This is a genomic window from Sphingomonas sp. CFBP 13728, assembly GCF_014841895.1.
Taxonomy (GTDB): Bacteria; Pseudomonadota; Alphaproteobacteria; order Sphingomonadales; family Sphingomonadaceae; genus Sphingomonas.
The window spans coordinates 56,625-113,983 of sequence record NZ_JACYUS010000002.1 but is presented as its reverse complement, the minus strand read 5'-3'; the positions used below and the strand labels follow the sequence as shown (position 1 = coordinate 113,983).

Here is a 57,359-nt window from a genome sequence, read left to right as displayed (position 1 = left end):
CTGCTGCCGGCCCGGTCGCTGAACGTCGAGATGCCGTCGCCGGACCCGACCGATCCTGCAATGATGACCTGGTTGCGCGCCTGCGCTTCGCCCGCGACGTTGGTGAACGGATCCGGGTTGGCCGAGCCGTCATTACCTGCCGCGATCACGACGACGAGACCCGCCGCGGTGGCGCGGCCGATCGCGTCCCTCAGGGTCTGCGGCATGTCGGACCCACCGAGCGAGATGTTGACGACCTTCGCACCCGCCACGCGTGCGGCATCGAGGCCGCGCGTGATCGCGTCAGTGCCGAACTTGCAGCCGCTGCTCTCGTCGTCCTTGCTCGCGGTAGCGCAAGTGCCCGGACGATCCGCGCGCATCACGATCAGCGTGGCGTCGAACGCCACGCCATGCGACCCCGCTCCGTTGCGCCGCCCTGCCAGCGTAAAGGCCACCGCGGTGCCGTGCCCGCCCTCGTCGTCGATCGTGCTGTTGCCGGCGACATCCTGCGATGCCGAGGAGACGCGGGAGCCGAATTCCTGGCTCTGCAGGTCGATGCCGCTGTCGATCACGCCGACGTTGACGCCCCTGCCAGTCGCGCCGACGTTATAGGCGGCGAGCGCGTTCATCGAGACGGCGCCGACGGTGGCACGGTATTCGGCAGTGTCGTTTGTAGAAGGTGCCGGCGTGGGCGTCGGCGTGGGAGCAGGGGGTGGCGTCGGCGTAGGGGCCGGAGTTGGCGCGGGAGACGGCGCTGCTGGTGGGGTCGGGGTGCTGTTGATGCCGCCGCCGCCGCCGCCGCACGCCGCGAGCAGGACCGTCGTCCCCAATGCCGCCGACCGCAATAGGCCAGCTCTTACGCCGTACATCAACGTCACCCCTTTTGTGATCTTGATAACCTATTGGAATTGAAAGCGTTGAGCGATCGTAAACATTGGCCTGGACCGCGCCGGGGACAGAGCCGGCTTGTCGTCTAGCGACGCTCTGCGTAGAGGTTCCGATCGATGCTTGCCCGCCTTGACCCCCGCCTCGACCATGTCCGCAACTGGATCTTCGATCTCGACAACACGCTGTACCCGGCGAGCGCGGACCTGTTCGCGCAGGTCGATGCGCGGATGACCGGGTTCATTCAGGATCTGCTCGGGCTCGAGCATGACGAGGCGCGGCGCGTGCAGAAGGGGTATTTCCACAATCACGGCACGACGCTGTCGGGGTTGATGGCCGAGCATCATGTCGATCCGCACGCGTTCCTGGCGCATGTCCACGACATCGAGATGGACGTGTTGGAGCACGACGCGCCGCTGGTCGCCGCGATCGCGAAGCTGCCGGGGCGCAAACTCGTCTTCACCAATGGCGACAAGCCGTATGCGCTGAAGATCCTCGACCGGCTCGGGCTGGGTGAGAGCTTCGAGGCGATCCATGACATCCATGCGATGGACCTGATGCCGAAGCCGCATGCGTCCGCCTATGCCGGGTTCTGCGCCGCATTCGATATCGACCCGCGGGAGTCGCTGTTCGCGGACGACATGGCGCGCAACCTGACGCCGGCCAAGGCGATCGGGATGACCACCGTGTGGATCGACAACGGCTCCGAGCAGTCGCCCGACGCGGCGCGCGATCACATCGATTTCATCGTGCCGGTGCTCGCGCCGTGGCTCGAAACCATCCTGGAGACATCATGACCTTGCAGACCATCATCGACGCCGCCTGGGACGACCGCGCGAACCTCGGCCTCGATACCAAGGGCGAAGTTCGCGACGCCGTCGAGTCCGCGCTGGCGATGCTGGACGCAGGGACCGCGCGCGTTGCCGAGCCGACCGCTGATGGCTGGCAGGTCAACCAGTGGTTGAAGAAGGCCGTGCTGCTCTCGTTCCGGCTCAACGACAACGTCGTGATCGACGGCGGTTCGGCGGGGTCCCCGGGGTTCGACAAGGTGCCGTCGAAGTTCTCGAGCTGGGGCGAGGCGGAGTTCCGCTCAGCGGGCATCCGCGTCGTGCCGGGCGCGGTCGCTCGCCGCGGGAGCTTCATCGCCAAGGGCGCGATCCTGATGCCGAGTTTCGTCAACATCGGCGCCTATGTCGGCGAGGGGACGATGGTCGACGCCTGGGCGACGGTCGGGTCGTGCGCGCAGATCGGCAAGAACGTGCATCTGTCGGGCGGCGCCGGCATCGGCGGCGTGCTCGAGCCGTTGCAGGCCGATCCGGTCATCATTGGCGACGGTGCCTTCATCGGTGCGCGCGCGGAAGTCGCCGAGGGCGTTCGCGTCGGCGAGGGCGCGGTGTTGTCGATGGGCGTGTATCTCGGCGCCTCGACCAAGATCATCGATCGCGCGACCGGCGAAGTGTTCAAGGGCGAAGTGCCACCGTACGCGGTCGTCGTGCCGGGCTCGATCGGTGGCGGGGACGGCAAGCCGGCGTTGTACTGCGCGGTGATCGTCAAGCGCGTGGATGCGCAGACGCGCTCTAAGACCAGCATTAACGATCTGCTGCGGGACTGACGGCGCGCGCCCCACGTCTCGTCCCGGCGAGGCTCGTGTCGGGTCGACAACGACGCGGACGCTGCCTATCCGGGACGAAACATACCGAGGAGAAATATTTTGACCGCTGCCGCCAGCCAGGTTCTCGACCGCGTTCTCGTCCTCGAAATGGTCCGCGTGACCGAAGCAGCGGCGATCGCCGCCTCCACGCTCGTCGGGCGCGGCGACGAGAAGGCAGCGGATGCGGCCGCGGTCGAGGCGATGCGCGAGGCGCTCAACTCGCTGTACATGGACGGCACGGTCGTGATCGGCGAGGGCGAGCGCGACGAGGCCCCGATGCTCTTCATCGGCGAGAAGGTCGGCTCGGCGATCGGCAAGGGCCCGAAGATCGACATCGCGCTCGATCCGCTCGAAGGCACGACGATCTGCGCGACCGCGGGGCCGAACAGCCTCGCCGTGCTGGCAATCGCCGAAGAGGGCGGGCTGCTCAACGCGCCCGACGTCTACATGGACAAGATCGCGGTCGGGCCGGGCTATCCCGAGGGCATCATCGATCTCGACAAGACGCCGACCGAGAACATCAACGCCGTCGCCGCCGCAAAGGGCGTGCCGGCGCGCGACCTGATCGTGTGCGTGCTCGATCGGCCGCGTCACGAGGCGCTGATCGCCGAGCTCCGGAAAGTCGGCTGCGGGATCATGCTGATCGGTGACGGCGACGTTGCCGGCGTGATTGCCACGTCGGATCCAGAGACCACGGTCGACGTGTACATGGGCTCCGGCGGCGCGCCCGAGGGCGTGCTGGCATGCGCGGCGCTGCGCTGCGTCGGCGGGCAGTTCAAGGGGCGGTTGCTGTTCCGCAACGACGACGAGCGTGGGCGCGCGGCGAAGTGGGGGATCACCGATCTCGACAAGCAGTATGACCTTTCGGAACTGGCGAAGGGCGACTGCATCTTTGCGGCGACCGGGGTTACGGATGGGTCGCTGTTGGCTGGCGTGAAGCGGAAGAAGGGCAAGATGACCACCGAGAGCGTGGTGATGCGGGCGTCTTCGGGGACGGTGCGCTGGGTTAAGGGTGAGCATCGGACGGATTGATCTGGCGACCATGCCAGTTGCAAAGTAAGCTCCACCCCGGCGAAGGCCGGGGCCCAATTGGAACGTCCGGAGTAACTAAGCGCAACGCTCCGTTAGCGACCTCCCCCAATTGGGCCCCGGCCTCCGCCGGGGTGGGGCACTTTGCTAGGGCAGGGGACTGACCAAGTATTGTGTCCCCGCGAAGGCGGGGACACAGACTGGGCTCCCGCCTTCGCGGAAGAACAAGGAAGTAGAGCGGTGAAGGGGTGGGAGGTGGAAGTGTCAGCATGATCCTTCCCAACACTCTCCTCCTCGCCATCCTCATGAGCCTAGTCTGGTTCCTCAAGGGCGACCTCTTCGGCTATCGCCGCATCAAGCGGCTCCCCGACACCGCCTCGCGCCAAAAAACCTACCGCCTGTGGATTGCCAAGGCCGCGATCGCGTTCGTCCTGCCGGCGATCATCGGGCTGGCGCTGCTCGGCAGGCTCGATGCCATCGTCACCGTCCCCCCTGAGTTCGACGCCCTCCGCAGTCTCCTGCCAAGCCTCGCCGGCGACAGCCGCGCGGAACTGCTCGGCATGATCGGTGGCAGCGCGTTCGGTGGCCTGATCATCGGCGCGGTGCTCGCGACGCGGGGCAACTGGCGGATCCTCAAGACGATCGGCAACGTCGGCTCGCTACTCCCGCGCAACCGGCCGGAGATCGCGCATGCCGCGGCCATGTCGATCGCGGCGGGCATCTCCGAGGAGCTCGTCTTCCGCCTGTTCCTGCCGCTGCTGGTCGCGCTCGTATCGGGCAGCGCGTTCGTCGCGTTCGGCGTCGCGGTGGCGGCGTTTGGCGCGATGCATCTGTATCAGGGACGGGCGGGCGTGATCGCGACCACGCTGGTCGGCGCGCTGATGGCGGCGGTGTATCTGATGACCGGGGAGCTGTGGCTGGCAATGGTCCTGCACGCGCTGATCGATCTCAACTCGCTGGCATTGCGGCCGATGCTGAGCGGAGCATGGCGCGCGGCTTGACTTCGTGCGCGTGGGTTCGTCCAATCGTTGCACGGTCCACGAAGGGAAATTCCATGTCGCGTCACGCCCTCCTGCTCGCGCTTGCAGTCACCGCAGCTGTCCCGGCCGCCACGCTCGCGCAGAACGCGCCGCAAACCGTGACCCAGTCGCCCTTCACCTTCGAGGAGGTGATGGTGCCGATGCGTGACGGCGCGAAGTTGCAGACGGTGATCATGCGGCCGCGCGGGATGACCGGGCCGCTGCCGATCCTGCTCCAGCGAACCCCCTACGGCGTGCCCGATGCGCCGTTTCCCACCGCCGATCGCTTCGGACCGTTGATGAAGGATGGCTATGTCTTCGTCTTCCAGTCGATGCGCGGGCGGTTCAAGTCGGACGGCGTCTTTACGCTGTCGACTGCGGTGCATCCGAACGATCCGAAAGCGGTCGACGAGGCTACGGACGCCTACGATACGGTCGCCTGGCTGGTGAAGAATGTCCCGGCCAACAGTGGCAAGGTCGGCATGTGGGGCGTGTCGTACCCCGGTTTCGCCGCCGCCGTCGCGTTGGCGAATCCACATCCGGCGTTAAAGGCAATGTCTCCGCAGGCTGCTTGGATCGATTACTGGCAGTCGGACGATCTCCACCGCAACGGCGCGCTGCGGTTGAGCTATGCGACCGACTGGGTGTCGTCGTTGCAGCTCGACAAGACGAAGAATTCCGACTTCGCATATTCGAGCGACACGTACGACTATTTCCTGAAGGCTGGGTCGGCGGAGGCGATCGATCGGACGGTGTTCAAGGGGCGCGTGCCGATGTTCACGTCGCTGCTCGATCACCCAAATCACGATGGGTTCTATACCGCGCAGCGCTGGACCGATTCGCTTGGCAAGACGACGGTGCCGACGCTGAACGTCGCGGGGTTCTGGGATCAGGAGGATCCTTGGGGCTCGTGGCAGATTTACGCCAAGCAGAAGCGCAACGATCCGAACCACCTCGCGCAGATGGTGGCGGGGCCGTGGCGGCATGGCGGGTGGCAGGGGGTGGCGGATCATCTCGGGCCGATCCCGCTTGGCACGGCGAGTGGCACGCAGTTCCAGGAGCAGATCCAGGCGCCGTTCTTTGCCTATTGGCTGCACGGTAAGGGGCCGCGGCCGGACTTTGCGGCGAAGATGTTCCAGTCTGGGTCTAACGTGTGGAAGACCTATGCCGCCTGGCCTCCGACGGGTGCGAAGACGAGCGAGTTGTATCTGCATGCGGACGGCAGCCTGTCGTTCACCGCGCCGGCCGCGGGTGAGGGATGTCGCGATTACGTCTCCGATCCGGCGAACCCGGTGCCGTTCCGCCGGCGACCGATGTCGGCGACCTATGCCAGCCCGGATTGGGCGTGGTGGGAGGCTGACGACCAGCGTTTCGTCGATCACCGGCCCGACGTGCTGGGGTATGTGTCGGAGCCTCTGACTGCCGACCTGACCGTGACGGGGGCGCTGTCGGCGACGTTGCAGGCGTCGACCAGCGGGACGGACGGCGATTTCGTGGTGAAGCTGATCGACGTGCTGCCCGACGATACCGAGTCGATGACGGGGCGTAGCCTGCAGCCGGGCGACTATGCCCGGACGCTCAACGGGTATCAGTTGCCGATTGCGATGGAGGTGCGGCGCGGGCGGTTCCTGGCGAGCGATACGGCGCCGCAGCCGCTGGTACCGGGGAAGGTGGTCGCGTGGGACGTGCCGCTGCGTGACCATGACCATGTGTTCAAGGCGGGGCACCGGATCATGGTGCAGATCCAGTCGAGCTGGTTCCCGATGATCGACCGCAACCCGCAGTCTTTCGTGCCGAACATCGGGCGGGCGAAGGCTGGGGATTACGTGAAGGCGACGCAGAAGGTTTGCGCGGGGTCGCGGATTACTCTGCCGGTTATGAGGTAAGAAGCTTGTTCTCCCGCGAAGGCGGGAGCCCAGACTGGGTCCCCGCCTTCGCGGGGAAACATGGTTCCGCCGTCAGTTCTTCATTCGCCAGCCGGTCTTGAAGATCCAGGCGATCGCGATCAGGCACACGGCGAAAAAGCCCGCCGTCACCGCGAGGCTGACTCCGACCGCGACGTCGCCGACGCCGAAGAAGCTCCAGCGGAAGCCGCTCACCAAATAAACGACCGGGTTGAACAGGCTGAACGTCCGCCAGGGCTGGGGCAGCATGTCAATCGAGTAGAACGCGCCGCCGAGGAACGTCAGCGGCGTGATCAGCAACGCGGGGACGAAATTTAGCTGCTCGAAGCCGTTGGCCCAGACACCGATGATGAACCCGAACAGACTGAACGCGACCGCGGTCAGGATCAGGAACGCGATCATCGCGAACGGGTGCTCGATCCGCAGCGGCACGAAGAACGACGCCGTCGCGAGGATGATCAGCCCGAGGATCACCGACTTGGTGGTCGCCGCGCCGACATAGCCGATCACCATCTCCATTGCCGACACGGGCGCCGACAACAGCTCGTAGATCGTGCCGGTGAACTTGGGGAAGTAGATCCCGATCGATGCGTTCGAGATGCTCTGCGTGAGCAGCGACAGCATGATCAAGCCGGGGACGATGAAGCTACCGTAACCGACGCCGCCGACCTGCTGCATGCGGCTCCCGATCGCGCCGCCGAAGACGATGAAATACAGCGAGGTAGTCAGAACGGGCGTGACGAGGCTCTGCCACAGGGTGCGCAGCGCGCGCGCCATTTCGAAGCGATAGATCGCCCAGATGCCATGGGTATTCATGCGCGTTCTCCGACGAGATCGACGAAGATGTCTTCGAGGCTCGATTTGCTGGTTTCGAGGTCCTTGAAGCCGATGCCGAGCTCGCTGAGCTTGCGTAGCAGCGAGGGGATGCCGGTGTGGTCCGCCTGTGCGTCGAACACGTAGCGGAGGCGCTTGCCGTCGTCTTCCAGCGACAGGTCCCACTCTGCGAGGTCGGCGGGAAGCGCCGTCATCGGGTCCTGGAGAGCGATGTCGAGTTCGCGCTTGCCGAGCTTCTTCATCAGCGACGCCTTGTCGTCGACGAGGAGCAGCTTGCCCTTGTTGATGACGCCGACGCGGTCGGCCATCTCCTCGGCTTCCTCGATATAGTGCGTCGTCAGGATGATCGTCGTGCCGCCCTCACGCAGGCGATGGACGAGCTTCCACATGTCGCGGCGGAGCGCCACGTCGACGCCCGCGGTGGGTTCGTCGAGGAACAGGATTTCGGGCTCGTGCGCGAGCGCCTTCGCGATCAGGACACGGCGCTTCATCCCGCCCGAGAGTTCGCGGATCTTCGCGTCGCGCTTGTCCCAGAGCGAGAGGTCGCGGAGCACCTGTTCGATATAGTCGCTGTGGCCCGAGCGGCCGAACAGTCGGCGGCTGAAGGTGACGGTGGCGAGCACCGTCTCGAACATGTCGACGTTGAGTTCCTGCGGCACGAGGCCGATGCGGCTGCGCGCCTGCTTGTAATCGCGGATCGCGTCGTAGCCGGCGACCTTGATCGTGCCCGCGGACGGCGTGACGATGCCGCAGATGATGCTGATCAGCGTCGTCTTGCCCGCGCCGTTAGGGCCGAGGAGGGCGAAGATCTCGCCTTTCTGGATGTCTAGGTCGACGGGATGGAGGGCTGTGGTGCCGCTCTTGTAGGTCTTGGTGACGCCCGCGATGGACAGGATCGGTTCGGTCATTGGCACCCCTTTTTGTGAGGGGAAGATGGGGGTGGGGAGGGGGGAAAGTAAGTGCTCCCGCCCTGTTCTCCTGCGAACGCAGGAGCCCAGGATACCGGGCGTCGCGCTTTGTAACCCTGGGCTCCTGCGTTCGCAGGAGAACGGTTAGCCGGCCCTTGCCGCCGCTACGGCTTTTTGCAGGTCTTCGAGCGGCAACGCGCCGGACAGGACTCGGTCGCCGACCACCCAGCTGGGCGTACCGGTCATGCCGAGCTTGGCGGCGGTTTCCATGTTCTTGGCTATTTCGGCGTCGGCGGTTTTGGTGAAGCTGGCCTGCGTCACGTCGACCCCGGCCTTGCTTGCAGCGGCGGCGATCGAGGCGTCGTCGACGGGGCCGCCGGCGTAGAGCGCGTCGTGGAAGGTGGCGAACTTGCCCTGTTGCGCGGCGGCGAGGCTCGCGCGGGCGGCGATGCGGCTCTCGGCGCTGAGGATCGGGAGTTCGCGGAAAACGACGCGGACCTTGGGGTCGGCGGCGATCAGCTTGGCGATCATCGGCAGGCTCGCTCGGCAGTATCCGCAATTGTAATCGAAATACTCGACGAGCGTGACGTCGCCCTTGGGGTTGCCGGCCCAGGCGCTGCCGAACGGCGTGACGATCGCGTCGCGGTTCGCGGTGACCGTCTTGCCGGACTCGCGGTCGCGCAGTTTCTCCATCGCCTCGGGGAGAATCTCGGGGTGCGCCAGGACATAGTCGTGGACGATCGATTCGACCTGCGCCCGCTCGACGCCGCCGCCCTGGCGGTCGAAACCCCAGACCGCGAGGCCTCCGATGACGGCGCCCGCGACCGCGATCGCCGGGAATGTAAGTTTGCTCATTTGCGGCGCTTATACTGCTTGGGATTGTCGTCCATCTCGTTCTGCGCGGCCATCGCGATATCCTGCGCGCGGATCCAGTCGGTCGTGTTCGCCGGGATGTTCGCGAGCGCATATTGCGCGCTCGCCGAGGCGGTCCGCATGTCGCCGCCCATGCTCGCGCGTTCGGCGGTGGCGAGCGCGGCGCGCGCGGTGTCGCCGGTCAGTTCGTAGACTGTGCCTAGCTGCATCCAGGCGAACGGGTTCTGGTCGTCGCGGCCGACCGCGGTGCGCAGGACCCTGGTCGCCTCGGGGTAGTTCGCCTTGTTCTCGGTTGCGATGAGCGCGTGGCCGAAGGTCGTGGCGATCAGCGGGTTGTTGCGCGAGCCTTCGGTGGCTTCGCGCAAGGGAGCCAGCGACTCGACCGGCTTGCCCGCTTCGAGCAGGATCTGCCCCTTGATCTCGAGGAAATACGGATCGGTGGGCTCGGCCTTCACCAGCGCGTTGGCCTCGGCGTCGGCTTTCTCGGGGTAGCCGGCTTTGTGATACGCGTAGGCGCGGGCGTAGTGGGCGTAGATCGACTGGTTGCTGGGTGGATAGGCCTGCAGCGTCTGGTCGGAGGGCATGACGTAGCCGGCGAGCTTGGCCTTCACGCGGCGGAAGCGTTCCTCCAGCGCGGCGTCGGGTTTGTTGGCCCAGGCGGGCGAGGCTTGCAGGTCGGCGGTGAGCGTCGCAACGCGCTCGCCCGAGAGCGGATGCGACTGCATGAACGGATCGATGTTGGCGGTGCCGAAGCGGTATTCCTGCTGCTGCAGTTTCTTGAAGAAGCTGAGCATGCCGCGGCCGGAGACGTTCGCCTCGCGGAGGAACTTGGCGCCGGTCGCGTCTGCGGTCGATTCCTGGACTCGGCTGAACGAGAGGTAGCTGCCCATCGCCGCCTGCTGACCCGCGGCCATGATGCCGGCACCTGCCTCGCCGCTGCCGGCCGCCATCGCGGCGAGGCCGAGGACCATCGAGAGCAGGTACATGCCCATTGCGGGCTTGGTGCCGCGGTCGGCGAGGACGACGTGGCCGTCGGCGATGTGGCCGAGCTCGTGCGCGATGACGCCCTGGACTTCGTTGGCGTTGTCGGCGGCCTGGATCAGCCCTGAGTGGACATAGACGGTCTGCCCGCCGGCGACGAACGCGTTGATCGACTCGTCGTTGATGAGGACGACCTTGACGTCGCGCGTCGAGAGCCCGGCCGCCTTGATCAGCGGGTTCGACATCTCCGCGAACATGGTTTCGGTCTCGGCGTCGCGGAGGATCGACTGGGCCTGTAGGGGCGTCGTCCAAAGGAGGAGGGCGGTGGCTGCGGCGGCTACTAGGCGCTTCATATCACGGGGTATCGTCGATTGGGGGCGGGGGGGCAATGGTCGTGCGGTCGGGCGTGCGGTGGAGTGAAGTATAGGAAGTGCAGACGCTGGGAGCGGTTTTGCGGTTGGTTGGGGGTGTGGGTGGCATTGGGGGAGGGGAGCAGGGTTTGGGTTTGTAGGACAGGGGTTTGCGGGGGGGGCGGCACTCGTGCGACTCGCTCCTGTGCGCCGTCTTCGCGAGAGTTGAGCCGCCATGATCTGGCACCTCCCCGGCGGAGGCCGGGGTCCAATTGGGGGACCGGGCTAACTGGGGGTGGCGCTTCGTTATTGCCACCTTTCCAATTGGGCCCCGGCCTTCGCCGGGGTGGTTGTGGATGGGGGAGTTCGGCGTGCGTCACTACGGTGCTGGAACTCAAACCTCGTATCGCCCCCGTGTCTTGTTCACCCGCGAAGGCGGGTGCCCAGTCTGGGTCCCCGCCTTCGCGGGGATACAAGCTTTTCTCGTTCGCCACGTGAGGCATTGGGCGCTCACGGATACCGCGCGTCCGGACGATCGCTCCCCACAAACGAAAACGGGCGCGGCCTTTCGGTCGCGCCCGTTCTTTGGTCTTAGCGTCCGGCGTTAGCCGAAGGTGCGCTGCCACCAGCCGCGGCGGGGGGCGCCGTCGGGGTCGTCGTTGGTGTCCGAAGTCGCGACGTCCTGGGGCTGGACTTCGGCCTTGGGCGGGGTGGTTGCGATCGGCTCGGCGAGCGGTTCGCTAGTCGGGGCGGCATCGCCGGCATCGACCACGGCTGCTTTCCGCGGACGACCGCGGGGCTTGGCGACCTTGGCGGGCGCTTCCTCGACGACTGCCTCTTCAACCGCAGGGGCTTCGACCACCGCGTCCGACGCCTTACGACGCGCACGCTTGGGCTTGGGCGCCGACGCTTCGATGGTCTCGGCGGGCGTTGCGCTCACCTCGTCCATCGTCGCTTCCGCAACCGCCTCGCGACGGCGACGGCCGGGCTTCGGTGCAGCCGGCTCGGCCGAGACGGGCTCCGGAGCGATCGGCGCCGGGACCACGGGCTCCGGTGCAACCGTCTCGGCTTCCGCCTCGACCGCACGTGGCTTGCGACCACGGCGTGCCTTGGGTGCTGCATCGGCCACCGCCTCGGCGATGTTCGCCGCTGCGGCTGCCGCACGGGCACGTGGACGACGGCGCATCTTCGGACCCTCGGCGACTTCCGCCACCGGGACTTCCTCGACGACCGGCTCGAACGCCGGTTCGTAAGGCGGCTCGGCGTAGGTCGACTCGACCGGCTCGTACGCTTCCGGCTCAGGCGCCTCGGCGATCAGCTGGGCGTCGTCGACGCTGCTGACGGCGACCGACTGGCCGTTCTCGGCGCCCTGCTCGTTGCGGCGACCGCCACGACGTCCCCGACGACCGCGACGACGACGACCTTCGCCCTCTGCGCCATTGGCCTGCTCGGATGGCGCACCAGCCGAGACCATTTCGCCACCGCCGACTTCGACGATGTCGCCCTCGACCTCGTCGATCTCCTCGACGTTGGTGTCGGCGTCCTCGAACGTGCCGTCCTCGTTGACGCCCTCTGCTGCACCTTCCTCACCGGGACGTGCACGACCGCGACGACCGCGACGACGACGACGCTTCTTGCCGCCTTCACCATCCGCATCGCGACCGTTTTCACGCGGTGCACGCTGCTCGCCATTGCCTTCGCGAGCTTCACGACGGCGCGGCTGCTCAGCCTCGGCCTCGGCCTCCTCGACCTCTTCTTCCTCGATCTCGTCCTCGATCTCCTCGGGGAGGTCGTCTTCGTCTTCCTCGATGATCTGGACGAACTTCGGCGCGTGCGCGGGCGGCGGGCCGCTGGCCTCGACCGTCATGTGCGCGCCTTCCTCGTCCTGGCCGGGGATGATCTCGACGATCACGCCGTAGCGATCCTCGATCTCGGCGATGTCGGCGCGCTTGCGGTTGAGGATGTAGACCGCCGCTTCCTGGCTCGCGCGCAGGGTGAGCAGCGAACCGCGACCGCGTGCGGCCTCGTCCTCGATCAGGCGGAGTGCCGAGATGCCCGACGACGATGCGGTGCGAACGAGGCCGGTGCCCTCGCAATGCGGGCAGGCGCGGGTCGACGCTTCGAGCACGCCGGTGCGCAGGCGCTGGCGGCTCATTTCCATGAGGCCGAACGACGAGATGCGACCGATCTGGATGCGCGCGCGATCGTTCTTGAGCGCCTCCTTCATCGCCTTCTCGACCTTACGGACGTTGGAATTGTTATCCATGTCGATGAAGTCGATGACAACGAGCCCGGCCATGTCGCGCAGGCGGAGCTGGCGGCCGATTTCCTGTGCGGCCTCGAGGTTGGTCGCGGTCGCGGTCTGTTCGATCGAATGCTCGCGCGTCGAACGGCCGGAGTTGATGTCGATCGAGACGAGCGCTTCGGTCGGGTTGATGACGAGGTAGCCGCCCGACTTCAGCTGGACGACGGGGTGGTACATCGCGGCAAGCTGATCCTCGACGCCGGCGCGCTGGAACAGCGGCACGGGATCGGCGTAATGCTTGATGCGCCGCGCGTGCGTCGGCATCAGCAGGCGCATGAACTCGCGCGCCTGGCGATAGCCGTCCTCGCCCTCGACGATGACCTCTTCGATTTCCTTGTTGTAGATGTCGCGGATCGCACGCTTGATCAGGTCGCTGTCGCCGTAGACGAGCGCGGGGGCCGACGCCTTCAGCGTGGCTTCGCGGATGCCGTCCCACAGGCGGGCAAGGTAATCGAAGTCGCGCTTGATCTCGACCTTCGAGCGCTGGAGGCCCGCGGTGCGAACGATGCAGCCCATCGAGGGCGGCAGCTGCATGTCGGCCATGATCGTCTTGAGGCGCTTGCGATCGCCCGCGTTCGAGATCTTCCGCGAGATGCCGCCGCCGTGCGACGTGTTCGGCATCAGCACGCAGTAGCGACCGGCGAGCGACAGGTACGTGGTCAGCGCCGCGCCCTTGTTGCCGCGCTCTTCCTTGACGACCTGTACCAGCAGTACCTGGCGGCGATGGATCACATCCTGGATCTTGTAGCGACGGCGCAGGTTCATGCGACGCTCGCGCAGATCCTCGACCGCGGCATCGTCGGCGCTCGGCTTGCGCTTGCGACGGGGTGCTTCGCCAGCTTCGCCACCTTCGAGTTCTTCGGCGACGTCGGGATCTACCCCGCCATCGTCCTCGAAGCGCTCGATGTCGTCCTCGTCGTCACCCTCGTCTTCGTCCGAGTCGTAGTCGGCGCGCAGGGCGGCTTCCTCGGCGGCGTGCTCGGCTTCCTCACGGAGCAGCGCGTCGCGATCTTCCTTGGGGATCTGGTAGTAATCGGGGTGGATCTCGCTGAACGCGAGGAAGCCGTGGCGATTGCCGCCGTAATCGATGAACGCCGCCTGGAGCGACGGCTCGACCCGCGTGACCTTGGCGAGGTAGATATTGCCCTTGAGCTGCTTGCGTTCGGCACTCTCGAAATCGAATTCCTCGATCCGGTTACCCTTGACGACTGCGATCCGGGTCTCTTCCCGGTGGCGTGCGTCGATCAGCATGCGCGTTGTCATTATAGATTCTCCGCGCGCGCGCCGGGCCTGTCGGCAGCCGTCGCGCGCTTGATGGTGGTGCGGTCGGGCACGGACGCCCGGACTCGCGGATGGTGTGCGAAACTGCCTCTGCGCGAAGTGCATGCCGCGGGAACTCTCCCTGCGGCGCCCGCACGACCGCGAGTCCGTCGGCGAAGGCCGGTCGGAGTGCGGGGCGGGGGGAATGCGTCATTCGAGCGTCAACCTGAATTGCCGCGCCGGCGAGAATCCGCTGGCGGGCGTCGAGACCGGCGCGTCGCTGGTAAAAACTAGGCGACACACGGCTGTACGACAGGACTAGCACTGCATACCCGATCTCGCAACTGGCCCCGGAACCGTCGCTTTCGTGGGCGTTTCGGCTCGAAATAGGGGCAGCGAGGCGCAGACTTGCCGGGGCGGCAGAGCCTTGCCGGCAAATACATGGCAAACGGCAAATTAACCGCACTGCGCAACCGCGTCTTGTGATGCGAGGCGCTATCGCTCGCTCACAGAGATCGGATGTATCGATCAAAGGGGTGTAGCATGGGTTTTCGCTGGACCGGCGGCAGGGCCGCACGGCAAGGACGCGAGGTGTTGACGGTCATCGCCCTCATCGCCGGCTGGCTGGCGAGCATTCCCGCCTGGGCGGCGACCGTGCAGAGCGTCGCGATCAGGGACGGGCGGATCGTCATTCGCTTCGACGAGGCGGTCGGCGATGCCGCCAGCCGCGTGCTCACGGGGCCGCGCCAGATCGCGGTCGACGTGTCGGGCGCGACGCCGGGGCGCGAGGTCGCCGCGCGCGGGTTGGTGACCGGCGTCACGCAGATGCTCATCGGGCGATCGGGGATGCGGATGGTGTTCGATCTGGCCGAGCCGGCGATCGTCACCGACGGCGGGTTCGACTCCGACGGACGCGAGCTGACGCTGGCGTTGCGCACGGTCGATTACGATCAGTTCGCGGAAGCCGGGATCGCCGGGCCGCTGAACTTCTTCCCATTCAATTTCGGGGCGGCTTCGCGGCCGAAGTACAAGGTGTCGGTGCCGGTGCCGCCCAAGGCGCGGGGCATGAAACTGCCGCGCGTGCAGGGCGACGATACGCGGCCGCTGGTGGTGATCGATGCGGGGCATGGCGGTGTCGATCCGGGTGCGATCGGGCCGAACGGACTGCGCGAGAAGGACGTGACGCTGAAGGTCGCCAAGGCGATCCGCGACGAGCTGCTCGCGTCTGGGCGCGTGCGCGTGGCGCTGACGCGGAACGACGACCGCTATCTGATTTTGCGCGAGCGATATGGGGTTGCTCGGCGGCTCAAGGGTGACCTGTTCATCTCGATCCACTGCGACAGCACGGGATCGGAAAACGCGACCGGGGCGACGGCGTACACGTTGTCGGAGGTGGCTTCGGACAAGGAAGCCGCGCGGCTGGCGGCGCGGGAGAACAAGGCGGACGTGATCTCGGGCGTGAACCTCGGCGAGGCGCCTGCGGACGTGTCGTCGATCCTGATCGACCTGACGCAGCGCGAGACGATGAACGCGTCGGCGACCTTCGCGCGGTTGCTCGGGCGTGAGGCCAAGCCGTTGATGCCGCTGAAGGCGAACTTCCACCGGATGGCGTCGCTGATGGTCCTGAAGGCGCCGGACATGCCGTCGATCCTGTTCGAGACGGGGTATATCTCGAACCCACAGGACGCGGCGTTCCTGGATAGCGAAGAGGGGCGGCACCGGATCGCGGAGAGCGTCACGCGGGCAGTCGAGGTCCATTTCGCGCGGCGGATGGCGGCTCGGTAGGTTCGGGGAGGGGGGTGCTCCCTCCTCCTTTGTTCTCCCGCGAAGGCGGGAGCCCAGTCTGGACTCCCGCCTTCGCGGGAGAACAGGCTGGTTACGGTCGATACTGTTTCCTCTGATCGCACATCATGCCACAAGTCGCCCGAATTGATTTGAGGCTGACGACATGACCGACGCGACGCGGGGCGTAACCGACACGGGCCCCGAGACCAGCATGCGCGAGCTTACGTTTCGCGGGATCGTGCTCGGCGGGATCATCACGCTGCTGTTCACCGCGGCCAACGTGTATCTCGGGCTCAAGATCGGGCTGACGTTCGCGACGTCGATCCCGGCCGCGGTAATCTCGATGGCGGTGCTGCGGTTGTTCAAGGATTCGACGATCCTCGAGAACAACATCGTCCAGACCATTGCGTCCGCCGCGGGCACGCTCGCGGCGATCATCTTCGTGTTGCCGGGGCTCGTGATGATCGGCTGGTGGCAGGGCTTTCCGTTCTTCACCACCGCGGCGATCACGATGTTCGGCGGCGTGCTCGGCGTGCTGTTCTCGGTGCCGCTGCGCCGTGCGCTCGTCGTCGACACGGTGCTGCCGTATCCGGAAGGCCGCGCGGCCGCCGAAGTGCTGAAAGTCGGCGCGGGCAGTCGCGAAGGCGGCGAGGAAAGCGCGCGCGGACTCGGCATCATCGTCGCCAACGCGGTCGTCTCGGCCGGGTTCGCGATCCTGACGCAGACCAAGCTCGCCGCCGCCGAAGCCGCGACATGGTTCCGCGTCGGTGCGGGTGCGACCGGGATCTCGGGCGGACTGTCGTTCGCGTTGCTCGGCGCGGGGCATCTGGTCGGCATCTCGGTCGGCATGGCGATGTTCGCGGGCGTGGTGATCGGCTGGTGGATATTGCTGCCGATCCTGACCTCGGGTGGCAGCGTCACCGGCACCGCGGAGGTGATCGCCAACACCGTGTTCCGCTCGGACGTCCGCTTCTTCGGCGCGGGCGTGATCGGCGTCGCGGCGATCTGGACGTTGCTCAAGATCGCCGGGCCGGTGGTCGGCGGCGTCCGCTCGGCGTTGGCGGCATCGGCGGCCAAGCGTGGCGGCGAAGTGCTGGCTCTCGAAGAGCGCGACATTCCGATCGGGATCGTCGGGATCGGCTCGCTGGCTATGCTGGTGCCGATCGGTATCCTGCTGTGGACGGTCTTGCAGGGCGGGCCGCTGGAGGCGTCGGCGGTCGGGCTGATCGCGGGGAGCCTCGTGTTCATCCTCGTCATCGGCCTCGTGATCGCGGCGGTGTGCGGGTACATGGCGGGGCTGATCGGCGCATCGAATTCGCCGGTGTCGGGGATCGGCATCCTCGCGATCCTCGCGGCGTCGATCCTGCTGGTGTCGTGGTTCGGTCGCGGGGTCGAGCCGGGGACGACGCAGGCGCTGGTTGCCTACGGGCTGATCGTGACGGGGATCGTGTTCGGGATCGCGACGATCTCGAACGACAATTTGCAGGATCTGAAGACGGGCCAGTTGGTCGGCGCGACGCCGTGGAAGCAGCAGGTGGCGTTGCTGATCGGCGTGGTGTTCGGGTCGATCGTGGTGCCGCCGGTGCTGAACTTGCTCGGGAGCACGTTGGGGTTCGCAGGGGCGCCGGGGGCGGGGCCGAATGCGCTGGCGGCGCCTCAGGCGGCGTTGATCTCGGCGCTCGCGAAGGGCGTGTTGGGGGGGAACCTCAACTGGGCGATGATCGGCTATGGGGCGCTGACTGGCGTTTTGGTGATCGCGGTCGACGAGTTGCTCGGCAAGGCGGGCAAGCTGCGGTTGCCGCCTTTGGGTGTTGGGCTCGGCGTGTATCTGCCGATGTCGGTGACGTTGCCGGTGACGATCGGGGCGGTCGTCGGGTTTGCGTATGATCGCTGGGCGGATCGGGCTCGCGATCCTGAGTTGGCGAAGCGGATGGGCGTGCTGACCGCTACCGGCATGATCGTCGGGGAGTCGCTGTGGGGCGTTGGCTTTGCAGGGATCGTGTATCTGACCAACAAGGAGACGCCGCTGGCGCTGGTCGGGGACGGGTTTGCGAGCGTGGCGCTGGTTGGCGGGACGGTGTTGTTCGCGGTGCTGACGTGGGTGATGTACCGGCGGACTATGGCGGCTTCGCGGTAAGCTTGTTTCCCCGCGAAGGCGGGGATCCAGACTGGGCTCCCGCCTTCGCGGGAGAACAAGATTGTGTTGGGACCTTGGCCCATTTCACCACCCCGGCGGAGGCCGGGGCCCAATTGGAAAGGTGGTCGTAACGGAGCGCAGTTCGACGTTATCTGCGTCCCCCAATTGGGCCCCGGCCTTCGCCGGGGTGGTGCTGACGCAGGGACGGTGTTTACGCGTGGGAGAAGGATGGCGTCCGTCTGGACGCCCCCTTCACTTCATCGCAGCAAGCATGTCCTTGATCGGTACGAACGCGAAGCCCACCGAGCTGTCGGCGATCCCGTACGGCATGAAGATCGTGTCGCCATGCTTCAACGCGCCGCAGCTATAGACGACGTTGGGCACATACCCCTCGCGGTCCTGGTCCTTCGCGGCGAGGATCGGCTGGCTCGTCCGGCCGATCACCTTCGACGGATCGTCCTTGTCGAGCAGCACCGCGCCGATCGAATATTTCCGCATCGCGCCGACGCCGTGCGTCAGCAGCAGCCAGCCCTCGTCGAGCTCGATCGGCGGGCCGCAATTGCCGATCTGCACCAGCTCCCACGGATATTCGGGCGTCAGGATCTTCTCGCCGTCGTCCCAATCGGTCAGCGTGTCGGACTTGAGCAGGAACAAATTCTCGCCGTCCTGCCGGCCGATCATCATGTACTGGCCGTTCACCTTCCGCGGGAACAAGGCCATGCCTTTATTCCGCGCGGCGGGGCCGGTCATCGGCACGAGGTCGAACGCGCGGAAATCGCGGGTGCGCATCAGCTCGGACTGGATCACCGAGCCATTATACGCGGTGTAGGTGCCGATCCACTCGTAATTGCCGTCCTCGTGCTGGAAGCGGACGATGCGGAGATCCTCGAGGCCCTTCGACTGCGCCTGCGTGATCGGGAAGATCACCGTGCCGCTCAGCGTGCTGTCGCGGTGACGATAGACGGTGACGGGGCCGATCGGCATCTCGTCTTCGCCGCTGCCGACCGCATCCGTGGCCGTCGCGAACGGGGGTTCCGGCGCGAGCTTCATCTGGTTTTCGCAGGTGATGATGCCTTCGCGGAACGCCACCGACGAGATGTGACCCTCGCCGACTGCGCGCAGGCTCATCAGGATCCGCATCGAGCCCGGCGGCATGCCCGACTGGTCGAAATGCGGCACCGCGCTAGGGTTCATCAGCGCGGCGGCGGCATAGCTGTATTCGTGGCAGAAATACGCGCCGATCAACTGGCGCTTCTCGTCGCCGATCTCCGCGCCGTTCAGCCCGAGCATGTCCTCGATCTGGTCGTAGCGCGTCATGAACACGCGCCGCGTCTGCCAGTGGCGTGCCTCGAAATCCTTCAGCACGACCTCGAGCTGCGCGCGCGCCTGTGCGGGCGACATTTCCAGCACTTCGCCGACGAGCCGCTCGGTGCGGCTCGGTGCGCCGCCATGACCGCCCCAGGCGATATGGAACGGCCGCACGACGACACGCGAAGGGTCCGCGTGCAGCCGCAGCTGGTGGTTGAACAGATCCATCGTAGCAGTGCCCCGCGTCGTTCCACTCAGCGCACCGTCGCCTGTCAGGCTGTCTCTAGCGTGGCTAGGCGACGACGCGCGCCGCTCCTGCCACGCTTTGCGCTGCCTTTGATACCCCTGAAATGGCACAACTTGCGAGTTGGAGCGCCAAAATCGACTCGGCACCCTGGTTTCGGTTGAGCCCGGTCGGCATCAAACCGTCATAGCAACCGCCATCCGCGACGCTCGCCAGCGGCAGGTCGAGGTCGTTGACGCCGAGGAACCAGCCGTAGGCGCGCAACGCCTCGTCACGCCAGCGCACGTCGCCGGTCGCGTTATACGCTGCGGCGCACGCATCGACGGTCGCCTGTGCCTCGAGCGGTTGCTGGTCGAACTGCAGCGGCTCTGCGTAAGGGCGGTTGAAGCTCTCCGACCCGACCGCGCGGAAACGACCCTCGGGCGAGGTCTGCTTGGCGACGATCCAGTCGAGCGTGGCGAGGCCACAGTCGATCAGGTCCTGACGGCCGAGCGCCTGGCCTGCACGGATCAGCGCCTGCGGGAGGCGCGTATTGTCGTAGGCGAGGACAATCTCGAACCACTGCCACTCGGGACGGCGCGCCTTGGCGAGCAGATCGAGATGAACCTTGGGGAAGGCTTCGAGGATCGACAGCGACAGCTGGTGACCGGGCTTGGCCTCCAGCATTGCCGCCGCACCGAGCATCGCGAACGCCTGCGCACGCAAGGAGCCGAGTTCGAGCGCCATCGATGCGGTCGAATCGAACATCGCCGTCGCCCAGTCGCGGTGCTTCGCGGCCTGTGCATCGCGCGCGGTGACGCCGAGCGACCAGAGCGTGCGGCCGTTCGAATCTTCCGACCCCGAATCCTCGCACCAGGTGCGATCGAAGTTCATGAAGTTGCGGAAGCGGCGCGTGTCCGGGTTCCAGGCATACTGCACGAACGACGCGTAGATCGTCATCCACTTGTCGCGCGTCACATCATCGAGATCGGGCAGTGCGCTCATCAGCATCAGCGCGCGGCAATTGTCGTCGATGCAGTAGCCGTGGCGACGATCGGGGATCGAATAGATCGAATGCTGGAGCATGCCGGTCGAATCGCTCATCCGCTCCACCGCGGCGAAATCAGGCGTCAGCTGCTTCAACGGGGCTGGCACCTTGGCGAGGCGAAAAGGGCGCGCCGCCACGATCGCACGGATCTCCGTCATCATCGCCTCGGCGAGCTTCGGCCAGATCATCGTACGGCCACGCGCATAGGCGCGCTCGGCCAGACGATTGCGATCGCGGTCGTTCGACATCAGCGCATCGATCTCGCGTGCGAACGCATCGACATCGCCGAAGGGCACGAGCACGCCGTGGCCATCCGCGAGAATCTCGGTCGCGTGCACGTACGGCGTCGAGATGACGGGCTTGCCGACACCGATCGCGTAGCTGAGCGTGCCCGACGTGATCTGCGCGGGGTTGGTGTACGGCGTCACGTAGACGTCCGACGCCTGGAGATAATCGAGCAGTTCGCCATGCTCGAGGAAGGCGTCGACGAACGAGACATTGTCGGCGACACCATTCTCGGCGGCGAGCGCCTTCAACTTGTCGCGGTACTTCTCACCTTCGTACGCGACGAGGTTCGGGTGGGTCGCGCCGAGCACGACGTACAACAGGTCGGGATGCTTCGCGATCACCGCGGGGAGCGCGTTGATGACCGTCTCGATCCCCTTATTGGGGGCGAGCAGGCCGAACGTCAGCATGACCTTCCGGCCTTCCCAGCCGAACTTGTCCTTCAGCGTCGCGGGATCGAGCAGGTCGCGATCGGGAACGCCGTGCGGGATCATGACGATCTGGCGCGAGTTCGCACCATAGACGCGCTGGAGGATGTCGCGGCCACGCTCGGCCATCACGATCACGCGGGCGGCGCGACGCAGAAGCCCTTCGAGCACGCGGCGCTCATCGGCATTGGGCTTTTCGAGGATCGTGTGCAGCGTGACGATTACCGGCAGCGTGGTGCGATCGAGCAGTGCGAGGATGTGCTCGCCTGCCGGGCCACCGAAGATGCCGTATTCGTGTTGAAGCCAGATCGCCTGCGCGCCGCTGGCCTCGATCTTCCGCGCGGTGTCGATATAGGCCGACAGATCGGGCTCGGGGATCGTGCCGGTGACTTCAGCCGGGTAGTCGTATTTGCCGGGGTGATCGTCCATCGCATAGACGTCGACGGCGATCTCGGGGAAGCGCGCGCGCATGGCCGTGAAAACGTCGGTCGTGAAGGTGGCGATGCCACACTGTCTCGGCAGGAAATTACCGATCAGCGCCAGTCGCGCGATATTCCCACCGTCCGCCGGTTTCACCATACCCTGTCCCTCGTTTGAGCGCGCACTTCTGGGAGAACCCGGTCGCGCATCCATTTGAACGGTTCAGGTAGCATAAAGTTTCATCACATACTGCAGTGCAGCACGGGAATAATATCAATCTAAATCAAATCGATATTTCGCGTCGTCGTCCTGGGCCCTCAACCGCGACCGCGATACGAGGCGACTCCCTGGTCCGGGAGCCACAGATCTTGCGGCGGTGCACTCGATTGCCAGAACACGTCGATCGGGATTCCACCGCGCGGATACCAGTAACCGCCGATGCGCAGCCACACCGGTTTCATCTCGTCGAACAGGCGCTCGCCGATGCCGACGGTGCAATCCTCGTGGAACCCGGCATGGTTGCGGAAGCTGCTGAGGAAGAGCTTCAGCGACTTGGATTCGACGATCGTCTCGCCGGGGACATAGTCGATGACGAGGTGTGCGAAGTCGGGCTGGCCGGTCACGGGGCACAGCGACGTGAACTCGGGCGCCGCGAACCGCACCAGATACGTCCGGCCCGGCCGCGGGTTCGGAACATAATCGAGCACGGCCTCTTCTGGAGAGGCGGGGAGGGCGCTGTTCTGGCCGAGATGCAATGGGTTCTGGGGAGCGGTCATGTGCCGCCATGTAGGATGCGATTCGAATGCCGCAAAGTGGGTGATGCTTTCCTCCGTCATGCCGGGCTTGTTCCGGCATCCACCCGTCCGCGAACTCTACCGGCGGCGAGCGTGCGGAACGGTGGACCCCGGAACGGGTCCGGGGTGACGGAGTGGGCGCTGATATGACGACGACACTCGTACCAATCCTCGGCGACCAGCTCACGATCGACCTCGCCTCGTTGCGGGACTGTGATCCCGAAACCACGATCGTGCTGATGATGGAGGTCGACGAGGAGACGACCTATGTCCGCCATCACAAGCGCAAGATCGCGTACATCCTCTCGGCGATGCGGCATCATGCCGAGGCGCTGCGCGAGGCCGGTTGGACGGTCGAATACACACAGCTCGACGACCCCGATAACGCGGGCAGCTTCACCGGCGAGATCGCGCGCGCGGTCGAGCGGCATGACCCCGAGCGGATCGTCGTGACCGAGGGCGGCGAATGGCGCGTGATGGCGATGCTCGAAAGCTGGGAGACGCTGTTCGGCATCCCCGTCGAGATCCGCAGCGACGACCGCTTCCTCGCCAGCCATGCCGATTTCGAGAATTGGGCGGCGGAGCGCAAGTCGCTGACGATGGAGTGGTTCTATCGCCAGATGCGGACGCGCACCGGGCTGTTGATGACCGCCGGTAAGCCCGAGGGCGATCGCTGGAACTTCGACAAGGAGAACCGCAAGCCCGCCAAGAACGATTTGCTGATGCCGCGCCCGCTGGTGTTCGCGCCGGACGCGATCACGCAAGGTGTGCTGGCGCTGGTGGCCGAGCGGTTCGCGGATCATCCGGGGAGTCTCGACGGGTTCGAGTACGCCGTGACCGCGAAGGACGCCGAGCGGCAGGCGGCGAATTTCTTCAAGCACGCGCTGGCGCAATTCGGTGACTACGAGGATGCGATGCTCACCGGCGAGCGGCATCTGTGGCACTCGATCCTGTCGCCCTACATCAATTCAGGGCTGCTCGATCCGCTCGATTTGTGCCGGCGCGCGGAGGCGGAATATCGCGCGGGCCGCGCGCCGCTGAACGCGGTCGAGGGCTATATCCGCCAGATCATCGGCTGGCGCGAATATATGCGCGGGATCTACTGGCGCGAGGGGCCGGACTATGTCGAGCGCAACTTCCTCGATCACCACCGCGAACTCCCCGGCTGGTACTGGACGGGCGAGACCGACATGCATTGCCTGCGCGAGGCGATCGGCCAGACGCTGGAGACCGCGCACGCGCACCATATCCAGCGGCTGATGGTGACGGGCAATTTCGCGCTGCTGATCGGCGCGGATCCGGCCAAGGTGCATCAATGGTACCTCGAAGTGTATGTGGACGCGTATGAATGGGTCGAGCTGCCCAACACGCTGGGGATGAGCCAGTTCGGCGATGGCGGCTTGTTGGGGTCTAAGCCGTATATATCGTCGGGCGCGTATATCGACCGGATGTCCGATTATTGCGGGACGTGCCGGTACAATGTGAAGCAGCGGATCGGGCCGGATGCGTGCCCGTTCAACGCGCTGTACTGGGATTTTCTCGCGCGGCACGAGGACAAGCTCGGGCGCAACAACCGGCTTGCGATGCCGTATCGCAACTGGGCGAAACAGTCCGAGGCGGACCGCGAGGCGACGCGTGCGCAGGCGGCCGGGTTCCTCGCCTCCCTCGACGCGAGCGGCCCCGCTGGCTACTGACCGATCGAGCACAAGGAGCCGTATATGGACGCGTTGGTAAGCACCGAATGGCTGGCGAACGAACTGGGCGCGAGCGATCTCAGGATCGTCGACGCGACCTACGCGGAGGGACGCGATGCGGCGGCGGAGTATGAGGCGGCGCATATCCCCGGCGCAGTGTTCATGAACCTCAGCGAGTTGCGCGATACCGACAGCGACCTCCCCAACACGCTGCCATCGGCGGAGAAGTTCGCGAGCCGGATGCAGACGCTGGGGCTCGGCGATGGCAGCCGGATCGTGCTGTATGACAGCTCCCCCTGGCACACGGCGGCGCGCGCGTGGTGGATGCTGCGGCTGTTCGGCGCGCATAACGTCGCGATCCTCGATGGCGGGTTCGCCAAATGGCAGGCCGAGGGGCGCGAGATCGCGACGGGGAAAGAAACGCCGCGGCATCGCCACTTCACGACCTGGGCGGACCTGAAGGGCGTGCGCGATCTCGACCAGATGAAGGCGAACGTCGCAAGCGGCGCGGAGCAGGTGCTCGACGCCCGGTCCGCGACGCGCTTCACCGGTGCGGAGCAAGACCCGCGGCCGGGCACCGCACCGGGGCATATTCCGGGCTCGAAAAACCTGCCGCAAGGCGCGGTGTTCAACGCCGACGGCACGTGGAAGACCGGCGACGCACTGAAGGCCGAGTTCGACAAGGCGGGCGTCGACCTGGCGAAGCCTATCGTGATGACCTGCGGCTCGGGCATCACCGCGTCGGTCCTTGCGTTCGGCGCGCACCTGCTCGGCAACGACGCGGCGCTGTACGACGGCAGCTGGTCCGAATGGGGCGGCGATCCCGAGACACCCAAGGCGACAGGCACAGTATGAGCGACACGAACAAGCCGGTCGGCGACGCGACCAAGGTCGTCCTCGCCGGTCGTCGCCCGGAATGGACTCAAGGTATCGTCAGCCCGCCGGTCTGGCGCGCCTCGACCATCCTTTATGATTCGGTCGGCCATCTCCGCGAAAGCGCCACGCGCGATACGCATCACCGGCTGTTCTACGGGCGCAAGGGCACGCCGACGCAGTGGAGCCTCGCCGACGCGCTGACCTCGCTTGAGCCCGGTGCGGAGGGAACTTTCCTCTACTGCTCAGGTGTCGCGGCGATCGCGGCGGCGTTGCTCTCGGTGTTGTCGCCCGGCGACGAACTGTTGCTGGTCGACAGCGCTTACGACCCGACGCGCGGCATGGCAGGCGGGCTGCTCAAGCGGTTCGGCATCACCACGCGCTATTACGACCCGATGATCGGCGCGGGCATCGCTGACCTGATTGGCAACAAGACGCGGGCGATCTTCATGGAAAGCCCCGGTTCGCTGAGCTTCGAGGTGCAGGACGTCCCCGCGATCGTCGCCGCGGCGAAGGCGAGGGGCGTAACCACCCTGCTCGACAACACCTGGGCCACCCCGTTGTTCTTCCCCGCGATCGAGCGCGGCGTCGACCTGACGATCCTAGCCGGCACGAAATACGTCGTCGGCCATTCGGACGTCATGCTCGGCTCGGTCACCGCCGGGCCCGGTCATTTCAAGAAATTGCGCGAGACGAGTTTCCAGCTCGGCCAGGTCGCCAGCCCCGACGATTGCTGGCTTGGCAGCCGGGGCTTGCGCACGATGGCGGTCCGCCTCGCGCAGCACCAGTCGAGCGCGCTGACCATCGCCAAGTGGCTGCAAAGCCGTCCCGAAGTCGCACAGGTCCTCCATCCCGCGCTTCCCGATTGCCCCGGCCACGACCTGTTCGTCCGCGACTTCAAGGGCTCCAGCGGCCTGTTCTCGTTCGTCCTCAACGGCGGCGACGAGGCATCGCGCGCCGCGCTGATCGATGCACTCCAGCTGTTCGGCATAGGCTACAGCTGGGGCGGCTTCGAAAGCCTCGCCATCCCCGCCGACCCGCAGCGCCACCGTAGCGTCACCAAGCGCGAAGCCGCGGGCCCGATGGTCCGCCTCCAGATCGGCCTCGAAGACCCCGCCGACCTGATCGCCGATCTCGAAGCCGGGCTCGCCGCCTTCTCTGCCGCAAAGGTCTAGACGATTTCCGATCGAGGCGTGTCCGCGCGGGAGGCCGACGCACCCATCTTCGGCCCCGCGTTCCAGGCCGAGCTGGACGCGCTGTTCCGCTGGCGTCGAGACGTCCGGCGGTTTCGGCGCGATGCGTTGCCGGACGGGCTACTTGACCGGTTGCTGGCGACGGCGAACACCGCCCCGTCTGTCGGACTCAGCCAGCCGTGGCGGTTCGTCACGGTTGACGACCCTGCACGCCGCGTCGCGGTCCGGGCCGATTTCGAGGCGTGCAATGCAGTGGCGCTGGCGACGCAGGACGAGACGCGGGTGGCCAACTACGCGCGGCTCAAGCTCGCGGGGCTCGAACAGGCACCGTGTCATGTCGCGGTGTTCGTCGAACCCGATCCGGCGCAGGGCCACGGTCTCGGCCGCCGGACCATGCCCGAGAGCGTGGCGTATTCCGCCGTCATCGCGGTCCACACGCTGTGGCTGGCAGCGCGCGCGCACGGAATCGGCCTTGGCTGGGTCTCGATCCTGGACCCCTCCCGCATCCGCGAGGTCCTCGAAATCCCCGAGACATGGCAGCTCGTGGCCTATCTTTGCGTCGGATATCCGGAAATCGAGGCGATTACCCCGGAACTGGAGCGCGAAGGCTGGGAAAAACGGCGTTCGATCAATATCGTGGTGCGCTGAGGCACGCCAGATACCCGCTTCAACCGTCCGGCGGCACTGTGGCGGTTGCGCAACATGCGTGCTGTCAAAGCCCGATTGTACGCAAGATTCGCTTGTGCAACGCACCATGGACTGTCATCGCGGTGTCACCGTTGGAAAGACCGCACTGGGGTTTGGCCCCGCAAGATGCGGCGTCCACGGATGCAGGGCGGACATCGACTTCCGGTATCGAAAGGGAAACGATGCGCTTCACCACACTTCTTCTCGGCGGCATTGCTTTGGCTGCCGCAACGCCAGCGTTCGCGCAGGACGACACCGCACCTCCCAAGGAGGTCACGGTCAGCGGCGCGGTCGGGCTCGTCAGCGACTATCGCTTCCGCGGCGTGTCGCAGTCGGACGAGAACCTCGCCGTCCAGGGCGGCATCACGATCACGCACAAGAGCGGGCTGTATATCGGCACCTGGGGTTCCAACCTCGCAGGCTGGGGCACGTTCGGCGGCGCCAACATGGAGCTCGATCTCATCGCGGGCTACAAGGTGCCGGTCGGCGGCGGCGCACTCGACGTCGGCGCGACCTGGTACATGTACCCGAGCGGCTTCAACAACACCGACTTCATCGAGCCCTATGCCAAGCTGTCGGGCACCGTCGGCCCGGTAGCGTTGCTCGCGGGCGTGGCCTATGCGCCCAAGCAGCAGGCGCTGGGGCCGTGGTATACCAACGGTGCGTCGGCGGCGGCCGGCGTATACGACCGCGTCAATGCGAAGGACGACAACCTCTATCTCTGGGGCGACGTCAGCAGCGGGATCCCGACGACCGGCGTGACCGTGAAGGCGCATGTCGGCTATTCGCGCGGCAACAAGGGCCTCGGGCCGTTCGCGACGAGCGTGTCGCCGACCGGCGAGTATTGGGACTGGCTGCTCGGCGCGGATTACGTGATCCCGACGACGCCGCTGACGCTCGGCGTGGCGTATGTCGATACCGACATCGGCAAGGGCGAGTCGGCGTATCTCCAGCCGAGCTTCAGCCGCGGGCAGGACGGCAATGGCTCGATCGCCAACGGCAAGGTGCTGGTGTCGCTGACCGCAGCGTTCTGAACTGAAACCGTCCTTCCCCTACCTTTCACCGACAAAGGGAGGGAGAGGACGGCGCTACCGAAGGTTGTTTCCCCGCGAAGGCGGGGACCCAGACTGGGCTCCCGCCTTCGGGCCCCCTTCAAAGTAATACTTTGAAGGGAAACTCTTCGCGGGAGAACAAGGAGGGGAGCGTCGAGGTTGCCGCATCTCCCATCCCCCAAGCCGTCACCCCAGCGAAAGCTGGGGTATTTCTCGAGGCGGGCGACGTTCGCCATACGACAAGATCCCAGCTTTCGCTGGGATGACGAGCGCGGCGGGCAGACACGAAAAAGGGCGGCCCCGCGAGGAGCCGCCCTTTTTCGTGTTTCGGGAAAACCCGGATCAGTTCGCGGTCGTGCGTGCGTCCTGGCCGTCGCCCTCTGGTGCTGCGACGATGTCGCGCGTCGTCGAGCCCTTGTCGACCACGGTCGTGCCGGGATCGCCGACGCTCGACCGGATGCCGGGATCGTCGCTGTCTGCGCCGGCATCGTTGACGACACCCGTCTCGGCAGCACTACGCGGCGCAGTACCACCGAACAGCGCGTCGAGCGTCTGCGCGTTGGCGGCGGTATCCTGCGGGCGTGCGGCGCCGGGCTGTGGCGGGACCAGTGCGAAGTCGGGCGGGATCACGAGCGGCGCCTGGCGCGCTACGGCGAACTCGTCCGGACGTGCGTGATCAAGGCTACGGCCTGCCCCACAACCCGAGAGCAGCGCGACGCATGTGAGGCCGGCGGCCAGGGGTACGAACTTACGCATGGGAATTCTCCACAGGGGGCTTCTCGCGCACGAGGAGCGCCCGAACAAGCAGGACGAGCACGCCGACAGTAATCGCTGCATCGGCGACATTGAAGACCAAAAACGGACGCCACTCGCCGATATGCAGGTCGGCGAAATCGACGACGTAACCGAGCCGGATCCGGTCGAGGATATTGCCGATCGCACCGCCGAGCACGAAGCCGAGCGCGACCTGGTCGGCGGGGTTTTTCTCGCGCGTCATCCACACCGCGACGCCGATCGCGATCGCGCCGGTGAGCAGCACCAGCGCCCAGCGGGTCAGGTGGCCGTCGGCGGGAAGCAGCCCGAGCGAGATGCCGATGTTGGGGACGAAGCGCAGGTCGAAGAACGAGGTGATCGTCTGCGAGTCGCCGAGCGAGTCGATCCCGAGCGGCTTGGTCACCGCCCATTTGCTGAGCTGGTCGGCGAGGAACAGCGCGATCGCAGCGCCGAACCCGGCCTTTGGCAGGTTACGCATCGGCCACTACCTCGTCGCATCGGTTGCAGAGCTCGCCGTCGACGGTCACCTCGGGGAGGTGGCGCCAGCAGCGGCCGCATTTGTGGAAGTCGGTGCGCGCGACGGTGACCGCGTCGCCCGGCGTGACCTTGGCAACGATGAACGCTTCGGCCAGTTCCGCAGCTTCAGTCGCCCCAAGAGGCGACATCGATTTGATCGTGACCTCTGCCTCCAAACTCGAACGCACGGTCTTTTCGCGCCGCATGGGTTCGATGGCTTCGGTAACCGTTTCGCGAAGGGCGCGGATTTGCGTCCACTTCTTCCCGACCTCGACACCATCTTCCACCTCGGGCAGCGACGGCCATTCGAGGTAGTGCACCGAGCTGTCGTCGTTGGGGAAGCGCGACTGCCACACTTCTTCCGCGGTGAAGCAGAGCACCGGTGCCGCATAGCGGACGAGCGCGTGGAACAGCACGTCGAGGACGGTGCGGTACGACCGACGCTTGATGTCGCTCGGCGCGTCGCAGTAGAGCGAGTCCTTGCGGATATCGAAGAAGAACGCGGACAGGTCCTCGTTCGCGAAGTCGGTCAGCAGGCGGGTGTAGCGGTTGAACTCGTACGCTTCGGCCGCCTGGCGCAGTTCGGTGTCGATCATGCCGAGGCGGTGGAGCACGTAGCGCTCCAACTCGGGCATTTCGGACACGGCGACGCGCTCCGAGTCGTCGAAGCCTTCGAGCGCGCCGAGCATGTAGCGGAACGTGTTGCGCAGCTTCCGATACGCGTCGGAAGCGGTGGCGAGCACCTCCTTGCCGATTTTCACGTCGTCGAAATAGTCGGTCGAGGCGACCCACATGCGCAGGATGTCGGCGCCGGACTCGCCGATGATCTTGAGCGGATCGACGACGTTGCCGAGCGACTTCGACATCTTCCGGCCCTGGCCGTCGAGCGCGAAGCCGTGGGTGAGGACCGCGTCATAGGGGGCGCGACCGCGCGTGCCGCAGCTTTCGAGCAGCGACGACTGGAACCAACCGCGATGCTGGTCCGAACCTTCGAGATACAGGTTCGCGCGGGTGCCTTCGCCGTAGCGTGCCTCGACGGTGAAGACGTGCGTGCAGCCCGAGTCGAACCAGACGTCGAGGATGTCCTTCACGACCTCATAGTCGGCGAGGTCGTAGTCGGGGCCGAGCAACGCCTGGTGGCCGTCGGCATACCACGCGTCCGCGCCGTTTTCGCGGAAGGCTTCGACGATGCGGGCGTTCACGGCGGGGTCGTTGAGGTACTGGCCGGTGGTGCGGTCGACGAACAGCGCGATCGGCACGCCCCAGGCGCGCTGGCGCGAGATGACCCAGTCGGGGCGGCCTTGCACCATCGACGTGATCCGGTTTTCCGCGCGCGCGGGGATCCAGGTGGTGGCCGCGATCGCGTCGAGCGCGATCTCGCGGAGAGTGGCGCCGTTACNTGGGCTGCCCCTCACCCCGACCCTCTCCCCGGAGGGGAGAGGGAGCAGAAGACGAGTCCATCGGGATGAACCATTGCGGGGTCGCGCGGAAGATCACTTTCGCCTTCGAGCGCCACGAATGCGGGTAGCTGTGCTTGAAGTCGTCGCTCGCCGCCAGCAACGCGCCGGCCTCGCGCAGGTCGGTGCAGATCGGGCCGTCCGCGCTTACGAACTTCTTGTTGATGACGCTGCCCTGGCCACCGAGCCATGCCCAGTCGGCGCGGTACATCCCCGCGCCGTCGATCGCGAAGACCGGGTCGATGCCGTATTGCTTGCAGAGTTCGAAATCGTCCTCGCCGTGGTCGGGCGCCATGTGGACGAGCCCGGTGCCGGCGTCGGTCGTGACAAACTCGCCGGGGAGGAACGGCCGAGGCTTCGCGAAGAACCCGCCGAGCGCGTGCATTGGGTGGCGTGCGGTTGCGTCGGCGAGGTCCGAGCCCTTGCAGGTTCCTTTTACGTGCTCGCTTGTAAAACCGAGACGCGCGCGAACGCTCTCCAACAAAACATCAGCGATCAGTAGCTGGCGAGGTCGACTACCCCTTTCAGCATCATACATCGGCTCAACGACAAGGTAGATGATCTCAGGCCCATAGCTCAGCGCCTGGTTCACCGGGATCGTCCACGGCGTGGTCGTCCAGATCACCGCATGCGCGCCAACCAGTTCGGGCGCGTTCGGGGCTTCCACGATCTCGAACGCGACGTCGATCTGCGTGGAGACGATGTCCTCATACTCGACCTCGGCCTCGGCGAGCGCGGTCTTCTCGACCGGCGACCACATCACCGGCTTGGCGCCGCGGTACAGCTGGCCGCTCTCGGCGAACTTGAGCAGTTCGCCGACGATCGTGGCCTCGGCCTCGTACTTCATCGTCAGATACGGATCGGCCCAGTCGCCCATCACGCCGAGCCGTTCGAACTCGGCCTTCTGCACCGCCACCCATTTCTCGGCATAGGCGCGGCATTCTGCGCGGAACTGGTCGACGGGGACGTCGTCCTTGTTGAGCTTCTTCGCGCGATACGCTTCCTCGACCTTCCACTCGATCGGCAGGCCGTGGCAGTCCCAGCCGGGCACGTAGGGCGCGTCCTTGCCCATCAGCGACTGCGAGCGGACGATGATGTCCTTCAGGACCTTGTTCATCGCGTGGCCCATGTGGATGTCGCCGTTCGCGTACGGCGGGCCGTCATGCAGGATGAACCGCTCGCGCCCGAGCCGCTGTTCGCGCAGCCGGTCGTAGATACCGAGCTTGGCCCAGCGCTCCAGGATCGCCGGCTCCTTGGCGGCGAGGCCCGCCTTCATCGGGAAGTCGGTCTTCGGCAGGAAGACGGTATCGCGGTAATCGCGGGCGGGCGCAGGAGTATCGGTCATAAGTGGGCCGGGCTGTAGCCGGTAGCGGCTCACGTTGCCATCCCTCTCCCTCGCGGAGAGGGGCGCGGTTATGCCAGGATCGTCCGCGCGCGCGCGCAGTCGGCGTCCATCTGCGTGATGAGCGCATTGAGGTTGGCGAACTTGGCCTCGGGGCGGAGATACTCGATCAGCGAAACCTCGATCCGCTGGCCGTACAGGTCTTCGCCGAAATCGAAGAAATGCGGCTCGAGCAGTTCCTTGGGCGGATCGAAGCTCGGGCGGATGCCGAGGTTCGCGGCGCCCTTGAGCACGCGACCGTCCTCCAGCCGCCCGGTCACCGCGTAGATCCCGTAGGCGGGGCGCAGGTAATTGCCCATGTCGAGATTGGCGGTCGGATAGCCGATCGTGCGGCCGACCTTGTCGCCGTGCTGGACGAAACCCTGGATCGCGAACGGGCGCGTCAGCAGGCGGGTGGCGGTGGCCATGTCGCCAGCGCGCAGTGCATCGCGGATGCGGGTGGACGAGACGGTCTCGCCCTCCAGCTCGATCGCGCTCACCGTTTCCGCGCGAAATCCGTGCGCGGGGCCGCGCGAGGCGAGCGTGCGGACGGTGCCGGCCTTGCCCTTGCCGAAGGTGAAGTCCTCGCCGGTGACGACGCCCGCGACGCGGAGGTTGCGTTCGAGCCGCTCGGTGATGAAGCGCTCGGCGGTCAGCGCGGCGAGATCGCCGTCGAAATTGAACACGACCATCGCATCGGCGCCGGCTTTCTTGAAAAGCTCCAGGCGTTGATCGAGCGTGGTCAGGCGGAACGGCGCGGTATCGGGGCGGAAATGGCGGACCGGATGCGGATCGAACGTCGCGACCAGCGCCGGACGCCCCTCGGCACGCGCCCAGGCGACCGCGCGCGCGACCACCGCCTGGTGACCGAGGTGAAATCCATCGAAATTCCCCAGCGCGACGATCCCGTTCGCCAGATACGACGGGAGCACCGCACCGCCGTCGAGACGTTGCATGCGCGGGTCAGTAACCAGCCGTCGCGAAAGGCGATAGTCCTTCCGTAACCTTGTTGCCCCGCACTGTCTTGTTCTCCCGCGAAGGCGGGAGTCCAGTCTGGGCTCCCGCCTTCGCGGGAGAACAGCTCAGCGGCGAGTTAGCGTGACGAAACTATAGGCCGGGCGGTCGTCTAAGGCGGGGTGGTCTTCGCGGCCGATTTCCCCCCAGCCATCGAACGCGGGAACCGTCGCGTCGCCTTCGGGCTCGGCATGGACTTCGGTCAGTTCGATGCAATCCGCATGAGGAAGGAACTGAGCGTAGATCTGCGCGCCGCCGATTACCGCAACCTCTTCGCCCGCCATTGCGAGCGCTTCGTCAACCGAATTGGCTACCTCGGCACCTTTCGCGCTCCAGTCGCCACGCGTCAGGACGATATGGCGGCGACCGGGGAGGGGGCTCGGGAAGCTCTCGAACGTTTTCCGGCCCATTACCATCGGCTTGCCCATCGTGAGCGCCTTGAAACGCTTCAGGTCGGCAGGGAGACGCCAGGGGAGTTGCCCGTCGCGGCCGATGACGCCGTTGCTGGCGCGGGCGAGGTAGAAGGTGATCATGTGGCGGTCATGCCGGATTGGGGGGCGGAGAGCTACTCTCCCGTTTACGTCGGCACCTCGCCGTTGACTCCACCCCGGCGAAGGCCGGGGCCCAATTGGGGAACGTCGTTGATGAACGTTGCGCTCCGTTACTCCGGCCTTGCCAATTGGGCCCCGGCCTTCGCCGGGGTGGTAGTAAGGTGGTGGCGCGACTTAGCCCGGCGCGTGTTCCTTCACATACGCCTCGGGGTCCTTGTCGACGACCTTCACCCCGTTCAGATGGTTCGCCTCGAACGCCGCGAACCGCACGCCCAGTTCATGCCGCTCTTCCAGCGTTGCGTGCTTGCGGAAATCGGTCAGGCCCTGGCGTTCTTCCTCCGCCAGATGGTCACTGTTCGCCTTGTTGCACTCGCCAACCGCCTCGAACCACGCGTCCGAGCCGACCGGGTGCTTGTCGACCGCTTCGCCGGTGTCGCGGATGTCGTTGTGATCCTCGATCGCGTCCTCGGTCTCCTCGGCGGCGGACTCGGCGTCATTGCCGCCGGTGCCGATCTTCATCAGCCGCGGATAGAAGAAGCGCTCTTCAGCCTCGGCGTGCGCGTCGAGCAGGTTCTTGAGGCGGGTCCAGAGCGCCGACAGCGCCTCGGTGTCCTTGGCGTCGATCGAATCGATCTGGGCGAACAATGCGCGCTGCTGCGCGTGTTCGTCGAGAATGAGCTGTGTGATATCCATGCGCATCAGAACCGCGTGCGTTGCCCGGGGTTCCTATTGCGATTCGCTCTCTGTTCAGACCGCGACGGGCGCCTTGATATGCGCTTGCGCGACGTAGTCGTGGAGGACGAAATCCTCATACTCGTACGCGTCGATCGAAGCCGGCTTCCGGAGAATCTCAAGGCGCGGGAGAGGCCCCGGCGACCGCGTCAGTTGCAGTTGCGCCTGCTCCAGGTGGTTCGAATAGAGGTGGCAATCGCCGCCGGTCCAGATGAACTCGCCGACCTCGAGCCCGCATTGCTGCGCGAGGATGTGCGTCAGCAGCGCGTAGCTGGCGATGTTGAACGGGACGCCAAGGAAGATGTCGCCCGAGCGCTGGTAGAGCTGGAGCGAGAGCTTGCCGTTGGCGACGTGCGTCTGGAACAGGCAGTGGCACGGCGCGAGCGCCATCGCGTGGAGGTCGCCCGGATTCCACGCGCTGACGATCTGGCGGCGCGAGGCGGGGTTGGTCCTGATCTGCGCGATCAGCTCGGCGATCTGGTCGATATGGCGACCGTCCGCGGCGACCCAGTCGCGCCATTGCTTGCCGTAGACCGGGCCGAGATCGCCATTCTCGTTCGCCCACTCATCCCAGATCGCGACTTTCCGGTCCTGTAGCCAGCGGACGTTGGTGTCGCCGCGGAGGAACCACAGCAGCTCGACGATGATCGAGCGGAGGTGGAGCTTCTTGGTGGTGAGCACGGGGAAGCCCTGCGCGAGGTCGAAGCGCATCTGCGCGCCGAACGCGCTGAGCGTGCCGGTGCCGGTGCGGTCCATCGTCTCGACGCCGGTCGAGAGCACGCGGTCCATGAGGTCTAGATATTGGCGCATGCTGGGGGCGTAGCGGCGCGGGGGCGGGGGCTCAAGCGGATGTAGTTGCGCGTGCGGTGGCTGGTGTCGCGGGGCAGGCGGGTATGTGCCGCTGCCGTCCGTGCCTTCGTGTCGTATCGCCGACCTTGCCGCGGCTAGCGCGCTCTTCGCCAGCTTGCGTGATGCCACGGTAGAGACGGTGGCGGTCGCGTATCTTGATCCGGATCGGAGGCTTCTCGGGATGCGGCATGTCGTCGGGGGGCGGGATCAAGTGACGATCTCGATCCGGACAGTCGCGGTGGATGCGCTGGCGTTCGGCGCTCACGGGGTGATCATCGCGCACAACCATCCGAGCGGGGATGCGACGCCAAGCGAGCGAGACGTGGCGTTCACGCGGGCGCTGGCGGCTGGGTTGCGGACGTTGGAGGTGGTGTTGCTCGATCACCTGGTAATTGCGGGGAACGAGGTGACGAGTTTGCGCGCGATGGGGATCGTCTGACTTGTCGCATCGATTCTTACCGAACCTGTAGCTAGCATCAGCGAGATGGGGCCGTCTCCCAGATGACGACAGAAAAGGTTGTTTCCCCGCGAAGGCGGGGACCCAGCCTGGGCTTCCGCCTTCGCGGGAGAACAAGGAAGCGTGGGCTGTCGTCGGACTGCGGGCGACAGGTCCACAACTCTGCGGGAATGGCGTGGTGTGAGGAGTGTTTGCCCCAAACACACCACCCCGGCGAAGGCCGGGGCCCAATTGGGGGACGTCGCCAACGAAGCGCAGTTCGCGGTTACTGCGACCTTTCCAATTGGGCCCCGGCCTCCGCCGGGGTGGGGCATCTGGATCGGTTAGGAATGAGAACCCGATGTCACCCCAGCCGGCACGCCCGGATCGCCTCAGGCGCCGGCCGTGGCCCGGTCGCGCGGAACGTCGCGATGTAGCCCCCGGCGGAGGGCATGTCGTCGGTATCCACCTGCGTATACCCGACCGCCGCGAACTCGCACTTCAGCAGCGCCGGCGGCGTGCCGTGGTTCTGCGTCGGGCGGTTCGCGTCGACCACGACAACCAGCCCGTCGGGTTTCAGCGACGGCCGCAACCGCCACAGGAACTCGTAGGGCTGCTCGATCTCGTGATACATGTGCACCATCAGCACCCGGTCGAAGCTCGCCTCGGGCAGCTTGGGGTCGTTCGCCTCGCCCAGCTTCACGCTGACGTTCGCCAGGTCCTCGCGCGCGACGCGTTCCGCGAGCTGGTCGCGCACCGCCGGGATGATGTCCTCCGCGAGCACGCGTCCGTCCTTGCCGACGCGCGCCGCGAGACGGATCGTGTAATAGCCTTCGCCCGCGCCGATATCCGCGACCGTCATGCCCTTGCGGATCTCGCCCTTGTTCATGACCTCGCCGGCCTCGTTGAGCCGATCGCGCGCTTCCTCGTTCGACCAGCGCGTCGAGACGATCGACGCGACCGGACGGTCCGCCGCCGGGAACACCGGCTCCTTCGGCTCGCGCTTGATCAGCGGCTTGCTGCCGTCGCAAGCCCCCAGAGCGAGCATCGGCAGGACCATCAGGGCAAGGGCACCCCGCAAGCTCAATCGACGTCCTCCACCTCGACGGCCTCGCCGGTGACGCGCTGCGACAGCGCCGCCGCCATGAACATCTCGAGGTCGCCGTCGAGCACGTCCGACGGGCTGGTCGACACCACGCCGGTGCGCAGATCCTTCACCATCTGGTACGGCTGGAGCACGTAGCTGCGGATCTGGTGACCCCAGCCGATGTCGGTCTTGCCGGCATTCTCGGCATTCGCCGCAGTCTCGCGGATCGCCAGTTCGCGCTCGTACAGACGCGCGCGGAGCTGGTTGTACGCCTCGGCCTTGTTCTTGTGCTGCGAGCGCTGGTTCTGGCACTGCACGACGATACCGGTCGGGATGTGCGTGATGCGCACCGCCGAATCGGTCGTGTTGATGTGCTGGCCGCCTGCACCCGACGCGCGGTAGGTGTCGATCCGCAGGTCGCTCTCGTTGTATTCGACCTCGATATTGTCGTCGACGACCGGGTACACCCAGACGCTGGCGAACGACGTGTGCCGGCGCGCCGCCGAGTCGTACGGGCTGATCCGGACGAGCCGGTGCACGCCGCTCTCGGTCTTCGCGTAACCATACGCGTTCTCACCCTTGAGCAGCAGCGTCGCGGACTTGATCCCCGCCTGCTCGCCCGAATGCTGGTCGACGAGCTCGACCTTCAGCCCGTGGCGCTCGCCCCAGCGCGAATACATCCGGCTGAGCATGCCAGCCCAGTCCTGGCTCTCGGTCCCGCCGGCGCCGGCATTGACCTCGATATAGGTGTCGTTGGCATCGGCCTCGCCTGCCAGCAGCGCCTTGATCTTGTCCTTGTCGGCACGCGCGGCGAGTTCGGCGAGTGACGCAACGCCGTCCGCCTCCATCTCGGTATCGCCCTCGGCCTCGGCCATCTCGATCAGTTCGGCGGTGTCCGACAGTTCGCTCTGGATCGCGCGCGTCGCGCTGATCGCCTCGTCGAGACGACGACGCTCGCGCATCACCTCCTGCGCAGCCTTGGGATCGGACCAGAGCGCCTGATCCTCGACGCGCGCGTTCAGCTCGTCGAGACGACGCAGCGCGCGGTCCCAGTCGAGGAAGCGGCGCAGCAGCGCCAGCGCGTCGTTGATGGTGTCTACGTGAGCCTGCGCTTCGGCGCGCATGATATTCTCCAAAAATTCCGTCGTCCCAGCGGAGGCCGGGATCGCCGTCCCAAGCGAGCGGGGCGGGTCTCCGGCGGGCGCCGGGATAACGTCTATATAAGCGCGCTAGTAGATTCCGCCTTGTCTTTGCAAGAAATCGCTGTCGCGCGGCGCTTCGGCCTTCTTAACCGCAGTCGTTGTCGTAGCAGCCGTGGGGGCGACATCCGAGCGTCGTGCGGCCCGGCGCGGTTCGCTTTCGGGCTTGAACGCTTCCCAGATCACCGCGGGCTTGGGATCGCTGGTGTCGGGCCACGTGCCATAGACCGGTCGGCCGCTACCACGATCGATCCGTACCATGCGGATACCCGCCGGCGCGCGGAACGGCAGCTTGGGTAGGTCCTCATACGCCTTCACCGCGAACTGCTTAAAAATCGGCGCGGCGAGCGTACCGCCCTGTGCCGCGCCACCAAGGTTCTTCGGCGTGTCGAACCCGATGTACAGCCCACCGACGAACTGCGGCGTGCCGCCCACGAACCACACGTCGGTCGGGCCGTTGTTCGTGCCCGTCTTGCCGAACATCGGCCGGTCGAGATCGCGCAACGTCACCGCGGTGCCGCGCTGGACGACGCCTTCGGTGATGTGGACCATCTGGTACGCGGTCATCGCGTCGAGCACCTGGCGCTGGCGCGTGATCGGCCGCGGCATCGGCTTGCCGTCCCAGTCGGGCGCGTTGCAGCGATCGCAGGGCCGCCAGTTCTCGGGCCAGATCACCTTGCCGTGACGATCCTGGACGAAGTCGATCAGTGACGGCGGGCCGCCCTTGCCGTTGTTGGCGAGGATCGAATACGCGTTGACCATCCGCCCGACGGTCGTCTCGCCGGCGCCGAGCGCGTAGGAGAGATAGGGCGCGTAATCGCCGACGCCCATCTTCTTGATCGTCGCGACGACCTTCGGCATGCCGGTCTGCGCGGCGGCGCGCACGGTCATCAGGTTGCGCGACTGCTCGATGCCCCAGCGCATCGTGTGCGGGCCGGACCCGCGCGAATTGCCGAAGTTGCGGAAGCATTTCTGCCCCAGTCGCGCGCCCTGATAGACGCAGAACGGCCCGTCGACGATGATCGACGCGGGCGTCATACCGTTGTCGAGCGCGGCGGAATAGACGATCGGCTTGATGGTGGAGCCCGGCTGGCGCATTGCCTGCGTCGCGCGGTTGAACGCCTGCAAGCGGTCATCGAACCCGCCCTGCATCGCCAGCACGCGGCCCGATGCCGGCTCTTCGACGACGAACGCACCCGAGACCTTGGGGATCGCCCGCAGCGAGAATTCGCCACCGTCCGGCGCCACCGCGATGATGTCGCCCGTCTTGATCGCGCCGAACGCGTTGCCGCCCTTGCCGCGCACCGGCATCTGCGCCGCATAGCGCGGCAGCGCGCCCGTCTTGCCGGTGCGGAAGCCGAGGCTCCAGGCATTGCCGTCCTTGCCCGTCACGATCGCCGCGACCCAATCGCGGTAATCGAGCGCGATATTGCTGTTGAGCAACGGCTGGAGCCAGTTGTCGTCCTCGATCTCGACATGACGGATCGGCCCGTTCCAGCCACGCCCGCTGTCGAACCGCACCAGACCATCGCGCAAGGCTTGCTGCGCGAGATCCTGCAGCTTCGCGTCGAACGACGTCCGCACCCACAGCCCGCCCGAATAGACGCTGTACGGACCATCCTTCGCATTCTCGCCGAACTTCGCCATCAGCTGGCGACGGACTTCCTCGACGAAATAGCCGCCGACGCTCTCGAATTTCGGCGTCCGCCGCATCACCGCGCCAAGCGGCTCGGCATTGGCCTGGTCATGCTGCGCGCGCGTGATGAAGCCGTTGTCGAGCATCCGGTTGAGCACATAGTTGCGTCGGATCATCGCGCGCTCGGTGTTGCGCACCGGATCGTAGTTCGACGGACCCTTGGGCAGGATGGCAAGATACGCCATCTGTGCGAGATCGAGCTGGTCGAGTTCCTTGTCGAAATACGCATGGCTCGCGGCCTCGACGCCGAACGCGTTGCGGCCGAGCGCGATCTGGTTGAGGTACAGCTCGAGGATCTGCTCCTTGGTCAGCGTATCCTCGATCTTGTACGCCAGCACCGCCTCGCGCAGCTTGCGCGACGGCGAATAGGCGTTGCCGATCAACAGGTTCTTCGCGACCTGCTGCGTGATCGTCGAGCCGCCCTTGGCGCGCTTGCCGGTGCCGAGCTTGGTCGCATAATCGTACACCGCGCCGGCGAGGCCTGGGTAGTCGACGCCGTGATGTTCGAAGAAGGACTTGTCCTCGGCGGCGAGGAACGCCTTCACCAGCAGCGGCGGATATTCGGCATAGCTGAGTTCCACGCGCCGTTCGCGCGCGTAGGAATGTATCGGCGCGCCATCGATGCCGCGGACGTTGGTCGGCAGCGGCGGCTCGTACGTCCGCAACGTATCGACCGACGGCAGGTCGCGCATGACCGCGAACCAGAACGCGAAGATCGCGACGAAGCCAAGCACCACCAGCACGAGTGCCGCCTTGGTCCAGCGGCTTGACCAGGCGCGCGCGAACCCGCCGCGTAGCTTGTCGCTGGTACGGCCTGTCGCCGTCGTCGAGGTGGGGGAGGGATCGGACGCCATGATTACTGCCGCAGCGTCTAGCAGGTTCGCGGGCGCTTGCCAGCCTTCGGTGGTGGGGGCGGGGGCGGGCGGTCGCAACGCGTTCGGCAGAGGTTTGTTATTCCAAGCTCGCCCGGTGCTGAGTCCGCCCGCCTATGTCCACCACCCCGGCGGAGGCCGGAGCCCAATTGGAGTGGTGGCAATAACGGAGCGCAACGGCCTTCACCTCCGTTTCCCAATTGGACCCGGGCCTTCGCCGGGGCGGTGTGGTTGGCGGTTGGGTAAGCCATCGGCGTCCGTGAGCTCGAACGATCCTCCCCCTGGCGGGCGAGGATCGAAAGCGCGCGATCATCGGTTTGAATCCGCACCTTCCCAACGGACCGCCCAAGCAAAACCTGTTGCCAACCCCGCTACTGTGGCAGCAGGCGTGCATGACGCCGCCGCCGCTCCCGATCCTAGCCGTCCTCCCCGACCTCCTCGCCACCCTCCGCGGCCGCAACTCCGCGGTCCTCGTCGCCCCCCCGGGCGCAGGCAAGACCACCGCGGTAGCGCCGGCCCTCCTTACCGAATCCTGGTGCACCGGCGAGATCCTCCTCCTCTCCCCCCGCCGCTTAGCCGCCCGCGCCGCCGCCGAACGCATGGCCTCCACCGCCGGCGAACCCGTCGGCCAGACCTTCGGCTACGCCACCCGCATGGACAGCAAGCGCTCCGCCGCGACCCGCGTCACGGTGATCACCGAGGGCATCTTCGTCGCGCGCATCCAGGCCGACCCCGAACTCGCCGGCGTTTCCGCGGTCCTGTTCGACGAAGTCCACGAGCGCAGCCTCGACGGCGATTTCGGCCTCGCGCTGGCGCTCGATGTGCAAGCCGGCTTCCGCCCAGACCTGCGCATCGTCGCGATGTCCGCAACCCTAGACGGCGCAAGGTTCGCCGCACTCATGGACGGCGCCCCCGTCATCGAAAGCGAGGGCCGAAGCTATCCGCTGACGCTCCGCCACATCGGCCGCCAAGCCGAGTTGCGCATTGAGGACTCGGTCGCCGCCGCGATCCGCCGCGCGCTCGGCGAAGCGGAGGGCGGCGTGCTCGCCTTCCTCCCCGGCGTCGCGGAGATCGAACGGACCGCCGACCGCGTCGCCAATTTGCCCGACGACATCGTCCTGCACGAACTCCACGGCAGCCTCGACCCCGCAGCCCAGCGCGCCGCGATCCTCCCCGAACCCGACGGACGGCGGAAGGTCGTGCTCGCCACCAGCATCGCCGAGACCAGCCTGACGCTCGACGGCATCCGTATCGTCGTCGACTCCGGGCTCGCGAGGCGACCGCGCTACGACCGCGCCGCCGGCATGACGCGCCTGGTCACCGAGCGCGCAAGCCAGGCCGCGGTCACCCAACGCGCTGGCCGCGCCGCGCGGCTGGGGCCGGGCATCGCGTATCGACTGTGGGAAGAAGCCGCGACCGCCGGCCTCCCGCGCTACGATCCGCCCGAAATCTTGGAGGCGGACCTGTCCGCGCTGGTGCTGGCTTGCGCACTCTGGGGCGTCGGCGATCCGCGAGACCTCCGCTGGATCGACCCGCCCCCCGCCGCCGCGATCGACGAGGCGATGGCGCGGCTCGCGACGCTGGAGGCGATCGAGGACGGCCGCCCGACCTTGCATGGCCGAGCGATCGCGAAGCTGCCGATGCCGCCGAGGCTGGCGCACATGCTACTGAGGGCGGGGGAGCGCGGCTTGGCGAACGTAGCGGCGCAAATCGCGGTTCTGCTCGGCGAGCGCGGCATCGGTGGACAGGACGTCGATCTGGAAACCCGCCTCCGCCGCTGGAAAACCGAACGCGGTTCGAAGGCGCAGGCGGCACGCGCCATGGCGGATAGGTGGGCGAAACTTGCCNGGATGGCGCGAGCCCACCCCCCAACCCCCTCCCGCTTGCGGGAGGGGGGGCAGAGGTTTGCGTTGCGCTGGGCTTCCCTGACCGGGTGGCACGCCGCCGTGACTCGTCCGGCGAAACCTGGGCTTCGGTCGGCGGACGCGGGTTCAAGCTCGACCCGACCTCGCTGCTCGCCCGTTCCGAATGGCTCGCCGTCGCCGACACGCAAGGCTCGGCCGCCGGCGCGCGCATCCTCTCCGCTGTAGCGATCGACCAGGCCACCGTCGAAACCCTCTTCGCCGACCGCATCGAATCCCGCCGCACCGTCGCGTTCGATCCTACAACCGGCGGCATCCAAGCCCGCCGCGAACGCCGCCTCGGCGCGATCCGCCTATCGAGCGGTCCCGACAGCGGCGCCGATCCCGACGCGATCCTCGCCGCACTCATCGACGGCGTCCGCGAGCACGGCCTCGCGCTGCTACCCTGGAGCGACGGCGCCCAAGCGCTGCGCGACCGCGCCGCCTATGCGGGCGTACCGCTCGACGACGCGACCCTGCTCGACCGCGCCGACGAATGGCTCGCCCCGCTCCTGGCCGGCAAACGCCGACTCGACGCGATCGCCCCTGGCGCGCTCGCCGAGGCTTTGCGCAACCTGCTCGGCTGGGACGCGATGCAGACGATCAACCGCCTCGCGCCACCTGATTTCACCAGCCCCGCCGGCAGCACCCATGCGATCGACTACGCCGCGGAAGGCGGCCCGCGTGTCGAACTCCGCGTCCAAGCCCTGTTCGGCCTCGCGGTGCATCCGACGATCGGCGAGGCGCGCGTGCCGCTGGTGCTGAGCCTCACATCCCCCGCCGGCCGTCCGATCCAGACGACGCGAGACCTGCCCGGTTTCTGGGCCGGCAGCTGGACCGCGGTGGCGAAGGAAATGCGCGGCCGCTATCCCAAGCATCCCTGGCCCGACGACCCCGCCGCGGCGTCCGCCACGCTGCGTACGAAAAAGGCGGATGCAAGGGCCGCCGGTTCGCGATAAGGGGGGGCATGCCAACCGCCCGTATCTTTCAGCGCCCCAAGAACGCCATGCAGTCCGGCAAGCATCGGACCGACGCCTGGCAGCTCGAATTCGAACCCTCGGAGCCCAAGCGCCCCGACCCGCTCACCGGCTGGGCCGGCAGCGGCGACACCCGCGACCAGCTGCGGCTGCTGTTCCCGACAGCGGAAGCGGCGATCGCGCACTGTGAGCGCGAGGGGTTCGGCTACACCGTCGTGCCGGCCCCGCAGAAGACGCTGAAGCTGCAGAGCTACGCGGATAATTTCAAGTAAGCCCGCGGGAGCGGCGCTAGGCCCTGCCACACCTCCTTGTTCTCCCGCGAAGGCGGGAGCCCAGTCTAGGTCCCCGCCTTCGCGGGAGAACAAGCCTTGGTTAGAGGATCGACCCAGCCAGGATCAGCAGCATCTTGGTGTCGATCGCCACGCCAGCCGCACGCTTCTCGGCCACGAACGCCGGCACGTCCGCCAGCGGCACCCGGTGCACGGTGATGTTCTCGTCGCCGTCGCCGCCGCCGTCGCTCACCTTCGTCAGCCCGGACGCGCGGACCAGCGTGAAGCATTCCGACGTCATCCCGGGCGACGAATAGAACACGCCAAGGTCCTCGATCGCGTCCGCGCGGTAGCCGGTCTCTTCCTCCAGCTCGCGGCCGGCGGCGACCGCGACGCTTTCGCCCGCGGTTTCGTCACCGACCAGCCCGGCCGGCAGTTCGAGACACGCGCGGCCTAGCGGCACGCGGAACTGCTCCACCAGGATCACATCGCCCTCGTCGATCGCGACGATCACCGCCGCTGCGATCTCGCCCTGGCGCGCGGCGAATTCCCACGTGCCTTCGGTCTGCACGGTCAGGAATTTCCCGGCCCATACGGTCTTGCTCATAATTCGATCAGCCTGTCCGGAAGTTCGTTCACCGGCGCACCGGTGCGCGGGAAATGCTCGGCCAACACCGCGCCGATCTGCGCGACCGCATCCGCCATCCCGTCGCCGGGGCGACCGTCGCGGACGCCGGCGAGTACCGCCGCCATCGCCGCGCCCCAGGTCTCGTTCGGCACGCGCGAGTGGATCGCATCGTCGGCGATGATCTCCGCCCGGTGCTCGGCGAGCGACAGGTACAACAGCACGCCGGTAGACCCCTTGGTGTGCTTCTCGGCCCCCGCACGGAACAGGAGCAGAGCCCGCCGCCGCACGCGCCGCGCCTTGGTTGCACCCGGCGTCAGCGCGAGCCGCGCCGGTGTCCACGCCAGAACCAGTCGCACCGCCAGGAACACCAGAGTCATCAGCACCAGCGCGACCACGTACAGTGCACCCTGCGGTGCCGCCTGCCAGGGATCGACCCGCGCGTAGATATGGTCCGCCGCGACCGGGTGGTACGCGAGCAGCGCGAGCGTCAGCAGCATCGCCAGCACGCCCCAGTGCATCGATACGTCGTGATACGCATCGGACTGCCGCGCGACGATCGTGACGATCTCGCCGGTCGTCGCAGTCTCCGCCTGGGTGACCGCCGCCGTGACGCGGTCGTGGTCGGTGTCGCTCAGTCGCATGTCACCATCCTCCCGATGCGCCGCCGCCGCCGCCGGATCCACCGCCGCCACCGCCGAAACCACCGCCGCCCCAGCCGCCGCCGCTATCGCCGCCACCGCCCCAGCTTCCGCCGCCGCCACTACCGCCGCCACGAGTCATCGCGTCGGCGATGCTCCACAACACGATCGGCAAGGCGCCGCTGCCACCGCTCCGGCTGCCGCCATCGACATAATTCTTGCCACCCGCGCGCCGCGAGATCATCGGGATGACGATCGCCGCGAGCACGATCCCGAAGAAGATCAGCCCGATCGGCACGCCGCCGCCCCCCGAGTTCGCGCGACGGTGCGTCTTGTCATACTCCGCCGCCGCAGCCGTCACCTTCGCGCGCGCCTCCGCATCGGGCAGCGCGAGCTGGTCCGCCACCGCGTTCGTGCCCGCGACGATACCACCGGGGATGTCGCCCGCCTTGAAGCGCGGCAGGATCTGCTGGTTGATGACGACGCTGGAGAACGCGTCGGTCAGCACCGGCTCCAGGCCATAACCGACCTCGATCCGCACCTTCCGGTTGTTTGGCGCGACTAGCAGGATCGCGCCGTTGTTCGCATCCTTCAGCCCGACGCCCCAGCTCCGCAGCAGGCTATTGCCGTAATCCTCGATCGGATAGCCTTCGAGATCGGGCACCGTCGCGACCACCAGCTGGTTGCCGGTTGTCTTTTGCAGGTCGTCGAGCCGCTTGGTCAGCGCCGCTTCCTGATCGGGCGGGATGACGTTCGCCGCATCGACGACGAAGCCGGTGAACTTGGGAAGCGTCTGCGCGGTTGCGGTACCGCTTCCCAGCAGCACCGCGAACGCCAGCGTCAGGAGATGGCGGAGCATAATGCTCGGATCAGCTCGCGTTGCCGAAGTTCACCGTCGGCGCGGTCTCGGCACCCGGCGTGGTAGCCGCGAACGGCACCATCGACTTGGCACCATAGAAGATCTTCGCGCCGACCGCGTCGGGGAAGGTCCGGATCTTGGTATTATACGCCTGTACCGCGCCGTTGTAATCGCGCCGCGCGATCGTGATGCGGTTCTCGGTACCTTCGAGCTGGCTCATCAGCGTGGTGTAGTTGCCCTGGCTCTTCAGCTCAGGATACGCCTCCTGCAAACGCTGCAACGACACGCCGACGGCACCCTGGACGCGCTGATACTGCTCCATCTTTGCCGGATCGGACAGATCGGCGGCCGAAACCTGCACCGAGTTCGCGGCAGAGCGTGCCTGCGTCACCTGGACGAGAATGTCCTTCTCCTGCGCGCCCGCAGCCTTCACGGTCGCGACGAGATTGGGGATCAGGTCCGCGCGGCGTTGATAATTGTTCTGGACGTCGGCCCAGCGCGCCTTCGCGGTCTCTTCCGCGGTCGGGATACTGTTGATCCCGCACCCGGCCAGCGCCGATGCGAGGAGGATCGCGGCGGTACCGCGGGCGATTGAGGCACGTGACATCGGGGCTCTCCTGAATACCTGTGTCACCCTCATAGGACAGTCCGCAGGGTTGGCGAAACCGAAATCGGCGGTTAGCCTTGGGTTGGCAACAGAAGGGGGCGGCATTGCTCAAGGAATTCAAGGCGTTCATCATGCGCGGCAACGTGCTCGATCTCGCCATCGCGGTGATCATCGGCGCGGCGTTCGGCAAGATCGTCACGTCGCTCACCGACGACGTGCTGATGCCGGTGATCGGCAAGATCTTTGGCGGGCTCGATTTCTCAAGTTATTTCTGGAGGATGGGGCCGGTGCCGGCGAACTATGCGGGCTCGCTCAGCGATTACGCGGCGTTGAAGAAGGCTGGCGTGCCGCTGCTCGGCTATGGCGCGTTCGCGACGCAGCTGGTCAATTTCGTGATCGTCGCGGGTATCATCTTCATGATCCTGCGCGTGGTGAACCGGACCGCGGCGCTGATCGAGCGCGAGACGGCGCGGTTGAAGCGCGAGGAAGAGGCGGTGGCCGTTGCGCCTGCGCCGGAGCCGGTCGAGATCGCGCTGCTCCGCGAAATCCGCGACGAGTTGAAGGCGCGGGGGTGACGTACCTGTCCCTCGCCCCTGCGGGGAGAGGGAGGGAGGAGCCATAGGCGACGGAAGGGTGAGGGGCCTGAGGCTCGGAGCGTCACATCCCAACTCCCCCTCATCCGACGCTGCCGCGCCACCTTCTCCCGAGGGGAGAAGGATAGAATTACGCGGCTACCAGTTCCTCGGCGTTCGCATCCGCCAGGCTCGTCCCATCCAAAATCCGCGCGGTCTCGTCGCGCACGCGCATCATCGCAAAGCGGATCGCGCAATCCGCCTCGCTCTTGCAGTCGAGGCACGGCCGGTATGCGGTCCGGCTCACGCAGGGCACCAGCGCCAGCGGGCCCTCGATGATCCGGATGATCTCACCCAGCGAGATCAGGTGGCTCGGCCGCGAGAGGCGGTAGCCGCCCATCTTGCCGCGATGGCTGTGCAACAGGCCGGACTCGCGCAGGTCGGCGAGGATCAGCTCGAGGAATTTGCGCGGCACGTTCGCCTCGGCGGCGATCCGGGTCATCGGGATGGGAGGGCCACCGGCGGGGGCGCCGCCAAGGAAGATCATCGCGCGGAGCGCGTAGCGGGAGCGCTGCGTCAACATAATGCAGGTTGCTATGCACGCGCTTTGTGGCGAGCGAAAGGCGGTTTGGCACGCTGTGTGCTAACCCATCGGAGATTTATCCGGGGAGGGCGCTGCCATCGCGCCAGTCTTTTCATTTGGCCGGGCTTTTCAGATCGATGCGGCCCCCCTATATCGGTCATGCCGTCGGGAGAATCTTCTCTTGGCGGCTATGGCGATAAACCGTGGCGTGTCATAGACACAGCGGACCCGGGGGCAGTACCCGGCGACTCCACCACCGCCCTCTTCGCAAGAGGGGGACGATGACGGGGTCGAACTAGGATCGACGTGTGTTCAACGACGCTATGTTTCGCTCGGAATGGGACCGCCGCAACGGCCCATACACAAGTGCCAACGATAACGAAGCACTCGCAATTGCCGCATAACTGACGGTCTAACGACCTAAGTTATACGGACGAAAGCGCGGTTCGGGCCACACCGGGCAACAGAAGTGGACACCGGCGGTACGGGGGGCACCGAGCAACAGAAGCTCCCCACTCAACCGTAGTCAGATCGAGCCATCCGTCCGCTATTGTGCCGTACGCACTGTCGTAGTGGCAGGTACGCCCACGCGCGCAGAGTACGGGATCGATCCTCAGCCGTCATGATGTTCGCTATTCAAGCCGCCTTCAGACCAAGACCGGCAGAACAGGTTCGACGGCACGCGGAAGCCGTCCGTTGATCAGAAACGCGACGACGGCAAATCGTTCGACCAGCAAGACATGCGCGGCGTACGCGACGATGGATCCTGCGGCGATTGCGATGATGAACTCCGTATAGGGGTTCCAGGCTACGTCCATGAGAACGATCTTGGTCACCACGATGATCGGAAAGTGCAGGATGTAGATCGTGAAAGAGGCCTCTGCGAGGCGGCTTACAAGTGACGGGATAGCGCGGATTGCGCCGGCGGACCGTAAGATGAGAACCGACGCGGCGGGCGGGCACGCGGACATCCCGATTATTTCCACCATATCGCTGACCAGCATCCGTCGCGCCGGATCAACCATTGCACTGAGGCCGCCGAACCAGGCCGCGTAAAGGCCGCATGTAGCGAGCAGGATGATGGTGGGCATCTGGAACGAGACGGTCAGGGTTCGATACAAGTTCGGTGAACGCGCCAGCAGGAATCCCAGTAGGTAGAACGGCGCGTAGCCCATGATGAGTGGCACCTGCGCCAGCGCCGCTGCGTATGGCGAGCCACTATATCCCGCGAGAATGGTGCGTGTGACCGTCATCAGCGTATAGCAGGTGATCGCCGCGCCCAACAGGATGACTGTTTGTGCGCAGCGCCTGTCACTTGCCCCATCCTTCATAAATAGTCTGTCGATCGTGCTGATCACGTCCTGCCGGCGATCAAACTGATGGAGCGTATAGCTGAGGGGGGCATAGGCCAGCAGCGCAGCAAGAAACCACAAATGGTACCAGTCATGCGCCAGGGGAAATGGCCAGCCCAACCGATCCGGTTGATCGCCGAACATCATGCCAATCAGCGGGCAGATCACCAGCAAGCCGACCAGCAAGGGCACGCCGATCTGCACGCTTCGCAGGCCGAGCCATGCGAGCGGCGAAGACCTGCGTGCGAGGGCGTAGCCACAGAGCAGCCCGGATATCAGCATGAAGCTGCCCATCCGGAAGGCATGCGATATCAGGGGGATCGCCCCCAGGACGGGAATATTCTCGAGGCCCATCACGGCGTGCAGTACGACGCCGGCAAGCATCAGGACGGCTCGCCAGAACGCCAAACCTTCGATCCTGCCGCCCGGGGAAGGCGTGATTGTGCTGAATTTTATGGAAGTGGTTGCTGTTATCGCCACGTGCCGGATCGGGCAGCGACCATTGCCCGGTCGCAGCCGGGGATCGGTGCGCGCCGAAGAACGGCATTCAACGGTGGCCGAATCGCAGCGGTCAGTCTGGCGTAACCGGCCGGATTCAGATGAATGCCATCATCGACGTAGAAGTCACCTGGACGGTGGTTCACCAGGAATAGCGGGACGACGTCGACGAAGGTCATGTCCGGCCTCTGCGCTGCCAGGGTACGCATCGCGGTATTGACGGTGGTCTGCTCGGGAAGATTGCCCCACCGTACCGGCGTCGGCTTCAATGCTACGACGATCACCGGAATGTCGCCCCAGCGGCGCGTTTTCAGTGCCAGGAACGCCCGCAGGTTCGCAATGTCGTCCACCGCGCGGGCGCCATTGGCGATGTCGTTTTCTCCTGCGTAGAACACGATCGCACGGGGAGGGGCTGCCCGTGGCTCGTTGCCAGCCATCTGGATCAACTCGGGCATCATCGCGCCGTTGACGCCCCGATTGCGTACTGCCAGCGGGGCCATGTCGTCCGGCAATGTCGCCCATTTATGGATCGTCGAACTGCCGACGAACCAGATGCTACAGCGATCGACGGCACCGCGGCCAGGCAATGTCGCGGACGCTGCGCGCGTCGCGGCACGGGATTGCATGAACAGGATCGCGCCACCGAAAATGACCGCGAACACCGTCACGGCGAAAGCGAATTTGCCTAACGACGCCCGCCAGGTCTCGCCATCGTGGGCGGTGGCGGCGGCGGCGGGTATGCCGGTTATCCGCTGGTGATCAATTTCGTCGTCGCCTCGCGCCACTGCGCCTCACCCGTTGTCAGGAAGCCCGGTCTAGAGGGTGAGAATGAGGTAAAGGTTAAACGATGATCGGGTTTGTCCAGGCTACCAGTTGCCGATCCGGCATTGCCTGAAGATCAGTCGATATGTTCGTGCAGGATGCGGCTCAATTGAGCACCCGTGAACGGTTTGGCGATGAAGCGAGCGGCGCCGGGCAAGGTCGCTGCCGAAATGTCGCCTGCGCCGGACGTCACGACGATCGAGATATCCGGACGGCGATCGTGGACTGCCTTGGCCAGGCCGACACCATCCAGCGTGCCCGGCATTTTGATGTCAGTGAACAGTGCGCCGATATCGGGACGTCGATCAAGACACGCGAGCGCATCGGACGCGTTACCAGCCTCGACGACCTCGAAGCCGGCATCTTCGAGCGCAAAGTACGAATGGACCCGGACCAGCGGGTCATCGTCGACGACGAGTATGACAGATTTGCGAATGGCGTTCATATCGGTTCGAACATCCGGCATGCTGCTCCGTTCCGATATTAATCGTCTTCTCGGGACAGAACGGGGCAAAGCGAGCCGCAAGTGAGAAAGGGGCCCGGTTTCCCGAGCCCCTCCCTCAATTGCCGTCAGGCGGCAAAGGCTTAGTCGCGATCGCCGGTCAGGAACGCCGGAGCGAACTCGGGGGCCTTGTCGCCGTCGGTGCGTGCAGCACGCTCGCCGCCGCCGTTGCCGCCGCCATCGCGACGCGGACCACGGCCACCGCCGTTGCCGCCTGCGTCACGGCCGCCATCGCCGTCGCGACGTGGGCCACGCGAGCCGCGGTCACCCCCATCACGACCGCCGCCGCCTTCGCCGCGCGGACCACGACCACCGCCGTTGCCGCCAGCATCACGACCGCCATCGCCGTCACGACGCGGACCGCGCGGACCACGATCACCGCCTTCACGGGGCTCACGTGCAGGACGCGTGTCCTCGAGCTCTTCGCCGGTCGTCTGGTCGACGACACGCATGGAAAGGCGAACCTTGCCGCGCGGATCGATCTCGAGAACCTTGACCTTGACCTCCTGGCCTTCGGTCAGCGCGTCCGACACCTTCTCGACGCGCTCGTTCTTGATTTCGGACACATGGACGAGACCGTCCTTGCCACCCATGAAGTTCACGAACGCCCCGAAATCGACCAGGTTGACGACCTTGCCGTCATAGACCTTGCCGACTTCGGCTTCCTCGACGAGGCCCTTGATCCACTTGATCGCGGCTTCGATCTGCGCGGGGTCGGACGACGACACCTTGATCACGCCCTCGTCGTCGATGTCGACCTTGGCGCCGGTCTGCGCGACGATCTCGCGGATCACCTTGCCGCCGGTGCCGATGACTTCACGGATCTTCGACTTGTCGATCTGGAAGCTCTCGATGCGCGGTGCGTGGGCGCTCAGTTCCTCACGGGTATGGTCGAGCGCCTTGGCCATCTCGCCCAGGATGTGCGCGCGGCCTTCCTTGGCCTGCGCCAGCGCCTTGCCCATGATCTCTTCGGTGATGCCGGCGATCTTGATGTCCATCTGCATCGTGGTGATGCCCTCGGACGTGCCAGCCACCTTGAAGTCCATGTCGCCGAGATGATCCTCGTCGCCGAGGATGTCCGACAGAACCGCGAAGTTCTTGCCCTCGAGGATCAGGCCCATCGCGATGCCCGACACCGGACGCTTCAGCGGAACGCCCGCATCCATCATCGACAGCGAACCGCCGCAGACCGTCGCCATCGACGACGAACCGTTGCTCTCGGTGATGTCGCTGAGAACGCGGATCGTGTACGGGAACTCTTCCTTGGTCGGCAGCACCGGGTGCAGCGCGCGCCATGCGAGCTTGCCGTGACCGACTTCGCGACGACCCGGCGCACCGAAGCGACCGACTTCACCAACCGAATAGGGAGGGAAGTTGTAGTGCAGCATGAAGTTTTCGTACGACAGGCCGTTCAGGCCGTCGATCATCTGCTCCGCATCACGCGTACCCAGCGTGGTGGTGCAGATCGACTGCGTCTCGCCGCGCGTGAACAGGGCCGAGCCATGCGTGCGCGGGAGGAAGTGGACCATCGCCTCGATCGGACGGATCTGCGTGGTGGTGCGGCCGTCGATGCGGGTGCCGTCCTTGAGGATGGCGCCGCGGACGATCTCCGCCTCCAGCTTCTTCATCAGCTTGCCGGCTGCCATCTGGTCCTGCGGCGAGGCATCGGCGAACGCCGTCTTGCCCTTTGCACGAGCCGCATTCAGCAGGTCGGAACGCTTGGACTTGTCGGTCACCTTGTAGGCGGCCGCGATGTCCTTGCCGATCAGCTTCTTCAGCTTGTCCTTGGCAGTCGACAGGTCGGCCTGCTCGGCCATTTCCCAAGGATCCTTGGCAGCCTTCTCGGCCAGATCGATGATCAGGTTGGCGGCTTCGCGGCAGGCCTTGTGGGCGAACTGCACGGCGCCGAGCATGATCTCTTCCGAAAGCTCCTTGGCTTCCGATTCGACCATCATCACGGCCTGGCCGGTGGCGGCGACGACGAGGTCGAGATCGCCAGCCTTGGCTTCTTCCAAGGTCGGGTTGAGGATGTACGCGCCATCGACGTAACCTACGCGCGCTGCGCCGATCGGGCCCATGAACGGCACGCCTGAGATCGTCAGCGCGGCCGATGCGGCGACCATCGCGAGGACGTCCGGCTCGTTCTCGCCGTCATACGACAGAACCTGGCAGATCACGTTGATCTCGTTGTAGAAACCCTCTGGGAAGAGGGGGCGGATCGGGCGATCGATGAGACGGCTGGTCAGCGTCTCCTTTTCGGTCGCACCGCGCTCACGCTTGAAGAAGCCGCCGGGGATGCGGCCGCTCGCGGAGAACTTCTCCTGGTAATGGACGGTGAGCGGGAAGAAATCCTGCCCTTCCTTGACGGTCCGTGCAGCCGTCACGGCGCACAGAACGACGGTCTCGCCGAGGGTGGCGAGGACTGCGCCGTTAGCCTGGCGCGCAACGCGGCCGGTCTCGAGCGTCAGCGTCTTGCCGCCCCACTGGGCGCTTACGGTCTTGGTATCGAACATTCTTTTTCCTTCACTCCGGTCGCCAGATGCGAACGGGGCCTATGTGCGGGCTTAGCCGGCCCGCGGCGGTGTGGAGCGAGTTGTCGCTCCTTGCCATTGCGCCGAATTGCGCTCTGGCGTTTGCCTCCGCGCGAAATGCGCGGAATCAAAACCCTATATACGAAAACGGCCCCCCGAGGGGAGCCGTTCGTGTTACTTGCGGAGACCGAGCTTCGCGATCAGATCCAGGTAGCGCTGGCCGTCCTTGTGACGGAGATAATCCAGCAGCGTCCGGCGCTTGTTGACCATCATGAGAAGACCACGACGCGAGTGGTTGTCCTTCTTGTGGCCCTTGAAATGCTCGGTCAGGTTCTTGATGCGCTCGGTAAGGATCGCGACCTGGACTTCCGGCGAACCGGTGTCACCCTCGACGCGCGAATGCTCCTTGACGAGTTCGGTCTTGCGTTCAGCGGTAATCGTCATGAATTCATGTCCTCGACATCACAGATTGAAACCGCGAACGACCCGGAAGTCTCCGTCCTCGACCTCGACCAGCGCGACCGGGACAGCGTCCAGTTCGGCGAAGTATTGGCCATCGTCTGCGGCGATCCCGGCCAAGATACGCCCCTGTCGGAGCGCCCCTGCCTGGTCGGGGGTGAGGGAGAGAGCCGGGATGTCGTCCAGCGCCACCCTCAAGGGCAGAAGTACATCTTCAAGCGCGGAGGCCTTAGCGAGTTCGTCCAGTTTGTCCAGCGATATCGCGGACGTGAGGTCGAACGGACCGGCCTTGGTCCGGCGCAACATGGTGACGTGGCCGACGGTGCCGAGGGCTAGGGCGATGTCGCGCGCGAGGCTGCGGATGTAGGTGCCCTTCGACACATGCGCTGTAAGCGTGACCTCGTCGAGGGGGGAGTAGGGAAGGGGGGCCTCCTGCAATTCCTCCCCGGCACGGGGAGGGGGACCGCCGTCCGCTTGGACGGGGGTGGAGGGGGGCGCGCCACCAACGGTACGCTCGCGGAAGCCCCCCTCCACCAGCTGCGCTGGTCCCCCTCCCCGTACCGGGGAGGATAGCGAATGAATCGTCACGTCGCGGCTCGCGAGCACTACTTCATGCCCAGCGCGCGCCAAATTATAAGCCCGCTCCCCATCCACCTTCAGCGCGGAGTAGGCGGGCGGCACCTGCGAGATCGGCCCGGTAAACTGCGCGAGCACCGCCTCGACCGCCGCGAGTGTCGGCCGAACATCGGACGTAGCGATGCTCACACCCTCGGCATCCAACGTATCCGTCTGAACCCCGAACATCACCGTAAAATCATAGATCTTGTCGCTATCGAGCATCCGCCCGGCCAGCTTGGTCGCCTCCCCGACGGCGATCGGCAGAACGCCGGTCGCGAGTGGATCGAGCGTTCCCCCATGCCCCACCTTGAACTTCCCATACCCGCCGCTGCGCAAGGCACGCTTCACCGCCGACACGCCCTGCGTCGAGCCAAGCCCCAGCGGCTTGTCGAGAATGATCCAGCCATGCATGCGAGTAAGTCCTAAAGTATCGAGAGAGTAGCAGGCGACGGCGCTTATCGAGGCGGGACCGTTCCCCACCCACTCCGTCATCCTGACGAAAGTCAGGACCCAGAGCCACAAGCGACCGTGTCCGGTACCCTGGATCCTGACTTTCGTCAGGATGACGGGGAGGGGGGAAGTCTACCCCAGAGCCTCACAAAAATGCCGCCGACACAGCGCGACATAGCGGTCGTTCCCACCAATCTCCGTCTGCTGCCCCTCGGCAATCGCCCGCCCTTTCCCGTCGACCCGCAGGTTCATCGTCGCCTTGCGCCCACACATGCAGACCGACTTGATCTCCACCAAAGAGTCCGCCAGCGCCAGCAACCGCGCCGACCCTGGAAACAGCGCCCCCTGAAAATCGGTCCGCAACCCGTACGCCAGCACCGGTATCCCAACCACGTCGCAGATATGCGCGAGCTGATCCACCTGCGCAGACGTCAGAAACTGCGCCTCGTCCACCAGCACGCACGAAATCGCGTCTTCGCCGTGCTGTCGAACCACGCAGGCCCCGATATCCGTCGCCGCATCGAACGCGATCGCCGGCGCCTCCAGCCCGATCCGCGACGTGATCGTCCCCGCCGCGAACCGGTCGTCGATCGCCGCCGTGAACAGCATCGTCCGCATCCCCCGCTCGCGATAGTTGAAGTCCGCCTGCAACAGGTTCGTCGACTTCCCCGCGTTCATCGACGCGTAGTAGAAATACAGCTTGGCCATGGGGGCAAAGAGCGGGAAGCTAGGGGGATGTCCAGAGGCGTTTGTCACGCATCCCCACCGTCCGTTCGTCCTGAGTAGCTGCTGAGCTTGTCGAAGCGGCGTATCGAAGGATGGGTTGGCGCGGGGAATCTGTGCTTCGATACGAGCCCTCGATACGCTTTTTCGAAGCTACTCGGTCTCTACTCAGCACGAACGGAAGAGGGGCGGGCAACGAGCGCGGTGCGGAGCGAGGAGTGCTGGATGGAGCGATCGAGCAATCGCTCGACCAGACTAACTCCTGACTGGCTACAAGCGCGACGCTTGCAGCCCGCCAAGGTCAATCTTCGGTCAGATCCCGTGCAACATGCGGATCGCGCAACAACTGGTCGATGTGCGTGCCCTCGTCGAAGCTCTCGTCCGCGAGGAACTTGAGTTTCGCCGCATAGCGCATCTGCACCCGGTTCGCGACTTCGCGTTGGAGATAGGCGGTGTTGGTCCTGAGCGCCTTCAGCACCTTTTCCTCGTCCTTGCCGAGCAACGGTTTCACGAAGACGGTAGCGTGGCGGAGATCCGGGGACATCCGGACTTCGGTGATCGTCACGAGATGCTTTTCGAGCACCGGATCGTGGACGTCGCCGCGTGCGAGGATGTCCGACAGCGCGTGACGCGCCTGTTCGCCGACTCGCAAGCTGCGGACGGCTTTTGCTTCTGGGGTATCGGTCTTCATCTTAAGCTCCCTCTCCCCCTNACAGCCCCTCACCCAACCCTCTCCCCGCAGGGGAGAAGGCTTTAGTAGTTACAAAGTACGTTCGCGCATCTCGACTTCGAACGTCTCGAGGACGTCGCCGGCCTTGATGTCGACGAAGTTCGACGTGAACGTCACGCCGCACTCGAGCCCCGCACGGACCTCGGCGACATCATCCTTGAAGCGACGCAGCGATGCGATTTCGCCTTGGTAGATGATGACGTCGTTGCGCGTGATGCGTGCCTTGAGCGCCTTGCGGATGTTGCCCTCGGTGACGAGCAGACCCGCCGCCTTGCCGTGCTTGCCCGCCGAGAAGACCTCGCGGATATCGGCACGACCGACGACCGTCTCGAACGCTTCCGGCCCAAGCTCGCCTGCCATACCCGCCCGGATCTCATCGATCAGGTCGTAGATGACATCGTAATACTTGAACGCGACCTTCTGGCGCTCGGCGATCTCGCGGGCCTTGGCGTTCGGGCGAACGTTGAAGCCGATGATCGGAGCCCCCGAAGCGGCCGCCAACGTGACGTCCGACTCGGTGATGCCGCCGACGCCCGAGCTCAGCACGCGCGCCTTGATCAGGTCGGTGGAGATCTTGTTGATCGCCCCGACGATCGCCTCGACCGTGCCCTGCGTATCCGCCTTCACGACCAGCGGATATTCGATCGCCTGCTTTTCCTTCAGCGCCGAGAACATGCTCTCTAGGCTGGCAGGAACCGACGCGGTCCGCTTGTCGGTCTTCACGCTGCGACGATATTCCGCGACTTCGCGGGCGCGTGCCTCGTTCTCGACAACCTGGAACGGATCGCCCGCCTGCGGAACACCCGACAGACCGAGGACCTCGACCGGCATCGCCGGACCCGCTTCCTTGATCTGCTTGCCCTTGTCGTCGACCAGCGCACGGACCTTGCCGCTCTCGCCACCGACCACGAAGATGTCGCCGACTCGCAGCGTACCGCGGTTGACGAGGATCGTCGCGACCGGGCCGCGACCCTTGTCGAGCTTGGCTTCGATCACCGTACCCTCGGCCGCGCGATCCGGATTGGCGCGCAGTTCGAGCAGTTCGGCCTGGAGTTGGATCTTCTCGATCAACGCATCGAGACCGATCTTCTTGGTCGCGGAGACTTCGACGTCCTGGACGTCGCCGCCCATATCCTCGACCACGATCTCCTCGCTCAGCAGGCGCTCGCGC

At 65.9% G+C, this 57,359-nt stretch carries 49 protein-coding genes, 1 other RNA gene and 2 pseudogenes (2 of these 52 cut by a window edge); 18 read left to right on the top strand and 34 right to left on the bottom strand.

From position 1 onward, the window contains the following. On the bottom strand, window positions 1-848 hold the 5' end (the start) of the coding sequence (locus tag IFT67_RS09300; protein ID WP_192146771.1) for a S8 family peptidase. It extends 1,471 nt beyond the left edge of the window; the window shows 848 of its 2,319 coding nt (coding positions 1-848); its start codon is at window positions 846-848; its stop codon lies off the left edge, out of view. Between the two features lie 135 nt (window positions 849-983). Between IFT67_RS09300 and IFT67_RS09295 the strand changes: the two genes are divergently transcribed. From IFT67_RS09295 to IFT67_RS09275, 5 genes are all read left to right on the top strand, one after another. Continuing rightward, window positions 984-1,661 carry a pyrimidine 5'-nucleotidase gene (locus IFT67_RS09295; protein ID WP_192146769.1) on the top strand — a complete coding sequence of 226 codons (678 nt, stop codon included), beginning with the start codon at window positions 984-986 and terminating at the stop codon, window positions 1,659-1,661. After that, window positions 1,658-2,476, top strand: coding sequence for a 2,3,4,5-tetrahydropyridine-2,6-dicarboxylate N-succinyltransferase (gene dapD / locus IFT67_RS09290; protein WP_121904318.1), 819 nt, complete (start codon window positions 1,658-1,660; stop codon window positions 2,474-2,476). Before IFT67_RS09295 ends, dapD begins: the two co-directional genes overlap by 4 nt. 99 nt (window positions 2,477-2,575) lie before the next feature. Beyond that, entirely contained in the window at window positions 2,576-3,547 is a 972-nt protein-coding gene (gene glpX, locus IFT67_RS09285) for a class II fructose-bisphosphatase (RefSeq protein ID WP_107963207.1), read from the top strand. A gap of 266 nt (window positions 3,548-3,813) precedes the next feature. Further along, entirely contained in the window at window positions 3,814-4,545 is a 732-nt protein-coding gene (locus IFT67_RS09280) for a CPBP family intramembrane glutamic endopeptidase (protein ID WP_192146767.1), read from the top strand. A 53-nt stretch (window positions 4,546-4,598) separates the two neighbouring features. Next, window positions 4,599-6,449: a CocE/NonD family hydrolase gene (locus IFT67_RS09275; protein WP_192146765.1), complete on the top strand. Its 1,851-nt coding sequence runs from the start codon at window positions 4,599-4,601 to the stop codon at window positions 6,447-6,449. Window positions 6,450-6,521: 72 nt separating this feature from the next. On the opposite strand, the gene IFT67_RS09270 is transcribed toward IFT67_RS09275, so the two are convergent. From IFT67_RS09270 to IFT67_RS09250, 5 genes are all read right to left on the bottom strand, one after another. After that, complete coding sequence (locus tag IFT67_RS09270; RefSeq protein ID WP_192146763.1) at window positions 6,522-7,283, bottom strand: ABC transporter permease; 762 nt, start codon at window positions 7,281-7,283, stop codon at window positions 6,522-6,524. After that, complete coding sequence (locus tag IFT67_RS09265; protein ID WP_192146761.1) at window positions 7,280-8,209, bottom strand: ABC transporter ATP-binding protein; 930 nt, start codon at window positions 8,207-8,209, stop codon at window positions 7,280-7,282. Before IFT67_RS09265 ends, IFT67_RS09270 begins: the two co-directional genes overlap by 4 nt. 144 nt (window positions 8,210-8,353) lie before the next feature. After that, window positions 8,354-9,064: a DsbA family protein gene (locus tag IFT67_RS09260; RefSeq protein ID WP_192146759.1), complete on the bottom strand. Its 711-nt coding sequence runs from the start codon at window positions 9,062-9,064 to the stop codon at window positions 8,354-8,356. Beyond that, window positions 9,061-10,416, bottom strand: a complete 1,356-nt coding sequence (locus tag IFT67_RS09255) for a M48 family metalloprotease (RefSeq protein ID WP_192146757.1) — start codon at window positions 10,414-10,416, stop codon at window positions 9,061-9,063. Before IFT67_RS09255 ends, IFT67_RS09260 begins: the two co-directional genes overlap by 4 nt. Window positions 10,417-11,017: 601 nt before the next feature. Further along, window positions 11,018-13,969 carry a ribonuclease E/G gene (locus IFT67_RS09250; protein WP_192238638.1) on the bottom strand — a complete coding sequence of 984 codons (2,952 nt, stop codon included), beginning with the start codon at window positions 13,967-13,969 and terminating at the stop codon, window positions 11,018-11,020. A 552-nt stretch (window positions 13,970-14,521) separates the two neighbouring features. Between IFT67_RS09250 and IFT67_RS09245 the strand changes: the two genes are divergently transcribed. Together IFT67_RS09245 and IFT67_RS09240 are read left to right on the top strand one after the other, a co-directional pair. Next, on the top strand, window positions 14,522-15,763 hold the full coding sequence (locus tag IFT67_RS09245) for an N-acetylmuramoyl-L-alanine amidase family protein (protein ID WP_192146756.1): 1,242 nt from the start codon (window positions 14,522-14,524) through the stop codon (window positions 15,761-15,763). Window positions 15,764-15,926: 163 nt separating this feature from the next. Beyond that, window positions 15,927-17,900, top strand: coding sequence for an OPT family oligopeptide transporter (locus tag IFT67_RS09240; RefSeq protein ID WP_244647308.1), 1,974 nt, complete (start codon window positions 15,927-15,929; stop codon window positions 17,898-17,900). 252 nt (window positions 17,901-18,152) lie between these two features. On the opposite strand, the gene IFT67_RS09235 is transcribed toward IFT67_RS09240, so the two are convergent. From IFT67_RS09235 to queF, 3 genes are all read right to left on the bottom strand, one after another. Continuing rightward, on the bottom strand, window positions 18,153-19,436 hold the full coding sequence (locus IFT67_RS09235; protein WP_192146754.1) for a glycoside hydrolase family 130 protein: 1,284 nt from the start codon (window positions 19,434-19,436) through the stop codon (window positions 18,153-18,155). Between the two features lie 64 nt (window positions 19,437-19,500). After that, window positions 19,501-21,771 (bottom strand): glycosyltransferase family 4 protein, encoded by a 2,271-nt coding sequence (locus IFT67_RS09230; RefSeq protein ID WP_192146752.1) that lies wholly within the window; start codon window positions 21,769-21,771, stop codon window positions 19,501-19,503. A gap of 158 nt (window positions 21,772-21,929) precedes the next feature. Further along, window positions 21,930-22,388: a preQ(1) synthase gene (queF, locus tag IFT67_RS09225; protein ID WP_056411723.1), complete on the bottom strand. Its 459-nt coding sequence runs from the start codon at window positions 22,386-22,388 to the stop codon at window positions 21,930-21,932. A gap of 164 nt (window positions 22,389-22,552) precedes the next feature. Between queF and IFT67_RS09220 the strand changes: the two genes are divergently transcribed. The 5 genes from IFT67_RS09220 to IFT67_RS09200 all read left to right on the top strand — a co-directional run bounded on the left by IFT67_RS09220 (window position 22,553) and on the right by IFT67_RS09200 (window position 27,887). Beyond that, complete coding sequence (locus IFT67_RS09220) at window positions 22,553-24,100, top strand: cryptochrome/photolyase family protein (protein WP_192146750.1); 1,548 nt, start codon at window positions 22,553-22,555, stop codon at window positions 24,098-24,100. Between the two features lie 24 nt (window positions 24,101-24,124). Then, window positions 24,125-24,955, top strand: a complete 831-nt coding sequence (locus tag IFT67_RS09215) for a sulfurtransferase (protein WP_192146748.1) — start codon at window positions 24,125-24,127, stop codon at window positions 24,953-24,955. Beyond that, window positions 24,952-26,148, top strand: coding sequence for a cystathionine beta-lyase (metC, locus tag IFT67_RS09210; protein ID WP_192146746.1), 1,197 nt, complete (start codon window positions 24,952-24,954; stop codon window positions 26,146-26,148). The genes IFT67_RS09215 and metC overlap by 4 nt, the downstream gene beginning before the upstream one ends. Before the next feature lie 18 nt (window positions 26,149-26,166). Further along, the gene (bluB, locus tag IFT67_RS09205; protein WP_192146744.1) at window positions 26,167-26,814 is read left to right on the top strand and encodes a 5,6-dimethylbenzimidazole synthase; all 648 of its coding nucleotides are present in this window, start codon (window positions 26,167-26,169) and stop codon (window positions 26,812-26,814) included. Between the two features lie 221 nt (window positions 26,815-27,035). Beyond that, window positions 27,036-27,887 (top strand): TorF family putative porin, encoded by an 852-nt coding sequence (locus tag IFT67_RS09200; RefSeq protein ID WP_192146737.1) that lies wholly within the window; start codon window positions 27,036-27,038, stop codon window positions 27,885-27,887. 360 nt (window positions 27,888-28,247) lie between these two features. Here the strand turns inward: IFT67_RS09200 and IFT67_RS09195 are convergent, their stop codons facing one another. The 8 genes and pseudogenes from IFT67_RS09195 to IFT67_RS09165 form a co-directional block, all read right to left on the bottom strand. Beyond that, window positions 28,248-28,661, bottom strand: coding sequence for a DUF3035 domain-containing protein (locus IFT67_RS09195; protein WP_107963220.1), 414 nt, complete (start codon window positions 28,659-28,661; stop codon window positions 28,248-28,250). Then, window positions 28,654-29,157, bottom strand: coding sequence for a signal peptidase II (gene lspA, locus IFT67_RS09190; RefSeq protein WP_192146736.1), 504 nt, complete (start codon window positions 29,155-29,157; stop codon window positions 28,654-28,656). Before lspA ends, IFT67_RS09195 begins: the two co-directional genes overlap by 8 nt. Then, a pseudogene (locus tag IFT67_RS20585) lies at window positions 29,150-30,594 on the bottom strand (class I tRNA ligase family protein); the annotation flags it as partial. The pseudogene IFT67_RS20585 and the gene lspA, both read right to left, overlap by 8 nt. 1 nt (window position 30,595) lies before the next feature. After that, a partial coding sequence (locus IFT67_RS20580) for a class I tRNA ligase family protein (RefSeq protein ID WP_446740810.1) occupies window positions 30,596-31,997 on the bottom strand: 1,402 nt, incomplete at its 3' end. A gap of 68 nt (window positions 31,998-32,065) precedes the next feature. Beyond that, window positions 32,066-32,989 carry a bifunctional riboflavin kinase/FAD synthetase gene (locus tag IFT67_RS09180; RefSeq protein WP_192146734.1) on the bottom strand — a complete coding sequence of 308 codons (924 nt, stop codon included), beginning with the start codon at window positions 32,987-32,989 and terminating at the stop codon, window positions 32,066-32,068. 126 nt (window positions 32,990-33,115) lie between these two features. Then, on the bottom strand, window positions 33,116-33,580 hold the full coding sequence (locus tag IFT67_RS09175; protein ID WP_192146732.1) for a dihydrofolate reductase: 465 nt from the start codon (window positions 33,578-33,580) through the stop codon (window positions 33,116-33,118). A gap of 192 nt (window positions 33,581-33,772) precedes the next feature. Next, window positions 33,773-34,291, bottom strand: a complete 519-nt coding sequence (locus IFT67_RS09170; protein ID WP_192146730.1) for a hemerythrin domain-containing protein — start codon at window positions 34,289-34,291, stop codon at window positions 33,773-33,775. A gap of 54 nt (window positions 34,292-34,345) precedes the next feature. Then, complete coding sequence (locus IFT67_RS09165) at window positions 34,346-35,140, bottom strand: thymidylate synthase (RefSeq protein WP_192146728.1); 795 nt, start codon at window positions 35,138-35,140, stop codon at window positions 34,346-34,348. A gap of 85 nt (window positions 35,141-35,225) precedes the next feature. Here IFT67_RS09165 and IFT67_RS09160 point away from each other — a divergent pair, with 85 nt between their 5' ends. Continuing rightward, window positions 35,226-35,618 (top strand): JAB domain-containing protein, encoded by a 393-nt coding sequence (locus IFT67_RS09160; protein ID WP_342450596.1) that lies wholly within the window; start codon window positions 35,226-35,228, stop codon window positions 35,616-35,618. 361 nt (window positions 35,619-35,979) lie between these two features. Here IFT67_RS09160 and IFT67_RS09155 read toward each other — a convergent pair whose 3' ends face one another. The 3 genes from IFT67_RS09155 to IFT67_RS09145 all read right to left on the bottom strand — a co-directional run bounded on the left by IFT67_RS09155 (window position 35,980) and on the right by IFT67_RS09145 (window position 40,451). Beyond that, complete coding sequence (locus IFT67_RS09155; RefSeq protein ID WP_192238635.1) at window positions 35,980-36,675, bottom strand: class I SAM-dependent methyltransferase; 696 nt, start codon at window positions 36,673-36,675, stop codon at window positions 35,980-35,982. Between the two features lie 23 nt (window positions 36,676-36,698). Beyond that, the gene (prfB, locus tag IFT67_RS09150; protein ID WP_056051599.1) at window positions 36,699-37,826 is read right to left on the bottom strand and encodes a peptide chain release factor 2; all 1,128 of its coding nucleotides are present in this window, start codon (window positions 37,824-37,826) and stop codon (window positions 36,699-36,701) included. A gap of 105 nt (window positions 37,827-37,931) precedes the next feature. Further along, window positions 37,932-40,451: a penicillin-binding protein 1A gene (locus IFT67_RS09145; protein ID WP_192146726.1), complete on the bottom strand. Its 2,520-nt coding sequence runs from the start codon at window positions 40,449-40,451 to the stop codon at window positions 37,932-37,934. 410 nt (window positions 40,452-40,861) lie between these two features. On the opposite strand from IFT67_RS09145, the pseudogene hrpB reads away from it, so the two are divergent. The 3 genes and pseudogenes from hrpB to IFT67_RS09135 all read left to right on the top strand — a co-directional run. Next, window positions 40,862-42,316, top strand: a pseudogene (hrpB, locus tag IFT67_RS20575) (ATP-dependent helicase HrpB); the annotation flags it as partial. A 1-nt stretch (window position 42,317) separates the two neighbouring features. Beyond that, the coding region (locus IFT67_RS20570) for an ATP-dependent helicase C-terminal domain-containing protein (protein ID WP_274602679.1) at window positions 42,318-43,329 on the top strand (1,012 nt) is incomplete at its 5' end. An 8-nt stretch (window positions 43,330-43,337) separates the two neighbouring features. Continuing rightward, window positions 43,338-43,619 (top strand): ETC complex I subunit, encoded by a 282-nt coding sequence (locus tag IFT67_RS09135; protein WP_056051595.1) that lies wholly within the window; start codon window positions 43,338-43,340, stop codon window positions 43,617-43,619. Between the two features lie 100 nt (window positions 43,620-43,719). Here the strand turns inward: IFT67_RS09135 and IFT67_RS09130 are convergent, their stop codons facing one another. The 4 genes from IFT67_RS09130 to IFT67_RS09115 are packed head-to-tail and all read right to left on the bottom strand — an operon-like array spanning window position 43,720 to window position 46,348. After that, on the bottom strand, window positions 43,720-44,223 hold the full coding sequence (locus IFT67_RS09130) for an NUDIX hydrolase (protein WP_197983019.1): 504 nt from the start codon (window positions 44,221-44,223) through the stop codon (window positions 43,720-43,722). Continuing rightward, entirely contained in the window at window positions 44,220-44,885 is a 666-nt protein-coding gene (locus tag IFT67_RS09125; RefSeq protein WP_192146724.1) for a TPM domain-containing protein, read from the bottom strand. Before IFT67_RS09125 ends, IFT67_RS09130 begins: the two co-directional genes overlap by 4 nt. Window position 44,886: 1 nt before the next feature. Next, window positions 44,887-45,741 (bottom strand): TPM domain-containing protein, encoded by an 855-nt coding sequence (locus IFT67_RS09120; protein WP_192146722.1) that lies wholly within the window; start codon window positions 45,739-45,741, stop codon window positions 44,887-44,889. A 10-nt stretch (window positions 45,742-45,751) separates the two neighbouring features. Continuing rightward, window positions 45,752-46,348, bottom strand: coding sequence for a LemA family protein (locus IFT67_RS09115; RefSeq protein ID WP_192146720.1), 597 nt, complete (start codon window positions 46,346-46,348; stop codon window positions 45,752-45,754). A 104-nt stretch (window positions 46,349-46,452) separates the two neighbouring features. On the opposite strand from IFT67_RS09115, the gene mscL reads away from it, so the two are divergent. Next, window positions 46,453-46,923, top strand: a complete 471-nt coding sequence (gene mscL / locus IFT67_RS09110) for a large conductance mechanosensitive channel protein MscL (RefSeq protein WP_093398784.1) — start codon at window positions 46,453-46,455, stop codon at window positions 46,921-46,923. 148 nt (window positions 46,924-47,071) lie between these two features. On the opposite strand, the gene IFT67_RS09105 is transcribed toward mscL, so the two are convergent. Further along, the gene (locus IFT67_RS09105) at window positions 47,072-47,503 is read right to left on the bottom strand and encodes an RrF2 family transcriptional regulator (protein ID WP_107954747.1); all 432 of its coding nucleotides are present in this window, start codon (window positions 47,501-47,503) and stop codon (window positions 47,072-47,074) included. Window positions 47,504-47,625: 122 nt separating this feature from the next. Between IFT67_RS09105 and ssrA the strand changes: the two genes are divergently transcribed. Continuing rightward, window positions 47,626-47,981, top strand: a transfer-messenger RNA (tmRNA) gene (gene ssrA / locus IFT67_RS09100). Window positions 47,982-48,150: 169 nt separating this feature from the next. On the opposite strand, the gene IFT67_RS09095 is transcribed toward ssrA, so the two are convergent. From IFT67_RS09095 to infB, 9 genes are all read right to left on the bottom strand, one after another. Next, window positions 48,151-49,335, bottom strand: coding sequence for an acyltransferase family protein (locus tag IFT67_RS09095; protein ID WP_192146718.1), 1,185 nt, complete (start codon window positions 49,333-49,335; stop codon window positions 48,151-48,153). Continuing rightward, window positions 49,326-50,138: a GDSL-type esterase/lipase family protein gene (locus IFT67_RS20565; RefSeq protein WP_192146716.1), complete on the bottom strand. Its 813-nt coding sequence runs from the start codon at window positions 50,136-50,138 to the stop codon at window positions 49,326-49,328. Before IFT67_RS20565 ends, IFT67_RS09095 begins: the two co-directional genes overlap by 10 nt. Before the next feature lie 113 nt (window positions 50,139-50,251). After that, window positions 50,252-50,620 carry a response regulator gene (locus IFT67_RS09085; protein WP_192146714.1) on the bottom strand — a complete coding sequence of 123 codons (369 nt, stop codon included), beginning with the start codon at window positions 50,618-50,620 and terminating at the stop codon, window positions 50,252-50,254. Window positions 50,621-50,760: 140 nt separating this feature from the next. After that, window positions 50,761-53,190, bottom strand: coding sequence for a polyribonucleotide nucleotidyltransferase (gene pnp, locus IFT67_RS09080; RefSeq protein ID WP_056051582.1), 2,430 nt, complete (start codon window positions 53,188-53,190; stop codon window positions 50,761-50,763). Between the two features lie 192 nt (window positions 53,191-53,382). Continuing rightward, complete coding sequence (gene rpsO, locus IFT67_RS09075; protein WP_192146712.1) at window positions 53,383-53,652, bottom strand: 30S ribosomal protein S15; 270 nt, start codon at window positions 53,650-53,652, stop codon at window positions 53,383-53,385. A gap of 18 nt (window positions 53,653-53,670) precedes the next feature. Then, window positions 53,671-54,696 (bottom strand): tRNA pseudouridine(55) synthase TruB, encoded by a 1,026-nt coding sequence (truB, locus tag IFT67_RS09070; protein WP_192146706.1) that lies wholly within the window; start codon window positions 54,694-54,696, stop codon window positions 53,671-53,673. A gap of 171 nt (window positions 54,697-54,867) precedes the next feature. Beyond that, window positions 54,868-55,443 carry a thymidine kinase gene (locus IFT67_RS09065; protein WP_192146704.1) on the bottom strand — a complete coding sequence of 192 codons (576 nt, stop codon included), beginning with the start codon at window positions 55,441-55,443 and terminating at the stop codon, window positions 54,868-54,870. A 316-nt stretch (window positions 55,444-55,759) separates the two neighbouring features. Next, a complete protein-coding gene (rbfA, locus tag IFT67_RS09060; protein WP_056051571.1) occupies window positions 55,760-56,149 on the bottom strand; it encodes a 30S ribosome-binding factor RbfA in 390 nt (129 codons plus the stop codon). A 69-nt stretch (window positions 56,150-56,218) separates the two neighbouring features. Beyond that, window positions 56,219-57,359: the final stretch of a translation initiation factor IF-2 gene (gene infB / locus IFT67_RS09055; protein ID WP_192146702.1), read on the bottom strand. 1,715 nt of this gene lie beyond the right edge of the window; only the last 1,141 of its 2,856 coding nucleotides appear in the window; the start codon falls outside the window, past its right edge; its stop codon occupies window positions 56,219-56,221.

What these genes read in the sequence shown, in the direction of transcription:
- IFT67_RS09165 (WP_192146728.1), bottom strand. Translation starts at nt 35,140, where the DNA reads ATGCGCCAATATCTAGACCTCATGGACCGCGTGCTCTCGACCGGCGTC.
- IFT67_RS09145 (WP_192146726.1), bottom strand. Translation starts at nt 40,451, where the DNA reads ATGGCGTCCGATCCCTCCCCCACCTCGACGACGGCGACAGGCCGTACC.
- IFT67_RS09085 (WP_192146714.1), bottom strand. Translation starts at nt 50,620, where the DNA reads ATGAACGCCATTCGCAAATCTGTCATACTCGTCGTCGACGATGACCCG.
- dapD (WP_121904318.1), top strand. Translation starts at nt 1,658, where the DNA reads ATGACCTTGCAGACCATCATCGACGCCGCCTGGGACGACCGCGCGAAC.
- IFT67_RS09195 (WP_107963220.1), bottom strand. Translation starts at nt 28,661, where the DNA reads ATGCGTAAGTTCGTACCCCTGGCCGCCGGCCTCACATGCGTCGCGCTG.
- IFT67_RS09260 (WP_192146759.1), bottom strand. Translation starts at nt 9,064, where the DNA reads ATGAGCAAACTTACATTCCCGGCGATCGCGGTCGCGGGCGCCGTCATC.
- IFT67_RS09200 (WP_192146737.1), top strand. Translation starts at nt 27,036, where the DNA reads ATGCGCTTCACCACACTTCTTCTCGGCGGCATTGCTTTGGCTGCCGCA.
- IFT67_RS09295 (WP_192146769.1), top strand. Translation starts at nt 984, where the DNA reads ATGCTTGCCCGCCTTGACCCCCGCCTCGACCATGTCCGCAACTGGATC.
- IFT67_RS09240 (WP_244647308.1), top strand. Translation starts at nt 15,927, where the DNA reads ATGACCGACGCGACGCGGGGCGTAACCGACACGGGCCCCGAGACCAGC.
- metC (WP_192146746.1), top strand. Translation starts at nt 24,952, where the DNA reads ATGAGCGACACGAACAAGCCGGTCGGCGACGCGACCAAGGTCGTCCTC.
- IFT67_RS09255 (WP_192146757.1), bottom strand. Translation starts at nt 10,416, where the DNA reads ATGAAGCGCCTAGTAGCCGCCGCAGCCACCGCCCTCCTCCTTTGGACG.
- IFT67_RS09105 (WP_107954747.1), bottom strand. Translation starts at nt 47,503, where the DNA reads ATGTTGACGCAGCGCTCCCGCTACGCGCTCCGCGCGATGATCTTCCTT.
- prfB (WP_056051599.1), bottom strand. Translation starts at nt 37,826, where the DNA reads ATGCGCGCCGAAGCGCAGGCTCACGTAGACACCATCAACGACGCGCTG.
- IFT67_RS09250 (WP_192238638.1), bottom strand. Translation starts at nt 13,969, where the DNA reads ATGCTGATCGACGCACGCCACCGGGAAGAGACCCGGATCGCAGTCGTC.
- IFT67_RS09170 (WP_192146730.1), bottom strand. Translation starts at nt 34,291, where the DNA reads ATGGATATCACACAGCTCATTCTCGACGAACACGCGCAGCAGCGCGCA.
- rbfA (WP_056051571.1), bottom strand. Translation starts at nt 56,149, where the DNA reads ATGAAGACCGATACCCCAGAAGCAAAAGCCGTCCGCAGCTTGCGAGTC.
- pnp (WP_056051582.1), bottom strand. Translation starts at nt 53,190, where the DNA reads ATGTTCGATACCAAGACCGTAAGCGCCCAGTGGGGCGGCAAGACGCTG.
- IFT67_RS09215 (WP_192146748.1), top strand. Translation starts at nt 24,125, where the DNA reads ATGGACGCGTTGGTAAGCACCGAATGGCTGGCGAACGAACTGGGCGCG.
- IFT67_RS09235 (WP_192146754.1), bottom strand. Translation starts at nt 19,436, where the DNA reads ATGGATCTGTTCAACCACCAGCTGCGGCTGCACGCGGACCCTTCGCGT.
- IFT67_RS09130 (WP_197983019.1), bottom strand. Translation starts at nt 44,223, where the DNA reads ATGAGCAAGACCGTATGGGCCGGGAAATTCCTGACCGTGCAGACCGAA.
- IFT67_RS09155 (WP_192238635.1), bottom strand. Translation starts at nt 36,675, where the DNA reads ATGGTCCTGCCGATGCTCGCTCTGGGGGCTTGCGACGGCAGCAAGCCG.
- IFT67_RS09275 (WP_192146765.1), top strand. Translation starts at nt 4,599, where the DNA reads ATGTCGCGTCACGCCCTCCTGCTCGCGCTTGCAGTCACCGCAGCTGTC.
- rpsO (WP_192146712.1), bottom strand. Translation starts at nt 53,652, where the DNA reads ATGACGATTACCGCTGAACGCAAGACCGAACTCGTCAAGGAGCATTCG.
- queF (WP_056411723.1), bottom strand. Translation starts at nt 22,388, where the DNA reads ATGACCGCTCCCCAGAACCCATTGCATCTCGGCCAGAACAGCGCCCTC.
- IFT67_RS09125 (WP_192146724.1), bottom strand. Translation starts at nt 44,885, where the DNA reads ATGCGACTGAGCGACACCGACCACGACCGCGTCACGGCGGCGGTCACC.
- IFT67_RS09175 (WP_192146732.1), bottom strand. Translation starts at nt 33,580, where the DNA reads ATGATCACCTTCTACCTCGCCCGCGCCAGCAACGGCGTCATCGGCCGC.
- IFT67_RS09230 (WP_192146752.1), bottom strand. Translation starts at nt 21,771, where the DNA reads ATGGTGAAACCGGCGGACGGTGGGAATATCGCGCGACTGGCGCTGATC.
- IFT67_RS09265 (WP_192146761.1), bottom strand. Translation starts at nt 8,209, where the DNA reads ATGACCGAACCGATCCTGTCCATCGCGGGCGTCACCAAGACCTACAAG.
- IFT67_RS09120 (WP_192146722.1), bottom strand. Translation starts at nt 45,741, where the DNA reads ATGCTCCGCCATCTCCTGACGCTGGCGTTCGCGGTGCTGCTGGGAAGC.
- lspA (WP_192146736.1), bottom strand. Translation starts at nt 29,157, where the DNA reads ATGCGTAACCTGCCAAAGGCCGGGTTCGGCGCTGCGATCGCGCTGTTC.
- IFT67_RS09280 (WP_192146767.1), top strand. Translation starts at nt 3,814, where the DNA reads ATGATCCTTCCCAACACTCTCCTCCTCGCCATCCTCATGAGCCTAGTC.
- IFT67_RS09220 (WP_192146750.1), top strand. Translation starts at nt 22,553, where the DNA reads ATGACGACGACACTCGTACCAATCCTCGGCGACCAGCTCACGATCGAC.
- IFT67_RS09245 (WP_192146756.1), top strand. Translation starts at nt 14,522, where the DNA reads ATGGGTTTTCGCTGGACCGGCGGCAGGGCCGCACGGCAAGGACGCGAG.
- IFT67_RS09065 (WP_192146704.1), bottom strand. Translation starts at nt 55,443, where the DNA reads ATGGCCAAGCTGTATTTCTACTACGCGTCGATGAACGCGGGGAAGTCG.
- truB (WP_192146706.1), bottom strand. Translation starts at nt 54,696, where the DNA reads ATGCATGGCTGGATCATTCTCGACAAGCCGCTGGGGCTTGGCTCGACG.
- IFT67_RS09180 (WP_192146734.1), bottom strand. Translation starts at nt 32,989, where the DNA reads ATGCAACGTCTCGACGGCGGTGCGGTGCTCCCGTCGTATCTGGCGAAC.
- IFT67_RS09115 (WP_192146720.1), bottom strand. Translation starts at nt 46,348, where the DNA reads ATGTCACGTGCCTCAATCGCCCGCGGTACCGCCGCGATCCTCCTCGCA.
- IFT67_RS09135 (WP_056051595.1), top strand. Translation starts at nt 43,338, where the DNA reads ATGCCAACCGCCCGTATCTTTCAGCGCCCCAAGAACGCCATGCAGTCC.
- IFT67_RS09270 (WP_192146763.1), bottom strand. Translation starts at nt 7,283, where the DNA reads ATGAATACCCATGGCATCTGGGCGATCTATCGCTTCGAAATGGCGCGC.